Consider the following 54,700-nt stretch of genomic DNA (forward strand, 5'->3'; position numbering starts at 1 on the left):
GCCCGTCCGTCTCAGGGCCCGCACGTCCGGCCCGTCCGGCGATTGAGGACACGGCCGAAGGACGTGCCCCCACCGGCGGCGCGGGTGCCTGCGGGGCTCCGCCCCGAACCCCGCGCCTCAAACGCCGGCGAGGCTGGAATCCCGGACCCACAGTTCGAGGACACGGCCGAGGGACGTGCCCGTGCGCCGGGACCGGCGAGATCGCGGGCGGCGCGTACCGCGGGCAATTCGGGCGACACGCCACCCCCGCGCCGACCCACGCCCCCGGCCCGATAGCCTTTCGGCCATGACCGCTGCGTTCTTCTCCGGCAAGCGCCGCCGTGCTGCTGCCGCCGTCGGTGCCGTCTCCGCCGGGCTCCTCGTCCTCTCCGCCTGCGACAAGCCGACACCGCTCGCGACCGTCACCGTCGGGACGAACTCGGTCAGCACCGAGGCGGCCTGCTACAACGACGGCGAGGCCATCAAGGAATCCCTGATCCAGGGCTGCCTGAACAAGAAGGACGGCAAGACCGTCAAGGTCGCGATGGACGACAAGGTCCGCTTCGGCGTCGACCCCGAGATCGCCGACAACGGCTGGACCCTGTTCATCGGCGGCCAGCAGGCCGAGCAGGAGCCGTACAAGAAGACGTACCGGACCATCCCCGGCAACGCGTTCTTCGCCTCGCAGACCGGCGAGACCACGAACAAGGCCCAGGTCAGCATCGTGGAGACGGACGGCAAGAAGCTCGTCGGGATCTGGCACTTCACGCTCGAGAAGACCTCCTGACCCCAGGAGCGAGGCTGTGCGCGTACTTGTCGTGACCGCGGTGGCGGCGGAGGCCGGATCGGTCGCCGCCGGCCTCACGGGTTTCGCGGACGGGAGTCCGCGGACCCTGCCGGGCGGCTACGCGCTGACGCGGTACGCGCGCCCCACGACCGGCGCGCAGACCCCGGCCGTACTCGTGGACGTCCTCGCGGCCGGCGTGGGTCCGGCTGCGGCTGCGGCAGCGACGGCGACCGCCCTGACCGCGCCGGCCCACGAGCAGGCACAGGCGCTGACGGCGGGACCCGCACAGGCACCATCTGACGCTCGCGGCACCCTCCCGCCCTACGACCTCGTCGTCTCCGCCGGCATCGGCGGAGGTTTCCCGCCCCACGCCCCGCTCGGCACGGTCGTCGTCGCCGACGAGATCATCGCCGCCGATCTGGGCGCCGAGACCCCCGACGGATACCTCCCTGTCGACGAACTCGGATTCGGCCGCACCACCCATCTCCCGCCCTCCGGGCTGCCGGTCCGGGCCGCCGAGCTGCTGGAGGCCGGCGGGCAGCCGCATCTCGTCGCACCCGTGCTCACCGTCTCCACGGTCACCGGCACCGCGCGCCGGGCCGAGGAACTGACCGCGCGTCACCCCCGCGCCGGCGCCGAGGCGATGGAGGGGTTCGGGGTCGCCGAGGCCGCCGCCGCCCACGCTCTGCCCGTCCTGGAGATCCGAGCGGTCTCCAACCCCGTCGGACCGCGCGACCGCGACGCCTGGCGCATCAAAGAGGCACTGGACTCCCTGCGGCACGCCTTCCAGCTGCTCACACCCCTGTTCGAGGAGTCGCCGTGACCCTGCAGATCGCGTACTCACCCTGCCCGAACGACACGTTCGTCTTCGAGGCGTGGGCGCACGGCCGGGTGCCGGGCGCGCCCGGCGTCGACGTCACCTTCGCGGACATCGACATCACCAACGGCATGGCGGAGCGCGGCGAGTCCGACATCCTCAAGGTGTCCTACGCCGTACTGCCGTGGGTGCTCGACGAGTACACCCTGCTCCCCTGCGGCGGGGCGCTCGGCCGCGGCTGCGGTCCGCTGGTGCTGACCCGCGAGCCGGGTGTGGACCTGCGGGGCAAGACCGTCGCGGTGCCGAGCGAGCGCTCCACCGCGTATCTGCTGTTCCGGCTGTGGACGGCGGAGCTCGTGCCGGGAGGCGTCGGCGAGGTCGTCGTGATGCCGTTCCACGAGATCATGCCCGCCGTGCGCGACGGCAAGGTGGACGCCGGACTGGTCATCCACGAGGCGCGCTTCACCTACCAGAACTACGGGCTGCACTGCCTCGCCGACATGGGCGAGCACTGGGAGTCCACCACCGGGCTGCCCATCCCGCTGGGCGCGATCATCGCCAAGCGGTCGCTGGGCGCCGCGACCCTGCGGCAGCTGGCCGAGTCGATCCGTACGTCGGTCCGGATGGCCTGGGACGATCCCGCGGCCTCCCGCACCTACGTACTGGAGCACGCCCAGGAGATGGATCCGGCGGTGGCCGATCAGCACATCGGGCTCTACGTCAACGAGTTCACCGCCGACCTCGGCGAGGACGGCTACGCCGCGGTGCGCGGGCTGCTGACACGCGCCGCGGCCGAGGGGCTGGTACCGCCCCTCGGCCGCGATGCGCTGGGTTTCGTCGACAACTGACCGGGCCCGGCGGCCCGGTCCGAAGGACAGCCCTCAGACGTCCAGCTGGTCCGCTACGGCGCGCAGCAGGCCGGCGATCTTCTTGCCGTGCACCTTGTCGGGGTAGCGGCCGCGCTCCAGCATCGGCGTGATGTTCTCCAGCAGCGTCGTCAGGTCCTGGACGATGGAGGCCAGCTCATCGGGCTTGCGGCGCTGTGCCGCCGCCACGGACGGGGTGGGGTCGAGAATCGTCACCGACAGAGCCTGGTCGCCGCGCTGACCCGCGACCACGCCGAACTCGACACGCTGACCGGGCTTGAGCGCCTCCACCCCGGCGGGCAGAACCGACGAGTGCACGAAGACGTCGCCGCCGTCGTCGCGGGAGAGAAAGCCGAAGCCCTTCTCGCTGTTGAACCACTTGACCTTGCCGGTAGGCACGTCTGTCCTCGTCCTCGTACTCTTGGGGCGCTGGGGCACCGGAAGATGGGCGCCGAAAAACGGCTCTGGATAGCACTACAGCGGGTCGCCTGACCCGCCACCCCCAAGGCTAATGGTCCAGGGGCCGGTGACAAGACGTCGCCGATCGGTTCCTACGCGCAGGGAACTACCCTGGCCGGATGACTGCTACTCCTCACGCCCCCGGTGACGGGCTGGTCCGTGCCGGTGCCATCGTCTTCATCGTCGGCGCGGTCGCCACACTGGTCACGGTGGCACCGTTGTTCCTCGGCACCGAGCCGTTCCCGTCGCTCGCGTACGCGGTCTGCATGCTGATGGGCGTCGGCTTCCTGATCGCCGCCGCCGGTGTGCTGCGATCCATCGCGGTGCAGCGCCGCGCGGCCAGGTCGGCACAGGCGGCGCATACACCTCAGGCGGCTCGTCCCGCCGCGTAGTCGCGCAGCCAGGCCGGAAACGTCATGAGGTCGTCGAGCACCACGTCCGCGCCGGCTTCCCGCAGTTCATCGGCGGTGCACGGACCCGTCGGCACCGCGACCGACAGCGCCCGCGCGGTGCGAGCGCCGCGCACGTCGCCCGTGTGGTCGCCGACGTACACCCGCGCGCCGTGCTCCCGCAGCGCCTCCCCCTTGGCCTCCGCCCACAGCCAGCCGATCACCGCGTCCGGCTCGATGCCCAGGTGTGCGAGGTGGAGCTTGGCGTTCGGCTCGTGCTTGGCGGTGACGACGATCGCGCGGCCGCCGAGTTCCTGGACCGCGGTCACCGCCTCGCGGGCTCCGGGCATGGCGAGGGTCGGCCCGATCGCGTACGTGGGGTAGAGCTCGCGGTACCGGTCGCCCATGGCCTGGATCTGCCGGTCGGGGAACCAGTGCGCCAACTCCTGCTCCAGCGGCGGGCCGAGCCGGGTGACGGCGAGGTCCGCGTCGATCCACACCCCGGTCTCCGCCGAGAGCGCACGGTAGGCGGCGTGGATGCCCGGGCGGGAGTCGATCAGCGTCATGTCGAGATCGAACCCCACGGTGAGGGGGCCTTCGGGGCGGGCCGGGGACGCGGGCGACGGGCCGGGTGAGGGGTGCGATGCCATAAGACCATTGTGCCCATCGGGCCGCGCGGACCCTTCCGTAGACTCAGGCAAGCCTTACCAACCCCTTGTCCCGTTCGATTGGTCCCCATGTCAGCCAGACGCGCGCTCGCGGTCCGCCGCATCGGCTGGACGGCCGCCGCCGTCGCGGCCCTGCTGTTCGCGATCCTGCTCAGCCTCGCGGTGGGCGCGCGTGCGATCGCGCCGACGGCCGTACTCGACGCCCTGCTGCACGGCGGGCACAGCGACGCCGCCGAGGTCGTCCGCGAACTGCGCGTCCCGCGCACCCTCATCGGCCTGATGGTCGGCGCGGCGCTCGCCCTCGCCGGCACGGTCCTCCAGGGCATCACCCGCAACCCCATCGCCGACCCCGGCATCCTCGGCATCAGCCAGGGCGCGTCGGTGAGCGTGGTCCTCGCCATCGCCTTCGCCGGGATCCACACACTGACCGGGTACGTCTGGTTCGCCTTCGCCGGCGCGGCCCTCGCGTCCGTCGCGGTGTACGCGATCGCCGCGAGAGGCAGGGGCGGCGCGACGCCCGTGAAGCTGGCGCTCGGAGGCGCGGCCGTCAACGCGCTGCTGGTGTCGGTGACGATGGCGGTCCTCACGACGAAGGCGGCGACGCTGGAGGAGTTCCGGTTCTGGCAGGTGGGCTCCGTCGCCGGGCGTGACGCGGAAGTCGTCGGCCAGGTCTGGCCGTTCCTGCTGGTGGGCACGGTGCTGGTCGTCTCGGTGGCGCGGGGTCTCGACGCGCTGGCGCTCGGCGAGGACGTGGCAAAGGGCCTCGGCCAGAACGTGGCGACCGTGCGGATCGTGGGCGGGGTGGGCGCGACGGTGCTCACCGGAGTGGCGGTCGCGGCGGCCGGCCCGATCGCGTTCGTCGGCCTCGCGGTGCCCCACATCGCCCGCGCGATCGTGGGCGGCGACCACCGCTGGCTGCTGCCGATGGCGGCGCTGATCGGCCCGGTGATGCTGCTGGTGTCGGACGTGATCGGCCGGATCGTGTTCCCGCCCGGGGAGATCCCCGCGGGTGTGATGACGGCCCTGATCGGCGTTCCGTTCCTGGTCGCCCTGGTCCGCCGCAAGGCGGTCCCGGCGTGAGCGCGGCCTTCCGCCGGGGCGGCGCCGACCGGTCCGGCCACCGCACCCGTGACCGCGACACCCGCAGCCGCAGCCGCAGCCGCAGCACCCGTACCCGCCACGCCTGTTCCCGCACCACCCACCGCGCAGGGGCCACGACATGAGCAGCACCACCGTCCGCCCCCCGGGGTACGCCCTGGTGCGAGCCGGGCGCGGCTCGTACCTCCTGCACCGGCGCGCCGCCGTCACCGCCGCCGCTCTCGCCGTGGTGCTCGCCGCCGTCTGCGTCGCCTACCTCTGCGTCGGCGAGAGCTTCGTCGCGCCCGGCGAGGTCGTCCGGGTGCTCCTCGGCCGGCCCTCCGCGGACGAACTGGTCGTCGGCACCCTGCGGCTCCCCCGGATGACCGTCGGGCTGCTCGTCGGGGCCGCCTTCGGTATCGCGGGCGCGCTCATCCAGACCGTCGCCCGCAACCCGCTCGCCAGCCCGGACATCATCGGGATCAGCCAGGGCGCGAGCGCTCTCACGGTCGGGGCGATGACCTTCGGGCTCACCTCGTACACCGTCCTGCCCTACCTCTCCGTCGCCGGCGGCATCGCGGCCGCCGCGCTCGTCTACCTCTTCGCCTGGCGGGGCGGCCTGCACGCCACCCGCTTCGTCCTCATCGGCATCGGCTTCGCGATCGCGCTGCGCTCGGTCACCACGCTCTTCCTGACGAAGGGCGACGTGCTCGTCGCCCAGCAGGCCCAGATCTGGATGACGGGTTCGCTCAACGGCCGGGGCTGGGAGGAGGCGGCGCCCCTCGGCTGGCTGCTTCTCGCGCTGGTACCGGCGATCCTGTGGGCGGCCCGCGCCCAGCGGACCGTCTCTCTGGACGACGACACCGCGACCGCGCTGGGCGTCCGGCTGGGCCGCGTACGTCTCGGGCTCGTCCTCGTCGGTGTGGTGCTCGCGTCCGTGGCGACCGGCGCCGCCGGACCGGTCGACTTCGTGGCCCTGCTCGCGCCGCAGATCGCCCGCCGGATGACGCGGACCGCGCAGATCCCGCTGGTCTCTTCCGCCCTGATGGGCGCGGTGATCGTCGTACTCGCCGATCTCCTCGCCCGGAAACTTCTCGCGCCCACCGAACTGCCGGTGGGCGTGCTGACGGCCGCCGTCGGCGCCCCGTACCTGATCTGGCTCATCGTCCGGAGCCGTACCGCTGGAGGAACGTCGTGAGCAGGCTCACCGCGCGCGGGCTGACGCTCGCCTACGAGGACCGCACGGTCGTCCACGATCTCGACCTGGCCGTCCCCGACGGGAAGGTGACGGTGATCGTCGGCCCGAACGCCTGTGGCAAGTCCACGACACTGCGCGCGCTCGGCCGGCTGCTCAGGCCGAAGGGCGGGGCCGTCCTGCTCGACGGCGACGAGCTCGCGAGGATCCCGACGAAGCGGATAGCGCAGTCGATCGGACTGCTGCCGCAGTCTCCCGTCGCCCCCGAGGCCATCACCGTCGCCGATCTCGTCTCGCGCGGCCGCCAGCCCCACCAGGCGTGGTGGAAGCAGTGGTCTCAGGAGGACGAGCGGGCGGTCACGGACGCGATGGCCCGCACCGATGTGACCGCTCTCGCGGAGCGTTCCGTGGACGAGCTCTCCGGCGGCCAGCGCCAGCGGGTGTGGATCGCGATGGCACTGGCCCAGGAGACGGATCTGCTGCTGCTCGACGAACCGACGACGTTCCTCGACATCGCGCACCAGGTGGAGGTGCTCGACCTGATGCGCCGGCTCAACCACGAGCGCGGCCGCACGGTCGTCGCCGTGCTCCACGACCTCAACCAGGCGGCCCGGTACGCCGATCACCTGGTCGCGATGAAGGCGGGCCGGATCGTCGCGGAGGGGCACCCCTCGCAGGTCGTCACGGCCGCGCTGGTCCGCGAGGTCTTCGGCCTGGAGGCGGTGGTCGTCCCGGACCCGGTGACGGGTTCGCCCCTGGTGGTACCGGGTAGTCCGTGGTCGGCCGGGACCGGGGACCGCGTCCCGGTGCAGTCCGAGAGCACCGGTCCGGTCCAGACCGGCCACACGTCCTGACCACCGCCGGACCCCGCACGGCTCACCGCCTCCGCGCCCGCCACACCAGATAGAGCGCGGAGGCGAGCGCCGCGCCCTTCAGCACCCAGGGCCAGGTCCCGGCCAGCGCGTCGCGCATGCCGTTCTCCGGGATCGGCTCGCCCCAGCGGCCCTCGAACCGGCCCCAGAGCCAGACCAGTCCGCCGGCCACGGCGGCTCCCGGCAGGCCGAAGACCGCCGTCTTCACCTCCGCGGGTGTCAGCCGGCGCGAGCCGTACGCGAGGAGCCAGCCGAGGCCCAGCGCGAGCCAGTTGCCGAGGAGTGCGCCCGCGACCAGCAGCGCGGCCGCGAGCAGCAGGAGGGGATTGCCGAAGCCCGCCCGGGGCACGGCCTCCTCCGCGCGGCGTCGCAGCCGGGGCCGCCACCGGCGGCGCGCGACGACGGTCTCCGTCGCCTCGCCGGCCGCTTCCTCGCTCTCGTACTCCGCCGCCTCGGCCTCCTCCTCGGCGGCCCTGGCGGCCTTCGCCGCCAACTCCTCCTCGGTGGGCGGGGGTTTGAGTATCTCGGGGATCTCCACCCCGCCGGTGAAGCCGGCGACGCTCTCGCCCGCACCGAACGGCTTGGGCTCGACCCGCCACCAGTCCACCCCGTCGGACGGCCCGAGCTCGTCCATGCCGGCGAGATGGGGCGGCGACGCGCCCACCGACGGCTGCGGATTCCCGGGCCGTTCGCGGGCCGTTCCGGTGCGCGGCCGGGGGACCCGGCGGCGTACGCGCTGGGCCGGCAGATCGGCGGTGGGCAGAGGTTCCGGCGGAGCCGCGCGCGAGGGTGTGTGCCGGGGGGCCGGGGGCTGTGCCGGACCGTCACCGTCCGAGGCGGAGGCGACCACTTCGTCCGGTGTGCCGAGCCGTCCGAGGATGCGGCGCACGGCCGCCGGGCTGTCGGACACGGCTTTCGCGCGCTGCCGGTCGATCTCGCCGCGCAGTGCCGACACCAGCTTCATCCGGGTGCCGGACGGCAGCTGTTGCTGCTGCGCCAGGTCGCCGACCCGGCTCAGATAGTCGTAGACGAGCTGGTCGCTCTCGATCCCCACGGCCGTTTCCCCTGACGTTCCCCTGCCGGGCCGCCCTGTCTTCCCGGGCCCGCCCTGTCCCCGACGGTAGCGCTCCAGGGTCTACCGTGGGGCGGATGGGGACCATGCCCGAAGGAAGCAGCAGTCCGCGCACGCTGGCCGAGGCCCTGCGTACCCGCGACGACGAGGAGCTGGCGGCGCTGCTGCGCGCCCGCCCCGATCTGCTGAACCCCGTACCCAACGACGTGACGCAGCTGGCCACCCGTGCCGGCACCCGCGCCTCGGTCGTGCGGGCACTGGAGCGTCTGGACCGGTTCGCGTTGCAGACCGCCGAGGCGCTGGCGGTGGCCCCCGACCCGGCCCCGTACGAGACCCTGCTCGCTCTGCTGTCCGGTGACGAGGGCGACCCGGACGTCGAGGCGGCGCTGCCGCGTGCGCTGGGTGTGCTGCGCGGGCAGGCGCTGGTGTGGGGCGGCGACGACCGGCTGCGGCTGGTGCGCACCGCGCGTGAGCTGCTGGCCCCCTCCCCCACCCGGCCGTCGCCGACCGGCCTCGGCCCGACCGTCGCCGAGTCCACGTCGGGGATGTCGCCGGGCCGTCTCCAGGACATCCTGGCGGCCGCCGGACTGCCGACGACGCACGACCCGGTGTCCGCGGTCGCCTCGCTGACCTCGCTGTTCACCGACCGCAGACGCATGGGCGCGCTGCTGGACACCGCGCCGTCGGAGGCGCTGACGGTCCTGGACCGGCTGGTGTGGGGGCCTCCGTACGGCGAGGTGACGGCGAATCCGGCGCCGCCCGTGCAGTGGCTGCGCGACCACGGCATGCTGCTGCCCGCCTCGCCGCGCACCGTGGTGCTGCCGCGTGAAGTGGCCCTGCATCTGCGGGGCGGCCGGGCGCACCGGGTGCCGGAGCCGGTGCCGCCGGCGGTGGGGCCCGCGGCGAGCGCGTCCCTCACGCAGGGCCGTCCACAGGTTGTGGACAGCACCGCGGCCGGCCAGGCCTTCACCGCGCTGTCGACGGTCGAGGACCTGCTTCAGGACTGGCACGAGGGCGGACCTGCCGTCATGCGGTCCGGCGGTCTGTCCGTACGCGACCTCAAGCGGACCGCTGCCGCGCTGGACACCGGCGAGCAGATGGCCGCCTTCTGGATCGAACTCGCCTACGCGGCCGGCCTGTTGGCGGCGGACGGCGAGGCCGACGAGCGGTACGCGCCGACGCCCGCGTACGACGAGTGGCTCACCCTGCCCCCGGCCGAGCGCTGGGCGCTGCTGGCATCGGCCTGGCTCACCGCGACCCGTACGTCCGGTCTGATCGGCGGGCAGGACGCCAAGGGCCGCTCGCTCTCCGCGCTCGGTCCCGATCTGGACCGCTCGGCGGCCGCGGAGGTGCGCCGCAGGGTCCTCGATCTGCTGGCCGTGCTGCCGGCGGGGACGGCGCCCGACCCGGAGACGGTGCTCGCCAGGCTGCGCTGGGAGCGCCCGCTGCGGGGCGGGACCGGCGCGGACGCCAACGCCGCCCGCAGCGCCGCGGACGGTTCCGTGGATCTGCGCTCGCGGGTCGCCGCATGGACGCTGACGGAGGCGGAGACCCTCGGTGTGACGGGCCGTGGCGCCCTGTCGGCGCACGGCCGCGCGCTGCTCGGCCCGTCGGGCCCCTCGGGCACGGGCCCTGACGCTGCCCGCACCCCCGGCCCCGACGCCTCACGCACCACGGGAGCCGGCCCCGATCCGGTCGCCCTCGCCGCAGCCGCGCTCGCGCCGCTGCTGCTCGAGCCGCTGGACCATGTGCTCCTCCAGGCCGACCTCACCGCCGTGGCCCCCGGCCCGCTGGAGCGGCCGCTCGCGGAGACGCTCGCCGTCCTCGCCGATGTGGAGTCCAAGGGCGGTGCGACGGTCTACCGCTTCACGCCCGGCTCGGTGCGCCGAGCGCTCGACGCCGGACGGTCCGCGTCCGACCTGCACACGTTTCTCGCCACCCACTCGCGCACACCGGTTCCGCAGCCGCTGTCGTATCTGATCGACGACGTGGCCCGCCGTCACGGCCATCTGCGGATCGGCGCCGCCTCGGCCTACGTCCGCTGCGACGACGACGCCCTGCTGGACGAGATCCTGGCCGACAAGCGCTCCCAGGGCCTGCGGCTGCGACGCCTCGCGCCGACCGTGCTCGCCGCCCAGGCCGACCCGGGGGCCCTGCTCGACGGTCTGCGGGCCATGGGGTACGCGCCCGCCGCCGAGTCGGCCGAGGGTGATGTCCTGATCACCCGGGCGCATGCCCGCCGTACGCCGCCGCGCACCCCTCCGGCTCCGGTCCCCGACGGTCCGCCGGTGCCCGACCCCACCCTGCTCGGCGCCGCCGTGAAGGCGATCCGGGCGGGCGACCTCGCGGCCACCGTCGAACGCAAGCCGGCCCCCGAGCCCTCACCCAACGGCAGCCTGCCGCGCTCCTCCTCGGCCGAGACCCTCGCCACGGTGCAGGCCGCGGCGATGACGGGCTCGGCGATCTGGATCGGCTACGTCAACGCCGAGGGTTCGGCGAGCCAGCGCGTGATCGCTCCGGTGCGCGTCGAGGGCGGCTTCGTGACGGCGTACGACCACACCGCCGACGAGGTCCGCACCTATCCGCTGCACCGCATCACGGGCGTCGCGGAACTCGCCGACGACTCCGCCTGACCCGGTCGGCGACCCGCGTCCGCACGGCACGCCACTCGGCGCCCGGACGGGTACGGGCCTTGGCCCTGGCGGCCTTGCGCTTGCGCTCGCGCTCCCGGCCGCGTTCCAGCCGGCGCTCCTCCGCCTGCTCCGCGCGCTCCTGGTCCCGCTGTCCCGGCCGCGCGAGCGCGTGGAAACGGTGTCCGATCTTCCGCCCCACCAGGAGGTAGGCGATCAGCGCGCCGCTGGTGTTGAGGATGACGTCGTCGACGTCGAAAGCGCGGCCCTCGACGATCGCGCCCTGCGCCATCTCCACGAGCACCATCACGAGCGCGGTCAGCACCACGACCCGCACCATGCGCATCTTGCGCGGAACCAGCACGGGCAGGATCAGCCCGAACGGGGCGCCGAGCACCAGATTGCCGCCGACCTGCTTGCAGGCCGCGAGGAACGTGTAGTCCTCGGCGTACTGCCGCAGTGAGTTCCCGGGCCGCAGATTGGATCCGGCGATCTCCGACGAGGCCGGCGACGGGGTGAGCGTCAGTTTGGCCAGCACGGCGGAGAAGCCGACCAGTGCGACGAACCCCAGGACCATGATCAGAACGCGGAGGGCGGTCCTGCCCCATGAGACTTCTGCCACGACGCTTCCGGGCGTGGCGCCTTCCCGTTGTACGGTCATGGCTCCCTGATGCCCCCGCCCGCCGGGATCAGGCCCGCCAGTTCTGTCGTCCGGTACGGCACACTGGAGGTTTGGCTTACCGAAAGGGCGCAGGTGTGAACGGACCCCTCATCGTCCAGAGCGACAAGACTCTTCTCCTCGAAGTGGACCACGAGCAGGCGGACGCCTGCCGTCGCGCCATCGCGCCCTTCGCCGAGCTGGAGCGCGCGCCCGAGCACATCCACACCTACCGGGTCACCCCGCTCGGTCTGTGGAACGCGCGGGCCGCGGGACACGACGCCGAACAGGTCGTCGACGCTCTCGTCGAGTTCTCGCGTTACCCCGTCCCGCACGCGCTGCTCGTCGACGTCGCCGAGACGATGGCCCGCTACGGCCGGCTCACCCTCTCCAAGCACCCCGTCCACGGCCTGGTGCTCACCAGCAGTGACCGGCCGGTGCTGGAGGAGATCCTCCGCTCGAAGAAGGTCCAGCCGCTGGTCGGCGAGCGGCTCGACCCGGACACGGTCGCCGTGCACCCCTCCGAGCGGGGTCAGATCAAGCAGACGCTGCTGAAGCTGGGCTGGCCGGCCGAGGACCACGCCGGCTACGTCGACGGCGAGGCGCACCGCATCGACCTCGACGAGACCGGCTGGGCGCTGCGCCCGTACCAGAAGCAGGCCGTCGAGGGCTTCTGGCACGGCGGCTCGGGTGTCGTCGTGCTGCCCTGCGGCGCCGGCAAGACCCTCGTCGGCGCAGGCGCCATGGCGCAGGCCAAGGCGACCACGCTGATCCTGGTGACCAACACGGTCTCCGCCCGCCAGTGGAAGCACGAGCTGGTGAAGCGGACGAGCCTGACCGAGGAGGAGATCGGCGAGTACAGCGGGACGAGGAAGGAGATCCGCCCGGTCACCATCGCCACCTACCAGGTGCTGACGACCCGGCGGAAGGGGATCTACCCCCACCTGGAGCTCTTCGACTCCCGCGACTGGGGCCTGATCCTCTACGACGAGGTGCATCTGCTGCCCGCGCCGGTCTTCAAGTTCACCGCCGACCTCCAGGCCCGCCGCCGGCTCGGTCTGACCGCGACGCTCGTCCGCGAGGACGGCCGGGAGTCGGACGTGTTCTCGCTCATCGGCCCCAAGCGCTTCGACGCCCCGTGGAAGGAGATCGAGGCGCAGGGCTACATCGCGCCCGCGGACTGTGTCGAGGTCCGGGTCAATCTGACCGACTCGGAGCGGCTCGCGTACGCCACCGCCGAGACCGAGGAGAAGTACCGCTTCTGCGCCACCACCGCGACCAAGCGGAAGGTGACGGAGGCGCTGGTCGCCAAGCACCGCGGCGAACAGACGCTGGTGATCGGGCAGTACATCGACCAGCTCGACGAGCTCGGCGAGCACCTGGACGCGCCCGTGATCAAGGGCGAGACGTCGAACGCCCAGCGGGAGAAGCTGTTCGAGGCGTTCCGGCAGGGCGAGATCTCCGTCCTGGTCGTCTCGAAGGTCGCGAACTTCTCGATCGACCTTCCGGAGGCCACGGTCGCCATCCAGGTGTCGGGCACCTTCGGCTCCCGTCAGGAGGAGGCCCAGCGCCTCGGCCGGGTGCTCCGCCCGAAGGCCGACGGCCACGAGGCACGGTTCTACTCGGTGGTCGCGCGGGACACGATCGACCAGGACTTCGCGGCGCACCGCCAGCGCTTCCTGGCCGAACAGGGTTACGCGTACCGGATCATGGACGCGGACGAGCTGCTGCGCTGACGGCACCCCCGCGCCAGCGCCAGCACCGCGAACCCCAGCAGCGGGTACGGGGACGCCAGTACCTGCTGCCACCAGGGCAGCCGCAGGTCGAGGTCCCCGTGGTGCGGCACCAGCCACAGGGTGCGCGCCATGAAGACGGCGGCGACCGCCGCGGCCGTGCGCATCCGGTTCTCCGCGATCAGCAGGGCCAGCAGCGGGACGCACCACACCCAGTGGTGCGACCAGCTGATCGGGGAGACGAGCAGGGCGGTCGTCGCGGTGGCCAGGACGCCCCACGCTCCGTCCGTGCGGACGGCGATCCACAGCCCGGCGACGGCGGTGACGGCGGCGGCGAGCAGCCACACCGTTCCCGGTTCGCCGGTGTGCAGCAGCCGGGCGAACAGTCCCTGAAGGGACTGGTTGTCGATGATCCACGCCTTGCCGACCCGGTCCGTCTCGAAGATGCGCCGGGTCCAGAAGTCCGCGCTGGCCTGCGGCAGGACGAGCGCGCCCAGGGCCACGGTGCCGGCGAACGAGCCGAGGGCGGTCAGTCCCGCCCGGATCCGGCCCGTGATCAGCAGATGGACGACGAACACCAGCGGCGTGAGCTTGATGCCCGCGGCGACCCCGATGGCGAAGCCCTTTCCGATGGCCGCCTCGTCGCGGGACAGGTCCCAGAGCAGCAGGCAGACGAGGGCGAGATTGATCTGTCCGAACAGGACGGTCTGGAAGACGGGTTCGAGCCACAGGCCGGCGGCCACGGCGGCCAGGACCAGCGGGGTCCGGGCGGGCAGGCCCGCGAAGCGGCAGGAGAGCCGCACCAGCAGGGCGAGCAGCAGGACGTTGCCGACGGCGAAGACCACCTTGAGCGCGGCGACGGGCAGCCAGGTGGTCGGTACGAAGAGGATCGCGGCGAAGGGCGGATACGTGGCCGGCAGACGCCAGCGGGTGACGGTGAACCCGTAGAGATCGGTGCCGTTGGCGACGGCTGCCCCCTCCGCCCGGTACACGAGGGTGTCGGCCATCGGAATGCGCTGGGCGATGCAGAGTCCGGCGAGCGCGGCGAGGGAGACGGCGAGCGCGATCGAGGTGACTGCGGTGAGTGTACGAGGGGTCACGTTCCGGTACTTCACGGCCGCGACCCTAGTGGATCAACGGCGGCGGACGCCTGCTTCCTCCGCGTACTCACCGAGGACGGCGACGCTGAAGACGGCCTCGGCGAAGACCTTGACGGCACGCAGGGCGTTGCCGACGCGGTGCGGGGAGTGCGGGACTCCGGTCGCGGTGGCTCCGTGATGGGGTGGAGGGACATGGGCTGCTGGGGTGAAGGTCGCTGTACTCATACCTCCATGATGGGATTCCCGCGCGCGCAGAACATCGATCCATGGACTGAACCCTGCGGATGCGCGCGTACGACTCCAGACAGAGGCCGTCCCCTACGGGGAGGACGCTCTCGCGTAGTACTCGCACGGCCGGGCGTCGTGCTCGCGCCGCCCCGCGTCGCCCTCGCGCGAAATTCGGTCGCCCGCGCCCACCGCGCTGATTAGACTCCTCCGTCTTGCCCGCCTCCCGCTGAGGAGCGCCACCGCCCGGTCGGAAACCGGGTGGTCTGCCTGCCCAGATCCCTGCCGTAGCCGCCGGAGGCGACCCGTGCCCGCGCACGCCCCTGTACCCGACTCTGCCGACACCGACCCCCTGTCGCGTGAACGTGCCCATCTCTCCGCCTCGCGCGACGCCCTGCGCGCCATGCGGGAGGACGTCCAGGCCCTCGACATCAAGGACGTCACCGCGAACTGGGTGAACGCGGCGGTGCTGGAGGCGCAGATCGACGAGCGCATCAAGGCGCTCGCCGACCTCTCCCACACCCCGCTCTTCTTCGGCCGCGTCGACTACCTCCACACCACACAGGAGGGGCAGCGCTTCTACATCGGCCGCCGCCATGTGCACGACGTGGACGGCGATCCGATGGTCGTCGACTGGCGGGCGCCCGTGTCGCAGCCGTTCTACCGGGCGTCGAAGAAGGACCCGCTGGACGTGGCACTGCGGCGGCGCTTCGGCTACACGGCCGGCGACCTCACGGCGTACGAGGACGAGCATCTGAGCGATCCGGCCGAGGCGGAACGGACCAGCAGGCTCCTCCAGGCGGAGATCGAACGGCCGCGCGTGGGCCCGATGCGGGACATCGTCGCGACCATCCAGCCGGAGCAGGACGAGATCGTACGGTCCGGCCTCGGCGGCACCGTCTGTGTGCAGGGCGGCCCCGGCACGGGCAAGACGGCCGTCGGCCTGCACCGGGTGGCCTATCTGCTGTACGCGCACCGGGAGCGGCTGGCGAGGACGGGCACGCTGGTCGTCGGGCCGAACCGGTCCTTCCTCCACTACATCGAGCAAGTGCTCCCGGCCCTCGGCGAGTTGGAGGTGAAGCAGGCGACCGTCGACGATCTCGTGGCGCATGTGGAAGTACGCGGGACCGACGAGGCGGCGACCGCGGTCGTCAAGGGTGACGCGAGGATGGCCCAGGTGCTGCGCAGGGCCGTCCGCTCCCATGTCACGCTCCCCACCGAGCCGCTGATGGTCGTCCGCGGCTCCCGGCGGTGGCGGGTGCCCGCCTACGAACTGGAGGAGATCGTCCGCGAGTTGCTGGACCGCGACATCCGCTACGGCGCCGCGCGGGAGGCTCTGCCGCAGCGCATCGCGCACACGGTTCTGGTCCGTATGGAACAGGCGGGCGAGGCTCCGGACGACCGCGTGCAGGACGCGGTGGCGCGCAACCCCGCGGTGAAGGCGGCCGTCAAGGCGATGTGGCCGCCGGTGGACCCGGCGAAACTGGTGCTGCGGCTGCTGTCCGACGCGGACTTCCTGGCCGCGCACGCGGAGGGTGTGCTGACCCCCGACGAACAGAAGAGAATCCTGTGGCAGAAGCCGCCGCGGAGTCTGCGGACGGCGCGGTGGTCGTCGGCGGACGCGGTGCTGATCGACGAGGCGACCGACCTGGTGGCGCGGACGCACTCGCTGGGTCATGTGGTCCTCGACGAGGCGCAGGACCTCTCCCCGATGCAGTACCGCGCGGTGGGCCGGCGCTGCACGACGGGCTCCGCCACCGTGCTGGGGGACCTGGCGCAGGGAACCACCCCCTGGGCGACGGGGAGTTGGCAGGAGGCACTGCTCCACCTCGGCAAGCCGGACGCGGTGGTGGAGGAGCTGACGGCGGGCTTCCGTGTGCCGCGCGAGGTCATTGCGTACGCCTCCCGGCTGCTCCCGCACATGTCGCCCGGGCTGCGGGAGGTGAGCTCCGTGCGGGAGTCACCCGGCTCGCTGACGATCCGTGAGGTGACGGACCTGGACGCGGCGGTGGTGGCGGCGTGCGAGGAATCGCTGCGCCACGAGGGCTCGATCGGTCTCATCGCGGCGGACGGCCGCATCCCGGCGCTGAGCGAGGCACTCGCCGCGGCGGGCCTGACCTGGCTCACCCCGGGTTCGGAGACGACCCTGACGTCCCGGCTCACGCTGGTCCCGGCGTCGCTGGCGAAGGGTCTGGAGTACGACTACGTCGTACTGGACGACCCGTCGTCGGTGGTCGCCGCCGAACCCGACGAGCGCACGGGCCTGCGCCGGCTGTACGTGGCCCTGACCCGCGCGGTCTCGGGCCTCACCGTGCTGCACCGGTCGCCGCTGCCGGCCCAACTCGCCTAACGGGGACGGCCCGCGCCCGATGGGGGCGCGGGTCCGTCCGCCGGACGCGAGCCGGGGAACGACCTACGCGTCGAGCGCCCGGCGCCACTCCTCGACGGCGGCGGGCGCCACCGGCCTCTCCCAGCCGTCGGGCCGCGCCGCCCCGCCGATGTGGAACGCCTCCACGCCCGCTTCCCGCAGTACCGGCAGATGCTCCAGCCGCAGCCCGCCGCCCACCAGGATCTGCGGCTCGTAGCCCGGTTCGCCCGACCTCCGGGCCTCCGAGAGCAGAGTCGCCAGGCCGTCGTCGACCCCGTCGGGCGATCCCGCGGTCAGATATGTGTCCAGGCCCGGCAGGTCTGCCAATTGCTTGCGCAACGAGTCCCGGTCGGCCGCGCGGTCGATCGCGCGGTGGAAGGTCCAGCGGCAGCCGGGCAGTTCGGCCATCAGCCGCTCCACCGTCACCAGGTCCGGGTTGCCTGCCTCGTCGAGGAAGCCCAGCACGAACTGGTCCGCGCCCTCGGACCGCAGGCCGCCCGCCGCCCGGACGAGGGAGTCCACGTCGGCCGGCGAGCCCGCCGAGAAGCCGTCCGCGAGGCGGAGCATCACGCGCAGCGGGATGTCCACGGCGTCACGGATGCGGGCGAAGGTCTCCCGCGACGGGGTCAGCCCGTCCGCCGCCATGTCGGTGACCAACTCCAGCCGGTCCGCTCCTCCGGACTGCGCCGCGACCGCGTCCTGCGCGTCCAGAGCGATCACCTCCAGGACTGCACGGTTGCTCATGTGACCCCATCCTCCAGGGAGACGGCTCATATAGGTCTAGTCCAATGCCAGCGTAATGCGCATGTACCACGAAAGCAGCTGCACCCGAGGATCCGCGCCGGCCGAACCGCCGGCGGGGGGTGTGCATACCGCGTGAAGTACCCCATAGGGGCATAAGCCACTGGTCGGACGCGATGTGAGCCGTTGGTCACGCACCCCGCGCGAGCGGGAGCCGACGCGGGGCCGCGCCCGGGCGCGGCCCCGACGGGGACTCAGCCCCCGAGGCCGCCGCTGCCGAACGAGCCGCTGTGCGCGTTCTTCCCGTGCAGCGGCCGCTCGTCGGGCCCCTTGCCGGTGCTGTGGGTGCTGTGCGTGCGCATGTTGTACGGAAGGAGCCGGTCGTCGCCCTTGTGCGGGAAGGTGTCGTCGTCCTCCTCGCGGACCTCCTCGATGTGCTCGCGGTGGTCGGGCGCCGTGGGCTGCTCCTCGGGGAGCGGCGGAACGAGCTGCTCCCGGCGCCTGCCGTCCCACCACATGGCCCCCGCCAGGAGACACACCAGGATGAGCCCGAAAACGATCATCACTGCGATCATGGCGTCTGCCTCCGCCTCACTGGTCGACACACATGCCTTTGATCCCATTATCTCCCGGTATGGCCAGTTCACTCCGCCGCAGAGGCAGGAGCAGCGAAAGCAGCCGGTGGCGGCGCACTGCCCGTGTCAGTCGAAGAAGACCAGCTCCTGCTCCGTCGCCCCCGTGAGCTCGTAGCGCGTCCCGGTCAGCGGCCGGGCCGCCACCAGCCGGACCAGGGTGGCCGCCGACCCGCTGTAGACGGCGGGCTCCGGGCTGTCGGAGCCGAGCACCAGCGGTGCGTCGTGCCCGTCGAGCCGGGCGAGCAGAGGCAGCGACTTGTGCGCCCGGGTCAGGGCGGCCAGCAGGGCGAGCGCATGGGTCATCCCCTCCCCCTCGTACGCCCCGGGCTCCCCGAGAGCCGCCCGCACATCACCGGCGTGCACCCACTCGCCGAGCGCGATCTTGTCCAGCATCCCGTGTCCGGCGGCGGCCATGACCTCGCCCGCCTCGGTCATCCCGCGCTCCAGCTCGTCGACGACGCGGGCGTTGGTCCACTCCGCACGCTCGGCGATGTCGCGGTCGTTGGACGCGGGCGTGAAGACGCCCTCCTCGAAACGGTTGTCCACCACGCGCGTCAGCGCCGAGCTGCAGTGGGCCAGCACATGCCGCACCGTCCAGCCGGGGCAGCAGGTGCGCAGGGCGAAGTCGTCGTCGGGGCGGGCACGCAGCAGCGGGACGAGGGCGTCGCGCTCGGTGCGCAGCAACAGGCCGGGCAGCTCGGGATCGCGTACAGATTCCATGCGCCCAGCCAACCGCATCGCGGCGAACGCCTCCAGGGGCCGGGATCGGCCCGGCGGGACGCGAAGGGCACGAACTACAGTCGGCACATGACCGCCGATCTCCGCGAACGCTGGACCGAGGCCCTGCTCGCCGCCCGCCGGGGCCCGTCCTCGGCGAACGCGCCGGACCCCCTGCCGTACGCCGAGAATCTACTCGCACGCTGGGCCGAACCGCAGCGCTGCTATCACACCACCGCGCATCTGACCGCGGTCCTGGACCACATCGACACGCTCGCCGAGCACGCGGCCGACCCGGATCTGGTGCGCCTCGCGGCCTGGTTCCACGACGCGGTGTACTTCCCCGACCGCTCCGAGAACGAGGAGCGGTCGGCCCGCCTCGCCGAACGCGCCCTTCCCGAGGCCGGCCTCTCCCCCGAGGCGACCGCGGAGGTCGCCCGCCTGGTGCGCCTGACCATCACCCACGCCCCGGACGACTCCGACGCCAACGGCGCGGTGCTGTGCGACGCGGATCTGGCGATCCTGGCCTCCGGCCCGGAACCGTACGCCGCCTATGCCGCAGCGGTGCGCGAGGAGTACGGCTTCGTCCCCGAGGACGCCTTCCGTACGGGCCGCGCCGCAGTACTGCGCCAACTGCTGGAGCTGCCACGGCTGTTCCACACCCCGCACGGCGAACGCGTGTGGGAACCTGCCGCCCGCCGCAACCTCGGGACGGAGCTGGAGCTGCTCGGCGCCGCCGGCTGAGCGCCGCATCGGCACGGCCCCGACCCCTGCGGGAATGCAATCAGCGATACAGGTCGTTGCTGCTGTCATGCCCGAATCCGCCGAGCGCCGTTCCCGTATGCCCCTCGCCGTCTACATCCTGGGGCTGTCCGTCTTCGCGCTCGGGACGAGCGAGTTCATGCTCTCCGGGCTGCTGCCGCCCATCGCGGACGACATGGACGTCTCCATCCCCCGGGCCGGCCTGCTCATCTCGGCCTTCGCGATCGGCATGGTCGTCGGCGCGCCCCTGCTCGCGGTGGCCACCCTGCGGCTGCCCCGCAAGACCACGCTCGTCACCCTGATCTCCCTCTTCGGACTCGGCCAGATCGCGGGTGCCCTGGCACCGACGTACGAGATCCTCTTCGCGTCGCGGGTGGTCAGCGCCCTCGCCTGCGCGGGCTTCTGGGCGGTCGGCGCCGCGGTCGCCATCGCGATGGTGCCCTTCACCTCGCGCGCCCGCGCCATGGGCGTGATGATCGGCGGGCTCTCCATAGCCAACGTCCTCGGGGTCCCGGCGGGAGCGTTCCTCGGGGAGCACCTGGGCTGGCGCTCCGCGTTCTGGGCCGTCGCCGCCGCCTCCGCGATCGCGCTGGCCGGTGTCGTGACCCTGATCCCGCGCATCCCGCTGCCCGACGAGAAGCCGCGGCTGCGACGTGAGCTGTCGATCTACCGCGACCGTCAGGTCTGGCTCTCCGTGGCGATCACCGCACTCGCGGCGGGCGGTGTCTTCTGCGCCTTCTCCTACCTGGCGCCCCTGCTCACGGACGTCTCGGGCCTGGACGCCGGCTGGGTGCCGAGCGTGCTCGCCCTCTTCGGGATCGGCGCGCTGATCGGTACGACGGTGGGCGGCCGGGTCGCCGACGCGCACCTCTTCGGTGTCCTGCTGAGCGGCATCACCGCCTCGACGGTCCTGCTGGCGGCGCTGGCGCTGTTCGCGCCCAACCCGGCGGCGACCGTCGTGCTCACGCTGCTGCTCGGTTTCTCGGCCTTCTTCACCGCCCCGGCCCTCAACGCCCGCATGTTCAACGTCGCGGGCGCGGCGCCCACGCTGGCGGGCGCGACGACGACCGCCGCGTTCAACGTGGGCAACACCGGTGGCCCCTGGCTGGGCGGCACGGTGATCGACGCGGACTTCGGCTTCGCCTCGACGGCGTGGGCGGGCGCCGCGATGACGATCGCCGCGCTGGCCCTGGTCGGGATCTCACTGCGACTGCACGGCAGGTCGCGCGTGATCGCCTCCTCCACGCGACACGAGACGGCGGACGTGTCCGGCACCGTGCCCGGGGTCGGCGTCTGCCGCCCGAGCACCGATTGACGCGCCGGCGCGGGCACACTCATCCGGCCGCACGGCGGACACCTGTGGTGACCGCGCGGCGGACACCCCTCGGTGACCGCCTCCGGCCGCAGCCCCGCAGCCGGTCCGGCGCTCAGACCGCGCGGCCCTTCGGCCGCCGCAGCCCCGCCCCCGTCAGCAGGCCGACCACCTCACGGCTCGACACCTGCACCGCGCCCGCCGCCACCGCGTCCCCGTAGCGGTGCGAGGGGACGTCGTAGTGATCCCGCTCGAAGGCGGTGGCCGGGCAGCCGATCGACTGCGCGAACGCGTGCAGCTCCGCGAACGAGACGTCGCTGATCAGGTGCGACCACATACGGCCGTGGCCCGGCCATGTCGGCGGGTCGATGTACACCGTCATGCCAGACCGCCGACCCGGGCCACGACCACGCCCGCCTTGCCGCAGACCCAGTGCGGGTCCGCGCCCAGCTCCGGCTCCACGTCGAGGGCATGCGGGTCACCGGCGTCGCAGACCGGGCACAGCGGCCATCGGCCGTACCGCTCCAGGAGCGAGTCCTGGACATCCTGCGCGACCAGACCGGCGACGTACTCGACGCCCTCCGGCCACTGCTCCACCCACCAGCGGCGGTGGGTCACGGCCTCCTCGACCAGCGACACCACCGCGGCGTCGGCCACATCGCGGGCGGCGAGGTCGGCGAGGACCAGAGAGCGCGCCGTGTGCAGGGCCTGCTCGATCGGGTTGGCGTCGTCCATGCAGACATTGTCACCCAACCGGCCCCACGTCCGGGGGCCCGATGTGACGCATCCGCCCAGCTCTCCGCCGCGGAGGGGGGTTGACGACCGGCGAAAAGCGAAAATATCTTTCAGAGGTGACCAATCCAGTGAAGGAAATTTTCAGCGGCGACGCTCCGCCCGCCCCCGCCGCCCTCGCGGCGAAGGTGCGGACGCTCACGCCGTCCATGACCCGCTCCATGCAGCGGGTCGCCGAAGCCGTCGCCGAGGACCCGGCGGGCTGCGCGGCCCTCACGGTCACCGGTCTCGCGGAGCTCACGGGCACCAGCGAGGCCACCGTGGTGCGCACCGCCCGTCTCCTCGGCTACCCCGGATACCGCGACCTGCGCCTCGCGCTGGCCGGCCTGGCCGCCCACCAGCAGTCCGGCCGCGCCCCCAGCGTCACCGCGGACATCGCCGTCGACGACCCCATCGCGGACGTCGTCACCAAGCTCGCCTACGACGAGCAGCAGACCCTCGCGGACACCGCCGCCGGGCTCGACACCGTCCAGCTGGGCGCGGCGGTCTCCGCCGCGGCCACCGCTCGCCGCATCGACATCTACGGCGTCGGCGCCTCCTCGCTCGTCGGCATGGACCTCGCCCAGAAGCTGCTGCGCATCGGCCTCATCGCGCACGCCCACAGCGACCCCCACCTCGCCGTCACCAACGCCGTGCAGCTGCGCTCCGGCGACGTGGCCATCGCGATCACCCACTCGGGCTCCACCGGCGACGTCATCGAGCCGCTGCGGGTCGCCTTCGACCGCGGGGCGACCACCGTCGCGATCACCGGCCGCCCGGACGGACCCGTCTCGCAGTACGCCGACCACGTACTGACCACGTCCACCGCGCGCGAGAGCGAGCTGCGCCCGGCCGCGATGTCCTCGCGCACCAGTCAGCTCCTCGTCGTCGACTGCCTGTTCATAGGCGTCGCGCAGCGCACGTACGAGACGGCGGCCCCTGCCCTCGCCGCCTCCTACGAGGCCCTCGCGCACCGGCACAGCCCGCGCTCCCGCTGATCACCCCCCTCATGAGAAAGCCGAGCCGCACCTCCATGACCTCCACGTCGCCCGCATACGGCGAACTCCGCGCTCAGCTGGCCACGCTCACCACCGAGGCGTTCCGGCCGGAGCTCGCCGACATCGACCAGCAGTCCACCCTCGAGATCGCCCGCATCATGAACGGCGAGGACCGCACCGTGCCCGACGCGGTCGCCGCCCAGCTGCCGCGGATCGCCGCCGCCATCGACGCCACCGCGGAGCGCATGTCCCGCGGCGGGCGGCTGGTGTACGCGGGCGCGGGCACGGCGGGCCGCCTCGGCGTGCTGGACGCCAGCGAGTGCCCGCCCACGTTCAACACCGACCCCTCCGAGGTGCTGGGCCTGATCGCGGGCGGCCCCTCCGCCATGGTCAAGGCCGTGGAGGGCGCGGAGGACAGCAAGGAGCTGGCCGCCGCCGACCTGGACGGGCTCCGGCTGACCGCCGACGACACCGTCGTGGGGATCTCCGCGTCGGGCCGCACCCCGTACGCCATCGGCGCGGTCGAGCACGCACGCGCCCTCGGCGCACTGACCGTCGGACTCTCCTGCAACGCGGACAGCGCACTCGCCGCGGCCGCCGACCACGGCATCGAGGTCGTCGTCGGACCCGAACTGCTCACCGGATCGACACGGTTGAAGGCCGGTACGGCGCAGAAGCTCGTCCTCAACATGATCTCGACGATCACCATGATCCGGCTCGGCAAGACGTACGGAAACCTCATGGTCGACGTCCGCGCCTCCAACGAGAAGCTGCGGGCCCGGTCGCGGCGGATCGTGGCGCTCGCCACCGAAGCGGCCGACGAGGAGATCGAGGCGGCGCTCGCCGCCACGGACGGCGAGGTCAAGGAGGCGATCCTGACCATCCTGGCCGGTGTGGACGCCGCCACCGCCCGCCGTCTCCTCACCGAATCACGGGGCCACCTCCGGGCCGCACTCCAGTCCGCTCTCTGATCCGCCCCTCCCTGGCACGTCCCCCGCCCCCGCACAGCAAGGCACCCGCACCATGAGCACGATCGATCACAAGGCGACGGCGGCAGCGATCCTCCCCCTCGTCGGAGGCGCCGCCAACGTCACGTCCGTCGCCCACTGCATGACCCGTCTCCGCCTCGGTCTGCGCGACCGTTCCCTCGTCCGGGACGAGGAACTCACCGCGCTGCCCGCCGTCATGGGGGTGGTCGACGACGACACCTACCAGATCGTGCTGGGACCGGGCACCGTCGCCCGCGTCACCCCCGAGTTCGAGGCACTGATCGCGGAGGCTCCGGTCACCGCGGAAGCGCTCGCCGACCGGGGCGCGGCCATCAGGGCGGAGCGGAAGTCGCGCAACTCCACCCCGTTCAAGCTCTTCCTGCGGAAGATCGCGAACATCTTCGTCCCGCTGATCCCCGCCCTCATCGGCTGCGGCATCATCGCCGGTCTCAACGGCCTGCTCATCAACCTGGGTTGGCTGCCGTCCGTCACCCCCGCGCTCGCCGCCATGGCGAGCGGCTTCATGGCACTGATCGCGGTCTTCGTCGGCTACAACACCGCGAAGGAGTTCGGCGGAACCCCGATCCTCGGCGGCGCGGTCGCCGCGATCATCGTCTTCCCCGGCGTCGCCAACATCGAGGCCTTCGGCCAGAAGCTCTCCCCCGGCCAGGGCGGAGTACTGGGCGCGCTCGCCGCGGCGATCCTCGCGGTGTACGTCGAGAAGTGGTGCCGCCGCGTGGTGCCGGCCTCCCTCGACGTCCTGGTCACCCCGACGCTGACCGTCCTCGTCTCCGGCCTGGTCACCATCTTCGGCCTGATGTTCGTGGCCGGTGAGATCTCCACGGCCATCGGCGACTTCGCCAACTGGCTGCTGGCCAGCGGCGGAGCGGGCGCCGGCTTCGTCCTCGGCGGACTCTTCCTCCCGCTGGTGATGCTCGGCCTCCACCAGGCGCTGATCCCCATCCACGCCACGCTCATCGAGCAGCAGGGCTTCACGGTCCTGCTCCCCATCCTGGCGATGGCGGGCGCGGGCCAGGTCGGCGCGGCGGTCGCGGTGTACGCCCGTCTCCCGCACAACACCTCGATCCGCAACACCATCAAGTCCGCGCTCCCCGCGGGTGTCCTGGGTGTCGGCGAGCCCCTGATCTACGGCGTCTCGCTCCCGCTGGGCCGCCCGTTCATCACGGCCTGCGTCGGCGGCGCGTTCGGCGGAGGCTTCGTGGGCCTGTTCAACATGCTGGGCGACAAGGTCGGTTCGACGGCCATCGGCCCGTCGGGCTGGGCCCTGTTCCCGCTGGTCGACGGAAACAAGGGCCTGGGCGAGACGATCGCGATCTACGCGGGAGGGCTGCTGGCCGGGTACGCGGTGGGCTTCCTGGCGACGTACTGGTTCGGCTTCACGAAGCAGATGCTGACGGACCTGAACGCGGCGCCGGCGGAGGCTGCGCCGGACGCCGAGCAGCGGGAGTTCAGCCCGGCGGGCGTCTGACGACATCCAGCCCCGCCGGGGCCTGCGGCCGCACAAAATGAAGCCCCGCCACCTATGTGCGGCCGCACAAAATCAAGCCCCGCCGGCGAATGAGGCGCGGGACCAAAATCAAGCCCCGCCGGCGATTGAGGCGCGGGGCCCGGGGCAGCGCCCCGGCCAACCACCCGCACCTCTCGTCGCACGGCACACCCTGCGGGCGTGTCCTCAAACGCCGGACGGGCTGGAATTGCCTGACCCGCACATCCAGCCCGGACAGGGCAGGGCCCGCACATCCAGGCCCAGCCGGAAACCTCACCCCGCTGCCGCACGCTCCTCCATCGTCACCCTCCCCTGACGAATCACCGCCACCCGCCTCGCCCGCCCCGCCAGCGCCGAGTCGTGCGTCACCATCACGAAGGTGAAGGCGTGTTCCTGCCACAGGGACTCCAGCACCTCCATGATCTCGTCCCGCATCGACTCGTCGAGGTTCCCCGTGGGCTCGTCCGCCAGCAGCACCGCCGGCCGCTTGACCAACGCGCGCGCTATCGCGACCCGTTGCTGCTGACCGCCCGACAGCTCACCCGGCAGATGTCTCAGACGCTCGCCGAGCCCCACCGAGCCGAGCGCCTCCGCGGCCCGCTCCCGCCGCTCGGCCGTCTTCAGGCCGAGCGGCACCAGCGCGGTCTCCACGTTCTCCTGCGCCGTGAGCGTGGGAATCAGATTGAAGCTCTGGAAGACGAACCCGATCTTCTCCGCACGGACCCGGGTCAGCCGCGCCTCCGGCAGGCTCGCGAGATCCGTCCCGTCCAGGACCACGCTGCCCTCCGACGGCCGGTCCAGCCCGCCGAGCATCTGCAGCAGCGTCGACTTGCCGCCGCCGGTCGGACCCTGGATGACCAGCCGTCCGCCGTCCTCGATGGTGAGGTCCACGCCCGCCAGCGCGTGCACCGTGTCCTTGCCGCGCCGGTAGCGCTTGGTGACGCCACTGAGCTCGTACATCATCAACTCCTGTTGCACATGGATGAGAAGGGCTGCTGCGGTCACCGCGTCACTCGACGCGGCGCAGCGCGTCGGCGGGGCGGAGCCGGGACGCGCGCCAGCCGCCGAAGCCGCCCGCCACGAGTCCTCCCGCCACGGCGAGCGCGACGGCGAGACCGATCGTGGTGAGCGAGACCGGCGCGGTGAGCGCGATGTCGAGCGCACGGGACGTGGAGCCGGGGCCGCCCTGGACCGCCGGACCGGCGCCGAACATCCGGCCACCGCCCGCCCCGCCTCCGCCGAGCTGCGCGGTCAGCGTCGGACTGAAGGTCGTGATCAGCCACGCTCCGGCGAGCCCCAGCGCGATGCCGAGCGCGCCGCCGAACAGCCCGTTGGCCAGGGCCTCCCCGGCCACCTGCCGGGTCACCCGGCCGCTCTTCCACCCCAGGGCCTTCAGCGTCCCGAACTCCCGCACCCGCCGGCTCACCGCGGACGAGGTCAGCAGCCCGGCGACCAGGAACGCGGCGACGAGCACCAGGATCGACAGCCACTTGCCGACCCCCGAGGCGAGGTCGGACGCGGTGGACAGGGACCCGGAGACGGTGTCGGCCAGATCAGCCGATGTCGTCACGGTCGTCCCCGAGATGTTCTTCCGGATGGTCTGCTTCACCGCGTCGATCCGCTGCGAGTCCTTCGCCCGGACATAGACCGTGGTGACCTTGTCCTTGGCGCCGGCCAGCGACTGCGCCTGGGTGAGCGGCAGATACACGTTGGCCGCGGCGTCCCCGCTGTCGGCCGTCGCGATACCTATGACCTGGTACGGGACCTTGGAGATGGTGAGCGTCTTGCCGACGCCGAGATTCTTCTCCTTGGCGTACGCGCTGTCGAGCACCACGACCTTGGCGTTGGTCTCGGTCGCCTTGAACGTACGCCCGGAGGTGATCTTCGAAGAGGTCAGCGGGCCGAGGTCCTGCTCGGTGACGTCCGTCCCGTACGCGGTGTACGAGTCGACGTCGAAGGCGGCCCCGCCGCCCTGCACTTCGCCACCACCGCCGGTACCGCCACCGGGTCCGCCCTGTCGCGGCTGTGCGGGAACGGCCTCGCCGCGCCTGAACTGCCCGTTGACCTTCATGACCCGCACACTCAGTCCGCCCACGGCGTCGCCCACGCCGTCCTGCTTGCCGACCTGCGCGACGGTCGACGAGGCAAGCGTCTCGAAGCCCTGGACCATCACCAGGTCCCGTGCCTGATCGGCGGTGTCGTCGTCGTCCTGCGCGTCGAACTCGAACCGGGGCCGCCGCGTCGTCTCGCCCTCCCCGGGCGGCGCGGCGGCCTTGGTGACGGTCATGTCCGTGCCCAGCCCGTACAGCGATTCCAGGACCTTGTCCTGGGCGCGATTCATCCCGGACGAGACCGAGTTGACCACGATGACCAGCGCGATTCCGAGAGCGAGTCCCGAAGCGACGACGAGCGCCGCTTTTCTGCGGCGGCGCAGTTCGCGCCGGAGGTAGGTGAAGAACATGGCTGGAAGTTAGGCGGGTGGCGTGATGGCCGGTTGAGTGCGCGGTGAGAGAAGCATGAGAACGCCCGAGCCACCCTCACCACCCGTTCACGGCAGCCGGCCCTCCGCGTTGAGCTGCCGCACCCGTGCCCTCAGCACCTCGGCGGGCGGCGCCGGCCGTACGTCCTCGGGCGGGCAGTCCCACTCCCGCCCGCCGCCCACGGGCCGCAGCTGCACACAGGTACCGACGCGGCCCATGACCAGCCCCACGCGCCCGTCCCGGACATCGACGGCGTACGTGCCCGCCTCCGGCACCTGCCCGCTCACTTCTCCAGCCCCTGAAGCACCGCCGCAAGCCGCAGCGCGGTGTCGAGGTTGCAACGCCCCAGCTCCACCAAGGGATACGGCGCCGAACTCGCCAGCGACACCAGATCGACCCGCAACGACGGCAGCGTCACCGACACCACGTCGAGGCCCTGCCGCAACTGGGCCACCACCTCCTCGGCGGCCCGCAGCCGCTCCGCCGAACGCACCACCATGACCAGGCACCTCCACACTCAGTGTTTGCTTTCCTCACCCAGCGTGTCCGTCACTGGCTAGCCTGAACAGTGACGACGGCCCAACAACGCGACCTGTCGGCCAGGGAGTTGCCTTGCCAGGACCCAAGGATCTCGATCCCTCCTCATCCCCCCGCGCCCTGCTGGGCGCCGAGCTGCGCCACGCACGTGACCAAGCGGGGCTCACCCAGGACGAGTTGGGCAGACCACTGTTCGTCAGCGGCTCGTACATCGGCCAGATGGAGGCGGGCACGCGCCGGATGCTGCCCGAGTACGCGCACCAGATAGACGAGATCCTCGGGACGAACGGGTTCTTCACCCGCAACTGCGAGGTGTCCAACAAGTCGCGCTACCCGGACCACTTCGCCGAGGCGGCGGAAGCGGAGGCGACCGCGACGACGATCAGGGAGTACGCGCCGCTGCTGGTGCCGGGGCTGCTCCAGACGGAGGCGTACGCGCGGGCGGTGTTCCGGGCGTACCAGCCGACGGCGACCCAGGACGTCATCGACGAGCTGGTGGAGGCCCGGCTGGACCGGGCGCGGCTGCTGACCCATCCAACAAAGCCTCAGTTGTGGGCGGTTCTGGACGAGGCGGTTTTACGGAGGCAGGTCGGCGGGGCGGCAGTTATGGCGGAGGCGCTGGAGCACGTCGTGGAACTGGCGCGGCGGCACCGGATCATCGTGCAGGTGATGCCGTTCGAGGCGGGTGCGCACGCGGCCTCTGATGGCGGTCTCAAACTCATGACGTTCCCCGATGCGCCACCGCTCGCCTACGTAAACGGTTTGGGCACCGGCCAGTTGGTGGACGATCCGGCCACGGTCACTCGCCACGAACTGTCCTACGATCTGGTCGGGGCCACCGCACTGTCACCGGAAACGTCCTTGGCCTTGATCTCGTCAGTGGCGGAGGATTACGCACATGAGGATCAGCAACCCTGAGTTCGACCTGGCAACAGCGGTCTGGCACAAGTCCAGCTACAGCGGCGGCGACGGCGGCAACTGCCTGGAGATGGCCACCTGGCGCAAGTCGACCCACAGCGACGGCAGTGGCGGCAACTGCCTCGAAGTCGCCGACAGCACGCCCGGGGTCGTTCCCGTACGTGACTCCAAGAACAACGGCGGCCCCGAACTCGTGTTCAGAGCCGCCGCCTGGTCCGCCTTCGTCGCCGGTCTGCAGCGCGACTAGCAGGCCTTGTCGCGTGCCGGGCGTTCACCGGTGAGCAGGAAGGTGGTCACGGCGTCGTCCCCGCAGGCGTTGCCGTTGGCGACGTAGGCACCGTGGCCCACGGTGTCGACCGTGACCATCCGGGCCCGCGCGCCGAACGCCTCGCGCATCTTCAGCGCACCGGCGAGCGGCGTGGAGGGGTCGCGCCGGGTCTGGATCATGAGGACGTTCGAGGGGCCGCCGTCCGGGGTGATGCGGGTGGGCCGCTCGCGCGGCTTGTCCTTCCAGAAGGCGCACAGCCAGATGTTCCTGGGCATGCCCGCGGTGAGGGGGTACTGCGCGCGGCTCCTGGCGACGTCACGGGCGTAGGGGGCCGGGTCGGTGGCCGGCCAGGCGTCGACGTCGTTGCAGATGGTGGCACCGGTGACGGCGACCGAGTTCTGCATGACCTGGTCCGGGGGCGTGTTCGCGGCGGGGAGTTCGCGGCCGTCGCGGGCGGCGGCCATCAGCTTGGCCAGCGCGGGGAATCGCGTGACGGAGTAGAGGCTGTCCAGCAGGGTCTGCCGCAGGACGTTGCCGTTGAGTTCCGCCGGGTTGGCGCCGGCCCACGGGATCGGTGCACGGTCGAGGCGGGTGGCGAGCGCGAGGAACATCGGCCGGACCTCGGCGGACGTCGCGGCGAGGCGGTCGGGGTTGGCGGGGTCCGCGGCCCAGGCGGCGAAGTCGGGGAAGGCGTCCTCGACGGCGATCTCGTAGTTGGCGAGCCAGCCGCGGGCCACCCGCTTCGGGTCGGGGTCGCCGCTGCTGTCCAGGACCCAGCGGTCGGTGCGGTGGGGGAACATCTGGGCGTAGACGGCTCCCACGTACGTCCCGTACGACAGACCCCAGGCGGACAGCCTGCGCTCGCCGAGTGCCTGCCGGATGCGGTCGATGTCCCGGGCCTCGTTGCGGGTGCTGATGCTGCGCATCACCTCGCCCCCGTTCGTGGCGCAGGCGGCGGCGAGGCGGCGGGCGGTCTCGGTGTTCTTGTCGATGCTGCCGTCCGCGGCGGGCCACCCTCTGACGTTCACCAGGGAGAGATCGTCGTGGGTGAGGCCGCAGCTCACCGGTGTGCTGCGGCCGACGCCGCGCGGGTCGAAGCCCACGATGTCGTAGGCGTCGCGCACCGACTGGGGCAGCTTCTTCCCCTTGCCCGAGGGATCGTTGATGCTGGAGCCGCCGGGTCCTCCGGGGATGATCAGCAGGGTGCCGCGTCGTCTGTCGGGGCTCTCGCTGCGGATGCGGGAGACGGCGAGGGTGATCCGCGGCCCGCGGGGCTTCGCGTGGTCGAGCGGTACGGAGATGTCCGCGCACTCCTGGCGCGGGTCGAGTCCCGTACCGGTGCATTTCTCCCAGCGGACTGCCGGGTCCGGCCGGGGAGTTGAGGCCGACGCGGGCGCCGGGAGGGCGAGGAGCGTCGTCGCCAGGACCGGGAGGGTGAGCGCCGCCGCGGTGAAGCCGGATGTCGTACTGCCGAGGATTCGCATGTGATGACCCTCGCGGAACCGGCGCCCGGCTCCCACGGTGCCTCCTGGCCTGTTCCCAGGGGGGTTTGCCCCACCCGGCCCGTAGGGGCCGCGCCCGCGGTGGACGACGTCCGGCACCCACCCGCGGTACCGCACCGAACCGGTCCGGCAGGGCCGTGGGCATGTCCATCCTCGACAACGGCACACCCTTCCCCGGCCGAGGCCACATTCAGACGGGGCGAGCCGGGCGCCCCACAACGCGCCCGAGGGCGGCACCTCCTGGGAGAGAGGTGCCGCCCTCGGTCAAGGACGGGTCCGATCCGTGAAGGATCAGAAGTCCATGTCACCGCCCGGCATGCCGCCCGGAGCGGCCGCGGAGGCCTTCTCCGGCTTGTCGGCGATGACGGCCTCGGTGGTGAGGAACAGCGCCGCGATGGAGGCCGCGTTCTGCAGGGCAGAGCGGGTCACCTTCGCGGGGTCGATGATGCCTTCGGCGATCATGTCGACGTACTCACCGGTCGCGGCGTTCAGACCGTGGCCGACGGGCAGGTTGCGGACCTTCTCGACGATGACGCCACCCTCGAGACCACCGTTGACGGCGATCTGCTTGAGCGGGGCCTCCAGCGCGAGCTTCACGGCGTTGGCGCCGGTCGCCTCGTCGCCCGTGAGCTCGAGCTTCTCGAAGACCGAGGAAGCCTGGAGCAGAGCCACGCCACCACCGGCGACGATGCCCTCCTCGACGGCGGCCTTGGCGTTGCGCACCGCGTCCTCGATGCGGTGCTTGCGCTCCTTGAGCTCGACCTCGGTCGCGGCACCGGCCTTGATGACGGCCACGCCGCCGGCCAGCTTCGCGAGGCGCTCCTGGAGCTTCTCGCGGTCGTAGTCCGAGTCGCTGTTCTCGATCTCGGCACGGATCTGGTTGACGCGACCCTGGACCTGGTCGCTCTCACCGGCACCGTCGACGATCGTGGTCTCGTCCTTGGTGATGACGACCTTGCGGGCGCGGCCCAGCAGGTCCAAGCCGGCGTTCTCGAGCTTGAGGCCGACCTCCTCGGAGATGACCGTGCCGCCCGTGAGGATGGCGATGTCGTTCAGCATCGCCTTGCGGCGGTCGCCGAAGCCCGGGGCCTTGACGGCGACGGACTTGAAGGTGCCACGGATCTTGTTGACGACCAGGGTGGAAAGGGCCTCGCCCTCGACGTCCTCCGCGATGATCAGCAGCGGCTTGCCGGACTGCATGACCTTCTCGAGCAGCGGAAGGAGGTCCTTCACGTTGCCGATCTTGGAGTTGACGATCAGGATGTACGGGTCGTCGAGCGACGCCTCCATACGCTCCATGTCGGTGGCGAAGTACGCCGAGATGTAGCCCTTGTCGAAGCGCATACCCTCGGTGAGCTCCAGCTCCAGACCGAAGGTCTGGGACTCCTCGACGGTGATGACGCCTTCCTTGCCGACCTTGTCCATCGCCTCGGCGATGAGCTCGCCGATCTGGGTGTCGGCGGCGGAGATGGAGGCCGTCGAAGCGATCTGCTCCTTGGTCTCCACGTCCTTGGCCTGCTCCAGCAGGGCGCCGGAGACGGCCTCGACGGCACGCTCGATGCCGCGCTTGAGGGCCATCGGGTTGGCGCCGGCCGCCACGTTGCGCAGGCCCTCGCGGACGAGCGCCTGGGCGAGGACGGTCGCGGTGGTCGTACCGTCACCGGCGACGTCGTCCGTCTTCTTGGCGACTTCCTTGACCAGCTCGGCGCCGATCTTCTCGTACGGGTCCTCGAGCTCGATCTCCTTGGCGATGGACACACCATCGTTGGTGATCGTGGGGGCGCCCCACTTCTTCTCGAGGACGACGTTGCGACCCTTGGGGCCAAGGGTGACCTTGACGGCGTCGGCGAGCTGGTTCATCCCGCGCTCGAGACCGCGCCGTGCCTCCTCGTCGAACGCGATGATCTTGGCCATGTGAAGTGGTCCTCCCGGACTTGGGGGTCCCCCCGCGCCCGCAGGGCTACGGGGGAGGATTGCTTCCGGACCGCGCTGGCGCCCGCGACGGACGGCCTGAGAGCCGTACGGTTCCTTGCCCCGACGGCCCTCGGACCTCACCGGCCCGGTCCATAAAGTTGTCACTCTCACCTGCAGAGTGCTAACGCCAATGATTAGCACTCGACCCCCTCGAGTGCAAGCGGCTTCGACGAAGCCCCGACGAGGGGCGGCGGGTTCGAATCCGCCCGCCCCGGGCATGCACGAGGGGCCCGCCTCCCTGGTGGGATGCGGGCCCCTCGTGAGTGTCGCGTGAGTGCGTCGGTGGCCGATCGCGCCGAGATCAGACGGCGAGCTTGACCATGTCCGCCTGCGGACCCTTCTGGCCCTGCGAGATCTCGAACTCGACTCGCTGACCCTCCTCCAGGGTGCGGTAGCCGTCCATCTGGATCGCGCTGTAGTGGACGAAAACATCCGCACCACCGTCGACCGCGATGAAGCCGTACCCCTTCTCCGCGTTGAACCACTTGACGGTGCCCTGAGCCATGCCTAACTCCCCTATTACTGGCCCTTGCACAGGACCGCACTTCGCGGACCCGGGTCATACCTCACCGCCGAGAATTCCCTCCGCCAGAGGTGGAAGGAGGCCCTCGGGATGTGCGCCGGAACGCGTCGACCGCGGCTGAATGTATCTGTCCAACTGCCCTCTGCAACAGGTCAATCGGACGAGAAATCTGGGCGCGCGGGAACGGACCTTTGACGCTAATTCAAGAAGATCCAGGGCAACTCGGGCCCGGCAAATGACACTTAAGAGGCATTTTGATCGCCCACATTGGCTGCTTCTTGTCGCGCCAGGGCGCATTCTCATATGCGGCGGGCACGGGCAGCGGCGGGGACTTCCCCAACTGTACCGCGCTCAACCATGCAGAATTGCCCCCTCCGCTTCTCTCGCGGAGGGGGCAACAGCGGTGACGGTGCGTATCAGCCGCCGGCGACGGCGGGGATGATCGAAATGCCGGCGCCGTCGGGCGTGGCGGTCTCGAGACCCTGCTCGAAACGGACGTCGTCGTCGTTGACGTAGACGTTCACGAAGCGGCGCAGCTTGCCCTGGTCGTCCAGGACACGGGCGGCGATACCGGTGTGGTTCTTCTCCAGGTCGGCGATGACCTCGGAGAGCGTCGCGCCCTCCGCCGGGACCTCGGCCTGGCCGCCCGTGTACGTGCGGAGGATGGTGGGGATGCGGACGTTGACGCTCATGCTGCGTGCCTTCCTTGAGTCTCGGGGGTGTCAGCCGGCCAGGCCGGCGTCGCGGAACGCGTCCAGGCTCGGGCGGATGGTCGCGCTGGGGCCGGTGGTCGGCGCGACCGCGTCCAGGGTCTTGAGACCGTCGCCGGTGTTGAGCACGACGGTGGTGAGCGCCGGGTCGAGCACGCCCGCCTCGAGCAGCTTCCGCGTCACACCCACAGTCACGCCACCCGCCGTCTCGGCGAAGATGCCCTCGGTACGGGCGAGCAGCTTGATCGCGTCGACGATCTGCTCGTCGTCGACGTCCTCCACGAAGCCGCCCGTGCGGCGCGCGATGTCGAGGACGTACGGGCCGTCGGCGGGGTTGCCGATCGCCAGCGACTTGGCGATGGTGTTCGGCTTCTGCGGACGGACCACGTCGTGCCCGGCCTTGAAGGCCGTCGACACCGGCGAGCAGCCCTCGGCCTGAGCGCCGAAGATCTTGTACGGCTTGTCCTCGACCAGGCCGAGCTTGATCAGCTCCTGGAGACCCTTGTCGATCTTCGTGAGCTGCGAACCCGAGGCGATCGGGATGACGATCTGGTCGGGCAGCCGCCAGCCGAGCTGCTCGCAGATCTCGTAGGCGAGGGTCTTGGAGCCCTCTCCGTAATACGGCCGAAGATTGACGTTGACAAAACCCCAGCCCTCACCGAGCGGGTCGCCGATGAGCTCGGAGCAGAAGCGGTTGACGTCGTCGTAGTTGCCCTCGATGCCGACCAGTTCGCCGCCGTACACCGCGGCCATGACGACCTTGCCCTGCTCCAGGTCGTGCGGGATGAACACGCAGGAGCGGAAGCCGGCGCGCGCGGCGGCGGCGCCGACCGCGCCCGCGAGGTTGCCGGTGGAGGAGCAGGAGAGCGTGGTGAAGCCGAAGGCACGGGCGGCCTCGACGGCGATCGCGACGACACGGTCCTTGAAGGAGTGCGTCGGGTTGCCGGAGTCGTCCTTGATGTGGAGACCGCCGGTCACGCCCAGCTCACGGGCGAGGTTGTCGGCCTTGACGAGCTTGGTGAAGCCGGGGTTGATGTTCGGCTTGTCGGCCACATCGGCCGGCACGGGCAGCAGCGGCGCGTACCGCCAGATGTTGTCCGGACCCGCCTCGATCCGCTTCCGCAGCCCTTCGGGGTCGCCGCTCGGGAGGTCGTAGGCGACTTCCAGCGGCCCGAAACACGAGGCGCAGGCAAAGATCGGGCCGAGTTCGAAACGCTCCCCGCATTCGCGGCACGAGAGCGCCGCGGCCGGTCCCAGGTCGACGGGGGTGGTGCTGGCGACAGTCTGCACAGCCATGGTGGCGAGGCCCTTTCTCCTCATCTTCCCCGTGACGCATTTCGTCACGAGACGGACTTGGCACCTTCCCTAGCCGGGAGCCTCGCGGTGGCTGCCACGTCCCTTGGACGGGCGGCGCAACGGAGACCGGCTGGAGGGTTGCCGGGGCTTCAACGGGCCGTATCCCTCTGCCCCTCTGGATGAGCGGTATTCGATTGTCGGCGTGGGGACCCCCGGCATGCGACGGTCCCGCGCGTTGTTCAAGACTGTAACCGACACCCCGGACGGTTGAGATGGTCGTCCGATCCGCGAGATGGAGATCCTGTGCTGGAAGAGGTGGAGCGCTGGCTGTCCCGGCGGTCCTGGTCGGCGGCGGACCGCCCGGTGGACCGGCTGGTCACGGCCAAGCAGGGCGCCACGGTCAGCGTGGTGCTCCCCGCCCTGAACGAGGAGGCGACGGTCGGGCAGATCGTCACCGTCATCCGGCGCGAGCTGATGTCCGGGCCCCTTCCCCTCGTGGACGAGCTGGTGGTGATCGACTCGGGCTCCACCGACCGCACGGGCGAGGTGGCCGCCGCCGCGGGCGCGCGGGTGGTCCACCGGGACGCGATCCTGCCCCGCATCCCGGCTGCCCCCGGCAAGGGCGAGGTGCTGTGGCGCTCGCTGATGGTGACGCGGGGCGACATCGTCTGCTTCGTGGACGCGGACCTGAGGGAGTTCTCGGCCGATTTCGTGTCCGGGATCGTCGGCCCGCTGCTGACCGATCCGGACGTGCAGTTCGTGAAGGCGATGTACGACCGGCCCCTGGGCGACGTCGCCGGCCAGGGCGGCCGGGTGACGGAACTGGTGGCGCGCCCGCTGCTCAATCTGCACTGGCCGCAGCTGGCCGGGTTCGTCCAGCCGCTGGGCGGGGAGTACGCGGCTCGCCGCTCGCTGCTGGAGCGGCTGCCCTTCCCCGTCGGATACGGCGTGGAGCTGGGGCTTCTCGTCGACGCGCTGCACACCGTCGGCCTGGACGCGCTGGCGCAGGTGGACGTGGGAGAGCGCCGGCACCGCCACCAGGACGGACAGGCGCTCGGCAGGATGGCGGCCGCGATCTACCGCACGGCGCAACTGAGGCTCTCCCGCGGGCACTTGGTGCGGCCCTCGCTGACCCAGTTCGAGCGGGGCTCGGACGGCTTCGTCCCGCGGACACACCCGGTGGACACCGAGGAGCGCCCGCCGATGCGCGAGATCGGTGAGTACGCGGCGCGTCGCGCGGCATAACCGAAGACAACCGGACATCTTGCATGAATATCGCACTTATGGATGCACAGTCTCCGGATACCCAGCGCAGGACGGGCTCCCGACGCGGAGCGCTCAGGCTCACCACCATGCTCGGCACGCTGGCCGTCGTCATCGCGACGACGGTCGGCATGGCGCCGCCGGTCACCACGATCGCCGGGGGCGGCGGGCACAGCACCGAACGCCTGTGGCTGCTGGGCGGCCTCGCCCTCAGCCTCACCGCAGCCGGTGTCGTCGCCGTCGCCGCCACCCGCGGACGCCGTGACCAGTGAGGGGCGGAGCCGGGCGTACGCACGTTTGAGGGATTACAGGACGGGCTAGGTTCGCCACATGGTCTCCGAGCATTCCGCTGCGCAGGTCCTCGTCGCGTCGAACCGCGGCCCCATCTCGTACACCCTGAAGGACGACGGGAGCCTCGACGCCAAGCGCGGCGGCGGCGGCCTGGTCTCCGGACTCTCCGCCATCGGGTCCGAGGCGGACGCCCTGTGGGTGTGCGCCGCGCTCGGCGACGGCGACCGCGAGGCGGTCCGGCGCGGAGAGGGCGCCGACGGGGTCCTGATGCTCGACATCGACGAGGCCGTCCACACCGACGCGTACAACGGCATCGCGAACTCGGTGCTGTGGTTCGTCCACCACATGCTGTACCAGACCCCGCTGGAGCCGGCCTTCGACGCCGAGTTCCGCCGCCAGTGGGGCGCGTACGAGAGCTACAACCGGGCCTTCGCCGAGGCGCTCGCCGAGCACGCGGACGAGGGCGCCGCGGTGCTGGTGCAGGACTACCACCTGTGCCTGGTGCCCGGCATGCTCCGCGAAATGCGCCCCGACCTGCGCATCGGCCACTTCTCCCACACCCCGTGGGCGCCGGTGGACTACTTCCGGATGCTGCCCGACGACATCGCCGAACAGCTGCTGTGGGGCATGCTCGGCGCCGACCGGCTGGGGTTTTTGACCTCGCGGTGGGCGACCGCGTTCATGTCCTGCGCCGACCGGCTCGGGGAAGCCGCCCCACAGTTCCCCAGCGGGGGCCATCCACGGCTGTACGTGGAGCACGCCCGCACCGGACGAAAGTCCGCGCGGACCACCGAGGTGGCCGTGCACGGACTCGGCGCCGACGCCGACTTCCTGCGGGCACGCTCCCACGAGGCCGACGTCGACGAACGCATGGCCACCCTGCGCGAGCAGATCGGCCCGGACCGGAAGACGATCGTGCGGGTGGACCGCACCGAACTGTCCAAGAACATCGTCCGCGGGCTGCTCGCCTACCGGCATCTGCTCGACACCCGGCCCGAATGGCGCGAGCGCGTCGTCCACGTCGCCTTCGCCTACCCCTCCCGGCAGGACCTCGCGGTCTACCGCGACTACACGGCCGAGGTCCAGCGGGTCGCCGACGAGATCAACGCGGCATACGGCACGGACGGCTGGACCCCGGTCGTCCTCCATGTCCAGGACGACTTCGCCCGCTCGCTGGCCGCCTACCGGCTGGCCGACGTCGCTCTCGTCAACCCCATCCGCGACGGCATGAACCTCGTCGCCAAGGAGATCCCGGTGGTCTCCGACGACGGCTGCGCACTGGTGCTCTCCCGGGAGGCGGGCGCCTACGAGGAACTCGGCGACGACGCGGTCACGGTCAATCCGTACGACGTGACCGGCACCGCCGACGCGCTCCACGAGGCGCTGACCATGCCGCACGACGAACGGGCCCGGCACACCAAGCGGCTGGCCACCGCGGCGACGGCGCTGCCGCCGCAGCGGTGGTTCCTCGACCAGCTAGAGGCGCTGCGCCAGCATGGCCAGGAACGCCACGACGGCTGAGGGGCCCGGCAGCACCAGATCGGCGCGCTCCGCCAGCTCCGGCACCGCGGTGCCGGAGCACACGAGCAGACCGGGGACCCCGTCCGAGCGGAGCTTCTCCACGGCCGCGTAGGCCGGCAGGTCACCGAGGTCGTCACCCGCGTACAGGACGGCCTCGGCATCCACCTCGCGCATGTACTCCGCCAGCGCCACGCCCTTGTCCATGCCCGGCGGGCGCAGCTCCAGGACCATACGGCCCGGCTCCACGATCAGACCGTGTCGGGCCGCGAGCCCGGCCAGCGGATCGCGCAGCGCCTCGAAGGCGGCCTGCGGGTCCGAGGCCCGGCGGGTGTGGACCGCGACCGCCTGTCCCTTCTCCTCGATCCAGGTGCCCTGCCAGGCACCGATCTCGTCGAGGAAGCCCGGCAGTTCGGCGCGGGCTGCGGCGACGCCCGGATGCGGAGCGGGCGTGTTCACGGTGCCGGTGACCGCGTCCCAGCGCTCGGCGCCGTAGTGGCCGAGGACGACGAGATGTTCCAGGCCGGGCACCCCGGCGAAGCCGCCGTAGCGGACCGCGACGCCCGCCGGGCGGCCGGTGACGACGGCGACGGAACCGACCCGCGGCGCGAGCTGAGCCAGCGCGGGCACCGCCTCGGGGTGCGCACGGGCCTGCTCGGGGTCGGGCACGATCTCGGCGAGGGTGCCGTCGAAATCGAGGGCGACGACCGCCTTGCGGGGACGGGCCAGAAGCGCGGCCAGGCCTTCACGGCCCGCCGGCGTCGACGGTGACGGCAGGGGATGCACGTACGGAGAGCTGCCCATGCCACGACCCTAGCGGCGCGATCGTTTGGCGTCCCTGACACGGCGGAGCCGGTTGACCGTGACGGGGTCGTGGGCGAGGGCCCGCTCGTCGTCGAGGAGGGCGTTGAGGAGCTGGTAGTAGCGCACCGGGGAGATGCCGAGCTGCTCCCTGATGGCCCGCTCCTTCGCGCCGGGGCCCGGCCAGGAGCGCTGCTCCATGGCCAGGACGGCCCGGTCACGGTCGGACAGCGCCTGGTGCTCGGTCATACGGTCCAACATATCGGCGGGGTGTCCCCCGGTGCGGCGGTGCGTACCGCTGGGCTTTCCCGGGCCGGCGTCTCGGCCGCCGACGCCCGGGCCGGATGCGCGCTACTCGGCGTTCTCCGCGGTCGTCGCCTTCTGGGAGATCTGGCGCAGCACGGTCTGCGGGTCTCCCTCGGGATCGACCGCCTTGCCGATGTTCTGCTTGACGCTCTCGCTGACGGCGGCCCACGAGGTCTTGCCGACGGGCGGCAGGATCGAGGTCGGCAGCTCCTGGAGGAACTCCTTCAGGTCCTGGTGCTCCGGGTCCTTCTGCATCGCCTCGGAGGCGGAGATCGTCACCGGCAGCAGATCGTTCTGCCCGGCGAAGTCGAGGACGTTCTTGTCGTCGAAGACGAAGTCCAGGAACTTGCCGATCTCGACCTTGTGGCCGTTCTGCTTGAAGCCCATGATCCAGTCGGCGACGCCCATCGCGGCCTTCGGCTTGCCGGTGCGGCCGGGCATGGCCACCTTGCCGAGCTCGATGTTCGCCTTGGCCGCGGCCTTCATCAGCGAGGGGTGGCCGTTGAGCATCCCGACCTCGCCGCGGGTGAAGGCGGCGAAGGCGTCCTTGCGGTTGAGCTTGCCCGGCGCGACGGGGCCGGTCAGCTCCTTCTCCACGAGGTTGGTCTTCACCCACTCGAGGGTCGATATGTTCTGCGTCGAGTCGATCGCGTATCTGCCGACCGGGTCGACGTACCCGTCACCACCGCTGAGCAGCCACATCATGGTCTCGGCCTGGGCCTCCTCGGGCCCGAGCGGCAGCGCGAAGGGGTACTTGACGTCCGTGTTCTGCGCGAGCTTCTCGGCGTCCTCCCGCAGCTCCTCCCAGGTCGTCGGCTCACCCTTGATCCCGGCTTCCTTGAACAGCTTCTTGTTGTAGAAGAGCAGCCGGGTGGAGGCGACGAACGGCAGGCCGTACTGCACGCGCTTCTGCTCGCCGGCGTCGACGAGCGGGCCGAGGAAGTTGGACTGCACGGGGATGGAAAGCAGTTGGTCGGCGGTGTAGAGCTTGCCGGTGGCGGCGTAGTCGGCGTACGCGCCGATCTGCGCGATGTCCGGGGCCTTGTCGGCCTTGACCATCTCGGCGACCTTGCGGTCGACGTCGTTCCAGGACTCGATCCGGACGTCGATCTTGATGCCGGGGTTCTCGGCCTCGAACGCGGCCGCGAGGTCGGCCCAGTACTTCTTGCTGCTCTCACCGCCCGCGACGTCGTAGTCCGCGGCGACGAAGGTGAGGGTGACGTCCGAGGAACCGCCGGAGCTGCCGCAGCCCGCGAGGGCGACCGTCATACCGAGCGCGGCGACCGCCGCTGTCAGACCCAAGAAATGCCGGTGCACAACTCTCTTGCCCCACCCTCTGCTGCTTGTTGGATTTGGTCCCCCGACCGTCCCCCCGTCCGCCCCGCATGACGTCCCCCGTGACGTCTCGCGAGATGAGCGACGATTTTTCACCATGCGAAGGGTAGAGGTCTACTCCACGCGGTATCTCTTCTGCAACGTCTGTCCCACTCAGGGTCAGCATTGCCCGCTTCCGCCGCGGCCTGCTAAGCACGACCTGCCAGGCCGTTTCGGCAGCACGAGGCCGATACCGGTCCCCCGTCCGCGTACGCGCTAGGAGCCTTGCCGCATGTCCCGTACCGCTGCAGAGATAGCCACTCAGCCCACCTGCTGGCGCCGGGCGGCCGAAGCCGCCGCCGCCTTCGACGGTTTTCCGCGGCCGGGTGAGCGCGTGGCCGTGACCGGCTGCGGGACGTCCTGGTTCATGGCGATCGCCTACGCGGAGCTGCGGGAGGCGGCGGGGCTCGGCGAGACCGACGCGTTCGCCTCCTCCGAGTTCCCGGCCGGCCGGTCCTACGACCGGGTGGTCGCGATCACCCGTTCCGGCACCACGACCGAGGTCCTGGAGCTGCTGACCGCGCTGAAGGGCAGGGTGCCGACGCTGGCGCTGACCGCGGATCCGAAGACGCCGGTGATGGAGGCCGCGGACACGGTGGCGGTGCTGGACTGGGCGGACGAGGACTCGGTCGTCCAGACCCGGTTCGCGACGACGGCCCTGGCGTTCCTGCGGGCGGGCCTCGGTGACATCCCCGGCGTCAAGACGGTCGCCGAGGCGGCCGTGGACGCGGAGCTCGCGGTCACCGAACCGCTGCCGGAGGCGGTCCTCGGCGCGGAGCAGTGGACCTTCCTCGGCCGCGGCTGGACCTACGGGCTCGCCCTGGAGGCGGGACTGAAGATGCGGGAGGCGGCGGGCGCCTGGACGGAGGCGTACCCGGCGATGGAGTACCGCCACGGGCCGATCTCGATCACCGGTCCCGGCCGGGTGGCCTGGGTGTTCGGCGCACTGCCGGACGGCCTGTCCGTGGACGTCTCGCGGGTGGGCGGCACGCTGGTCGCGAACCAGGGCGCGGACCCGCTGGCCGACCTGATCCGCGCGCAGCGCCTCGCGGTGATCCTCGCGGAGTCCAAGGGCTTCGACCCGGACCGGCCGAGGAACCTGACGCGCAGCGTGATCCTGACGTGAGGCAGGTCCGCTGAGCCGGGGCTCCGGGCCCGCGGCGGCTCCGGGGGCGCGCAGACACGTGTCCGCACCCCCGGAGTTTGTACGCTCACGCAACAATCGGACGCAGTGGACTAGACCTTTCTGCCACTCTCGCGCCAGACTGTCTCCGTGAGACACGTCATCGCCCTCGATGTGGGCGGCACCGGCATGAAAGCCGCCCTCGTCGGGGCGGACGGCACGCTCCTGCACGAGGCCCGCCGCGCCACCGGGCGCGAGCGCGGTCCCGACGCGGTCGTCCGGTCGATCCTCGACTTCGCCGTCGAGCTGCGCGCGTACGGCGGCGAACACCTCGGCGAGAGCGCCGTCGCCGCGGGCGTCGCGGTGCCCGGCATCATCGACGCCGAACACGGCATCGCCGTCTACGCCGCGAACCTCGGCTGGCGCGACGTGCCCATGCGCGACCTGCTCAGCGAGCGGCTGGACGGTGTGCCCGTCGCCCTCGGCCACGACGTCCGCACCGGCGGACTCGCCGAAGGCCGCATCGGCGCCGGCAAGGGAGCCGACCGGTTCTTCTTCGTCCCCCTCGGCACCGGCATCGCCGGCGCCATCGGCATCGCCGGGGCCATCGAGGCGGGCGCCCACGGATACGCCGGCGAGATCGGCCACATCGTCGTACGCCCCGACGGCCCCGACTGCGGCTGCGGCCAGCGCGGCTGCCTGGAGACCCTCGCCTCCGCCGCGGCCGTCACCCGCGCCTGGGCGGCGGCCAGCGGCGACCCGCAGGCCGACGCCGCGGACTGCGCCAAAGCCGTCGAGTCCGGCGACCCGAAGGCCGCCGCCGTGTGGGCCGACGCGGTCGACGCCCTGGCCGCCGGCCTGGTCACCGCGCTCACCCTGCTGGACCCCCGCACCCTGATCATCGGTGGCGGTCTCGCTGAGGCGGGGGAAACCTTGTTCACACCGCTGCGGGCAGCGGTCGAGAAGCGCGTCACCTTCCAGAAACTGCCCGCCATCGTCCCCGCAGCCCTCGGGGACACCGCCGGATGCCTGGGCGCGGGACTGCTCGCCTGGGATCTGCTCGCCACCGACTCGGAGGTAACCGCCTAATGGCCGCAAGCGCCGTACGCGCCGACAGCACCGTTCTGACCGGCGCCCGGGTGGTCCTGCCGACCGGGACCGTCGACGGTGGGCGGATCTCCGTGGAGGGCACGAAGATCGTGGCCGCGGCACCCGACAGCGCGCCCGTCCGCGACCTGTCCGGCCACTGGGTCGTCCCCGGCTTCGTCGACATCCACAACCACGGCGGCGGCGGGGCGTCCTTCACCAGCGGCAGCGCCGAGGACGTCCTGCGCGGCGTGCGGACCCACCGCGAGCACGGCACGACCACGCTCGTCGCCTCCACCGTCACCGGCGAGATGGACTTCCTCGCCCGCCGCGCCGGGTTCCTGTCCGAACTCGTCGAGCAGGGCGACCTCGCGGGCATCCACTTCGAAGGACCGTTCATCTCGCCGTGCCGCAAAGGCGCACACAGCGAGGAACTGCTGCGCGACCCGGACCCGGCCTCGGTGCGCAGGCTCGTCGACGCGGCCCGCGGCGCCGCCCGGATGGTGACGCTGGCCACCGAACTGCCCGGCGGCATCGACTCCGTACGCCTGCTCGCCGACCACGGCGTGATCGCCGCGATCGGGCACACCGACGCGACCTACGAGCAGACCGTCGAGGCCATCGAGGCGGGCGCGACCGTGGCGACCCACCTGTTCAACGCGATGCCGCCGCTCGGCCACCGCGCGCCCGGACCGATCGCCGCGCTGCTGGAGGACGAGCGGGTCACCGTCGAGCTGATCAACGACGGCACACATCTGCACCCCGCCGCCCTCGAACTCGCCTTCCACCGCGCCGGCGCGCACCGCGTCGCCTTCATCACCGACGCGATGGACGCCGCGGGCTTCGGTGACGGCCGCTACCAGCTCGGCCCGCTCGCGGTCGACGTCACCGAGGGAGTGGCCCGCCTGGTCGACGGCGGCTCGATCGCCGGCTCCACCCTCACTCTGGACACGGCGTTCCGGCGCGCGGCGATCGTGGACCGGCTGCCCGTGGAGGACATCGTCCGGGCGATCTCGGCCAACCCCGCGAAGCTGCTCGGCATGGACGACACGATCGGCTCGCTGGAACCCGGCAAGGACGCGGACCTCGTGGTGCTGGACGAGGACTTCACGCTGGTCGGCGTGATGCGCAAGGGCGAATGGGTGATTGACCCGAAGTAGCGGCATTTCACTACGGAACATGGCAGGGCGGTTGGCCGGGGGACTGGGCCGACCGCCCTGCGTTTGGCATGATCAGGACCCGTACGGACACGGCTCACGCGTTCCGAAGGGGTGTCACCGGGTGATCCTGACGGTCACGCTCAACACCGCGCTCGACATCACCTACACGGTCGACGCCCTCACCCCGCACACCAGTCACCGCGTCGACCGGGTCGGCGAACGCCCCGGCGGCAAGGGGCTCAACGTGGCCCGGGTGCTCGCCGCGCTCGGCCACGAGAGCGTCGTCACGGGCTTCGCCGGCGGATCCGTCGGCACCGTCCTGCGCGAACTGCTCGCCCCACTGCCGCCGCGGGACGCGCTCGTGCCCATCGAGGGCAGCACCCGCCGTACGGTCGCCGTCGTCGACGCCGCGACCGGCGACACCACTCAGCTGAACGAAGCGGGCCCGACCGTCACGCCCACGGAGTGGACGGCCTTCCTCGCCGCCTACGAGACCCTCCTGCGGGACGCCGACGCGGTGGCGCTGTGCGGCAGCCTGCCGCCCGGCATCCACGTCGGCGCGTACGCCGAACTCGTCCGCCGAGCACGCGCCGCGGGCGTCCCCACCCTCCTCGACACCAGCGGCGAACCGCTGCGTCGCGGCATCGCCGCCCGCCCCGACCTCGCCAAGCCGAACGCCGACGAACTCGCCCGGCTCACCGGCTCCCGCGAACCGCTGCGCGCCGCCCGGGACGCGCGCCGCCGCGGGGCCCACGCCGTCGTCGCCTCGCTCGGCCCCGACGGCCTGCTCGCGGCCACCCCGGACGGCATATGGCAGGCCGCTCCGCCGGCTCCCGTCCAGGGCAACCCGACGGGCGCCGGGGACTCGGTGGTCGCGGCCCTGCTCGCGGGACTCGTCGAGGGACTGCCCTGGCCGGACCGGCTGGCCCGCGCGGTCGCCCTGTCGGCGGCGACCGTACTGGCCCCCGCGGCAGGGGAGTTCGACCCCGCCGCGTACGAGGATCTGCTGCCGCGCGTCACCGTGACCGAACACGTGACCGCGGCGTGAGCCACCACCAGGGCAGCGGCCCGGACAATCGGGCCAGGCGCCCGGGAAGTGAGACGCACCATGCCCCTCGTCAACACCGGTGACCTGGTCTCGGCCGCGGCGGCCGAAGGCCGCGGTATCGCCGCCTTCAACGTCATCACACTGGAGCACGCCGAGGCGATCGCGGCCGGAGCGGAGACGGCGGGAGCGCCCGCGATCCTCCAGATCTCCGAGAACGCGGTGAAGTTCCACGGCGGTACCCTCTCCGCGATCGCCGCCGCCTCGGCAGCCGTCGCCCGCGCCTCCTCCGCCCCGCTCTCGCTCCACCTCGACCATGTCGTCACCGGATCCCTGCTGCGGTCGGCAGCCGACGAGGGCTTCAGCTCGGTGATGTACGACGCCTCACGGCTCGCCCACGGACGGAACATCGAGGCCACGGAGGACGCGGTGCGCTGGGCCCACGAACGGGGCCTGTGGATCGAGGCGGAACTGGGCAAGGTCGGCGGCAAGGAGGGCGAGGCCCCGCTCGACGCCCACGCCCCCGGCGTCCGGACCGACCCCGAGGAGGCAGCGGCCTACGTGACGGCGACGGGAGTGGACGCACTGGCGGTCGCGGTCGGCTCCAGCCACGCGATGACACAGCGCACGGCGACACTCGACCACGCCCTGATCACCGCCCTGCGCGAGGCGGTCCCGGTCCCCCTGGTCCTGCACGGCTCGTCGGGCGTCCCGGACGAGGAGATCCGCGCGGCGGTGGCAGCGGGCATGGTCAAGATCAACGTCGGCACGGCCCTGAACACGGCGTTCACGGGAGCGGTACGCGCGTTCCTGGACGCGGACGCGAAGACGGTGGACCCGAGGAAGTATCTGGCGCCGGCACGCGAGGCGATGTCGGCGACGGTGGCGGGGTTCCTGGGGCTGCTGTGACAGCCGGGCCGGGTCCGGGGCCATCACTCGGCCCCGCCCGGGCTGTCCGGGCGGAGCGCCTTCGGGAGCCTAGATCGGCCCGTCGCTGACCTGGAGCCAGTCGAGGATGGCGTTGCACTGATTGCCCGCCTCGCACGAGATCTTGATCTCGTTCTCACCCTTCTGGAGATTGACCGGCGCCCATGTGGTCTGCCAGTTCTTCTCCCAGTTCGGGTCCGAGGACTTGACGAAGTTCTTCAGGCCCAGCGGATTGGTGTTCGCCTTACCGTTCACGGTCAAAGTGGCATTGGCGTCCTGCGCGGGGATGGCGTAACGCACATACAGGCGGTACGTCTTCTCCTCGCCGACACTCGCCTTCCAGGTGACCGACGCACCCGGAGCGTTGAACCCGGTGACATAAGCGCCGCCGGAGCCTTCCGCGCCCTTGATGTCCTTCGCGAGCACCGCGGGCGCACCGAGCTGGAGCGTCGCCGCGTCCTGCTTCGGCAGCGGGGGGTCCGCCGGACGGTCCGACGCCTCACCGCTCGGCTCCACCGACTCCCCCGCCGTCGCGTCGCCGCCCGGCTTGCCCGAGCCGTCCGCCTTGTCGTCCTCGCCGCCGCCCGTCATCAGCGCCGCCGCGATGCCGATCACCACGACCGCCACCACCGCGATCGCGCCGATCAGCAGGCCCTTGGTGTTCGGGCCGCCGCTGCGGCCGCCGCCGTGGCCGCCGCTGTGGCTCGGGGTGCCCGGGAGCGGGGTCTGGCGGGTGGGCGCGCCGCCGGGGTAGGTCTCCGGGGCCGCGTACTGCGCCGTCGGCTGGCCCTGCTGCGCATACGTCTGCTGCTGCGGGACCTGCTGGCCGTACTGGCGCTCGCCGACCGTCCGTACCTGGTTGTAAGAGGTTCTGGGGACGCCGGGCTGCGCCGCCGGACCCGGGTAGCCGTAACCGCGGCCCTGTCCAGGCGGTGTCGCGCCCGCTGCCCGGCCGTCCTCGTAGAGGTAGCCGAACGGATCGTCGTCCTCGGGCGTGCTCGCGCCGTTGTTCGCGGCCGTCATCCCTAGTCACTCCTCACCATCTCGTCAGCACAACGCCGACGCGGGCGAGCCTACCCGGTTCGGAGTAACCACATGGGTGGCCTTGGCCTCATCCGGCCCGTCCGCCCATCGTCCGCCGGCGCGCCCGCTCACCCTCAGCCCGCGCGGCGGTGCACCTTCGCCCGGGACCGCTTCTCCACGTACATCCGCTGGTCGGCGGACTGCAGGACCTCGTCCACGGACATCCCGCAGCTCGCCCAGCCGATGCCGAAGCTCGCCCCGACCCGCACACCCCGGCCGTCCACCCGGATCGGCAGGATGATGGCGTTCCGGAGGCGAACCGCCAGGTCAGCGGCGTCCGCCGCTCCCAGGCCGTCGGCCAGGACGACGAATTCGTCACCCCCGAGCCGCGCGACGGTGTCTCCCTCGCGCACACCCGTCGTCAGCCGGCGCGCGACCTCCACCAGCACCGCGTCCCCGGTCTGGTGCCCGAACCGGTCGTTGATCGACTTGAAGCCGTCCAGGTCGCAGAAGAGAACAGCGAGCCCCTTCGTACCGTCGTCGATCTCACTGTCCGGCGCGATCGTGTGCACATGGTGGTCGTACGGGACGCCCACCGGCCCGAAGTCGAAGCCCTCGGTGTGGAAGATCGTGTCGGGGTCGGCGTCGTACGCCGCGTCCAGCGCCTCGATCGCCGCCTCCCGCGCCCCGTGCGGCCGCTCGCACAGCCGGGAACTGAGCCGGGACCGCAGCTCGGCGCTGTTGGGCAGCCCGGTCAACGCGTCGTGCGAGGCCCGGTGCGCCAGCTGGAGCTCGTGGCGCTTGCGATCCTCGATGTCCTCGACGTGCGTGAGCAGAAAACGCGGCCCGTCGGCGGTGTCGGCGACCACGGAGTTCCGCAGTGAGACCCAGACGTACGAACCGTCCCGCCGCCCCAGCCGCAGCTCGGCCCGCCCGCCCTCGGCGGAGGTCCGCAGCAGTGTGCCGACGTCCTCGGGGTGCACCAGGTCGGCGAAGGAGTAGCGCCGCATCGCCGACGCCGGCCGCCCCAGCAGCCGGCACAGCGCGTCGTTGGTGCGCAGCAGCCTGCCGTGCTGGTCGCCGCCCATCTCCGCGATCGCCATGCCGCTGGGCGCGTACTCGAACGCCTGGCGAAACGACTCCTCGCTCGCGCGCAGCGCCTGCTGCTCGCGTTCGAGGCGGACCAGCGCCCGCTGCATGTTTGCTCGCAGCCGGGCGTTGCTGATCGCAATCGCCGCCTGGGACGCGTACATCTGGAGGGCTTCCTGGCCCCAGGGACCCGGCCGGCGGCCGTTGCGCGGCCGGTCGACCGAGATGACGCCGAGGAGTTCACGGCCCCCGCCCGAGGCGTACATCGGCGCGTAGAGCCGGTCCTGGGGGTGCCACTCGTCCTCGAAGCGGGGATCGGGACCTTCGGTGTGCCACTGCGGCACGTCGTCCTCGATCAGCACCCAGCCCTCGGTGTGCGGGATGAACCGCAGCTCGCCCCAGGCCTCGCCCATGGACAGCCTGCGCTCCCACGACGGTCGCGAGCCGACCCGGCCGGTGATCAGGGCCTCGGCGGCGGCGCTGCCGGCGAACGCGGCGACCACGAGGTCACCGTCGGGCCGTACGAGGTTCACACACGCCAGCTCGTACCCGAGTCCCGCGACGATTCCGTCGGCGACGGTCTGCAGGGTGTCGGCCAGGCTGCGGGCCGTGTTGAGGTCGGCGACCACCTTGTGCAGCTGCCGCAGGGTCGCAAGACGGACGTAGGGCTCCGACTCGGTCTCCATGCTCGCTCTCCCCGAGACCTCGACAGCAAACTCCAGAGTTCTGATCGGCCTTCTCGTTGCGGTATCACGGCCACTGAATCACAGCGAGCTGTCCACTCGGTACACAGGGTCAACAAATAGTGCACTCTGTGACTCAAGTCACATCAAATGACCAGGGGTTGCGGTGGCGGGTGGATGTGCGCTCGGACTTTCCCGGCCTTCCCGGAACGCAAATCCCGGCCGCTGGACCTAGGTCCTGCCTGGTCCCCGGGCCCGATGCGGGTCCGGGACGGCCGAGGTTAGCGTTCCCGGTGTGCTTCCGACGACCCCTGCCTCCGCGCCCGCCGTCATCCCCCATCCTGAGGGGGTGACGAACGAGGATTTCCGCGCAGCCATGTCCCGACTGGCCGCGGGTGTGGTGCTGGTGACCGCGTACGACGCCGACGACGGCCCGCGCGGCGAGGACGTCGGCATGACCGCGACGGCGTTCGTCTCGGTGTCGCTGGAACCCCCGCTGGTGATGGTGAGCCTGCGCAACGGCTCCCGGATGGACGACCTGTTGGCGGAACAGCCGCTGTGGGGGGTCTCGGTGCTGTCCGAGAACCAGCGCCACATCGCGGGCCGCTTCGCGATGAAAGGACGGATCAGCGACCGGCTGCTGTTCGAGGACATCCCGTACGTCCGGGGCGAGGTGAGCGGTGCGCTGCTGGTCGGCGGGGCGCTCGCGACGCTGGAGTGCCGTACGGAACAGCGGGTGGTGGCGGGCGACCACACCCTGGTGATCGCCCGGGTCCTGGAAGCGGGTCTGCCGAGCGGGGATGGCGGCCCGCTGACGTATTTCCGGGGCAGGTACCGCCAGTTGAGCTGAGGGCGCCGGGCTCGCCGTGCGCCGACCTGTCGGGCACGTGAGCGCACCGGCCGCGGATGAAGCCCGTCCGGCACGTGACACAAGCCGCCCATCACGCGAGTCCGGCGATCGAGGACACCGCCGGCACACCCCGCCCGTCCGGCGATCGAGGACACGGCCCGCGGGGCGGTACCGAGGAGCGCGGCCCTGCGCGTCCGGCAACCGGCCCGGGTCCGGGTCCGGAACTACCAGTCCCGTCCCGTGCGGCCCCGCTTCGTCTCCGCCCGCTGCTTCTTCTCCCGCAGCCGCCGCTCGTTGATCCCGCGCGGAATCCTCGTCGCCCGCCGCGGCTTCGGCGGTGGCGCCGTCGCCTCGGCGAGCAGTGCCGCCAGCCGGACCGCCGCCGCCTCCCGGTTGCGCCACTGCGAGCGGTGCTCGGACGCGCGGACCGCGATCACACCGCCGACCAGCCGGCCCGCGAGCCGCTCCAGCGCGCGGTCCTTCCACACCTGCGGCAGCGAGTCCGTCTTCGCCAGGTCGAAGCGCAGTTCGACCTGCGAGTCACTGGTGTTGACGTGCTGGCCGCCGGGCCCGGACGACCGGGAGAAACGCCAGATGAGCTCGGCCTCCGGCAGGGAGACCGAACCGCGGATGATGTAGGGCCCGGACATGTGTCCATGGTCGCGTGCCCGCGCCGTTCACGTCACCCCGTTTTCGACGCCGTCCGGCGGAATCCCGCGGAATCCCGCGGAATCCGGCCGAGCACGCCGGAGCACGGTGGCGAACCTCGAAGAAATCGGCGGAACCCGGCGGAAACAGGCGTAACCCGACCGACCGCTTCCGTACGGAATCCACAGGGAACCTCTTCGTATGGAACCTCGCAGTCCCCTGCCCGCGTTATGTCGGGTGACGGTAGCTTCGGGAGGGCTCGAAGCCCGCACACTCGAACACGAAGGGGACATCCCAATGGCAGTAAGCCTGTCCAAGGGCGGCAACGTCTCGCTCACCAAGGAGGCACCGGGCCTGACCGCCGTCACGGTCGGCCTCGGCTGGGACGTCCGCACCACCACCGGCACCGACTTCGACCTCGACGCCTCCGCGATCGGCGTCAACCCCGGCGGCAAGGTGGCCTCCGACGCCCACTTCGTCTTCTTCAACAACAAGGCGACGCCGGACCAGACCATCGTCCACACCGGCGACAACCGCACGGGCGAGGGCGGCGGCGACGACGAGCAGATCAACGTCAACCTCGCGGGCCTGCCCGCCGACGTCGACAAGATCGTCTTCCCGGTCTCCATCTACGACGCCGTCACCCGCAGCCAGAACTTCGGCCAGGTGCGCAACGCCTACATCCGTATCGTCAACCAGGCCGGCGGCGCCGAGCTCGCGCGCTACGACCTGAGCGAGGACGCGGCCACCGAGACCGCGATGGTCTTCGGCGAGCTGTACCGCAACGGCGCGGAGTGGAAGTTCCGCGCGGTCGGCCAGGGGTACGCCTCGGGCCTGGAGGGCATCGCCCGCGACTTCGGCGTCAACCTCTGACGCCGACCGTCGACGTCCGACGTCCGCCTCGGCGGGGAAGCCCGCGGCCGCACCGGCCGCGGGCTTCCGTCGTACACAGAGAGCCAGGACGTCCATCGCCCAACTCACGCGCCCGCCGTCACGGAGCGTCCGGCTTCTCCTCGCCGTAGAGCCACGTGTCCCACACCGCGTCCAGATCCTTGCCCGACATCTTCTCCACATAGGACGTGAAGTCGGCGGTCGACGCGTTGCCGTACATCCGCGTCTGCGCCCACAGCGGCAGCATCCTGAAGAACACCGGGTCGCCCACCGCCTCGCGGACCTTGTGCAGGACCATCGCGCCCCGCCAGTACACCGGGTCCTCGGAGATGTGCGCCGCGGTCGGCGGATCGGCCGCGGGGAACGCCCAGTTGGCGTCGTCGGCGAAGGCCTCCTCGAAGCTCTCCTGCGCCGGTACGCCGTTGTTGTCCTCGTCCCAGAGCCACTGCGCGTAGGTCGCGAAGCCCTCGTTGAGCCACATGTCCTTCCACGTCTTCGGCGTCACGGAGTTGCCGTACCACTGGTGGGCGATCTCGTGGACGAGGGTCCCCGCGTCGAACTCGCCCGCCGGGAAGACAGGTCGGGTCTGCGTCTCCAGGGCGTAGTCCACCTCGCCGTCGGGGACGACGATCACACCGAAGGCCCCGAAGGGGTAGCGGCCGAACGTCTTCGCCGACCAGTTCATCATCTCGGGGATCCGGGCGAGCAGTTCCTCGGACTCCTCCGCCACCTCCGGGTCGACCGCCGTGATGACGGGCTGACCGGTGCGGGGCAGCGCGGACGGCGTCAGGTCGTAGCGGCCGATCGCGACCGTCGCCGCGTACGACGGCATCGCATGCTCGGACTTCCAGAAGAACGTGGTCCTGTCACCCGTGGAGTGCTGGTCGTGGAGCACTCCGTTGGAGATGCCCTGGAGCCCCTTCGGCACAGTGATCCTGATGTCGTACGTGGCCTTGTCGCTCGGGTGGTGGTTGCCCGGGAACCACGCCATCGAGCCCGCCGGCTGGCCGACCGCCAGCGCGCCGTCCGCGGTCCGAAGCCAGCCCTCCTCGGCCTCGTCGACGTCGACGACGGTCCGGGGGGTGCCGGAGTAGCGGACGAGCGCCCGCACCCGGCCCCCCTTGGGCACGGCCCTGTCCAGGTGCACCGTCACCTCGTCGCCCGCCCGGTCGGCCTTCGCCCTGCGGGACCCGATCGTGACGCTGTCGACGGTGAGCCCGTGCAGATCGAGGTTGAAGGCGCTGAGGTCCTGCGTCGCGGTCGCGATGATGTCGGCGGTGCCCGCGAGCCGGCCCGTCGCCGGGTCGTAGTCGAGCGTCAGACCGTAATGGCCGACGTCGTAGCCGCCGTTGCCCAGCTTCGCGAACAGCGGATCACCCGCTCCGGCCGCCCCCGGCCTGCCGTGCACCTCCGGATGCCCGTCGCCGTGCGGGCCCGGGCAACCCGTGAGCAGCAGCGCCGCGGCTGCGGACATCGCGACCGGAAAGAGGTGTCTTCGGTACATGTCCCGATCCTAGGCGCGGGACATGTACCGACCACCAGGGGCCGCCCGGCATGTCCGGCGTCAACTCCCCTGTCGTGCGGGCCGGTTGGTGGCCCTTCAGCGACCGCCTCCACCGCCGCGCCCGCCGTGCTCGTCAGCGGCCGAGCGCCGCCACGCCCGCCGCGGCGAACTGCTCGTCCAGATCGCCGCTCGGCGCTCCGGCCACGCCGACGCCCGCGATCGGAGCGCCCTTGGCCTGCACCGGGACACCGCCCGCGAGGAACAACGTGCCGGGAATGTCCTTCAGGTTGGGGGCCTGCGCCAGGCGCTTGGCGAGCTCGGAGGTGGGCGCGTTCCAGGAGACCGCGGTGAACGCCTTCTTCTCCGCCGACTCGTACGACTGCGGACCGGCGCCGTCACCGCGCAGGGTGACCAGGGTGTTGCCGTTGCGGTCGACGACGGCGACGGTGACGCGCTGTCCGGCCTTCTCGGCGGCGTCCAGCGCGGCCTGCGCGGCCCTGGCCGCCGCGTCGACGGTCAGATGCGTGGACTGCTGGAGGTTGCGGTTCGCCGGGTCGGCGCTCACCGCGGCGCGCGACTCGGCGGCCGGCGCGGAGGCGTTCGCCGTCACCGCGCCGAACGTTCCCGCACCGAGCGCGGCGGCGGCGACAGCGCCGGTCAGGACACGGGCACGCAGAGACATCTTCTTCATGATCGTCGGCTCCTGGGGTGAGTACGGAGAAGGGCGGGGAAGCGGAGGCGTCCCCCTCTGCCATCGATCCTCGGGCCGCATCCGGGGGCCGAAGGTCGGCGTACCGGCTGGTGAACGCAGGCATGATGGATGACGGCCGGGTCAGCCGATCGGTCGATGCGGGGACGGTCCCGCCGGGTCACGATGCGAAGAAGCGCGAAGAAGAAGGACGAGCCGGCCCACCAGGAGACCCCCGGGAGAGAAGACGATGTCGCACGCACCGCCCGCCGCCGGACGGGCCCCCGACGAGAGGGCTCCCGACAGCCGGGGCTCCGGCGCCGGGGACGACCGCGGCGGCCGGGACGCGGACGACCGGTGGCTCGCGACGGTGATGAACACCGCCTTCCTCGCCCTCCTCGCCGGATCGCTGCTGCGCTATCTCCTCAAGCACCCCGACAGCCCGCGGCTGCCGTGGATCGTCGGACTCGGCATCACCCTCGCCGTCCTCCAGCTCGCCGGCCACCGGCTGACCGCCCGGCGCCCGGGGCGGCCCGCCGTCGTCCTGCTCGGCGCGGTCGTCACCTGCTGGGTCGTCATCGTGCTGCTCGCCCCCAGCTTCGCCTGGTGCGCCGTCCCCCTGATCTACACGGTTCTGCACACCCTGCCCACCCGCGCGGCCGTCGCGCTCGTCGGCCTGTTGTGCGCTCTGGTGATGATCGCCGAGTGGCGGATCTCCGACGCCGTCGACCCGAACCTCTTCCTCGTACCGCCGGCCGTCACCGTCCTCGCCACCGCCGTCTTCCTCCACATGCGGCGGCAGGCCGAACGCCTGGCCGCCACCGAACGCCGCGAGGGCACGCTCGCCGAACGCGAGCGGCTGTCCATGGAGATCCACGACACCCTCGCGCAGAGC

At 71.7% G+C, this 54,700-nt stretch carries 56 protein-coding genes and 1 riboswitch (1 of these 57 running past the window's edge); of the genes, 28 read left to right on the forward strand and 28 right to left on the reverse strand.

The window, feature by feature from the left end:
* The first annotated feature begins 286 nt into the window (after positions 1 to 286).
* Genes ACFWU3_RS07670 through ACFWU3_RS07680 form a run of 3 tightly spaced genes read left to right on the forward strand, consistent with a single transcriptional unit; the run spans position 287 to position 2,431 of the window.
* Entirely contained in the window at positions 287 to 766 is a 480-nt protein-coding gene (locus ACFWU3_RS07670) for a DUF2771 domain-containing protein (protein WP_384432694.1), read from the forward strand.
* Positions 767 to 782: 16 nt separating this feature from the next.
* Entirely contained in the window at positions 783 to 1,589 is an 807-nt protein-coding gene (locus tag ACFWU3_RS07675) for a futalosine hydrolase (protein ID WP_384432697.1), read from the forward strand.
* On the forward strand, positions 1,586 to 2,431 hold the full coding sequence (locus ACFWU3_RS07680; protein WP_384432700.1) for a 1,4-dihydroxy-6-naphthoate synthase: 846 nt from the start codon (positions 1,586 to 1,588) through the stop codon (positions 2,429 to 2,431). Before ACFWU3_RS07675 ends, ACFWU3_RS07680 begins: the two co-directional genes overlap by 4 nt.
* A gap of 33 nt (positions 2,432 to 2,464) precedes the next feature.
* Here ACFWU3_RS07680 and ACFWU3_RS07685 read toward each other — a convergent pair whose 3' ends face one another.
* The gene (locus ACFWU3_RS07685; protein WP_313945645.1) at positions 2,465 to 2,848 is read right to left on the reverse strand and encodes a cold-shock protein; all 384 of its coding nucleotides are present in this window, start codon (positions 2,846 to 2,848) and stop codon (positions 2,465 to 2,467) included.
* Between the two features lie 179 nt (positions 2,849 to 3,027).
* Here ACFWU3_RS07685 and ACFWU3_RS07690 point away from each other — a divergent pair, with 179 nt between their 5' ends.
* Positions 3,028 to 3,300: a hypothetical protein gene (locus ACFWU3_RS07690; protein ID WP_384432703.1), complete on the forward strand. Its 273-nt coding sequence runs from the start codon at positions 3,028 to 3,030 to the stop codon at positions 3,298 to 3,300.
* On the opposite strand, the gene ACFWU3_RS07695 is transcribed toward ACFWU3_RS07690, so the two are convergent.
* The gene (locus tag ACFWU3_RS07695; protein WP_384432706.1) at positions 3,276 to 3,947 is read right to left on the reverse strand and encodes an HAD family hydrolase; all 672 of its coding nucleotides are present in this window, start codon (positions 3,945 to 3,947) and stop codon (positions 3,276 to 3,278) included. The two genes, ACFWU3_RS07690 and ACFWU3_RS07695, sit on opposite strands and share 25 nt — an antisense overlap.
* 87 nt (positions 3,948 to 4,034) lie before the next feature.
* Here ACFWU3_RS07695 and ACFWU3_RS07700 point away from each other — a divergent pair, with 87 nt between their 5' ends.
* The 3 genes from ACFWU3_RS07700 (at position 4,035) to ACFWU3_RS07710 (ending at position 7,091) form a co-directional block, all read left to right on the forward strand.
* Positions 4,035 to 5,045, forward strand: a complete 1,011-nt coding sequence (locus ACFWU3_RS07700) for a FecCD family ABC transporter permease (RefSeq protein ID WP_384432709.1) — start codon at positions 4,035 to 4,037, stop codon at positions 5,043 to 5,045.
* A 139-nt stretch (positions 5,046 to 5,184) separates the two neighbouring features.
* Positions 5,185 to 6,240, forward strand: coding sequence for a FecCD family ABC transporter permease (locus tag ACFWU3_RS07705; RefSeq protein ID WP_384432712.1), 1,056 nt, complete (start codon positions 5,185 to 5,187; stop codon positions 6,238 to 6,240).
* Entirely contained in the window at positions 6,237 to 7,091 is an 855-nt protein-coding gene (locus tag ACFWU3_RS07710) for an ABC transporter ATP-binding protein (RefSeq protein ID WP_384432715.1), read from the forward strand. Before ACFWU3_RS07705 ends, ACFWU3_RS07710 begins: the two co-directional genes overlap by 4 nt.
* 22 nt (positions 7,092 to 7,113) lie before the next feature.
* Here ACFWU3_RS07710 and ACFWU3_RS07715 read toward each other — a convergent pair whose 3' ends face one another.
* Positions 7,114 to 8,163, reverse strand: coding sequence for a hypothetical protein (locus ACFWU3_RS07715; protein ID WP_384432718.1), 1,050 nt, complete (start codon positions 8,161 to 8,163; stop codon positions 7,114 to 7,116).
* Between the two features lie 104 nt (positions 8,164 to 8,267).
* Between ACFWU3_RS07715 and ACFWU3_RS07720 the strand changes: the two genes are divergently transcribed.
* Positions 8,268 to 10,814: a helicase C-terminal domain-containing protein gene (locus tag ACFWU3_RS07720; protein ID WP_384433060.1), complete on the forward strand. Its 2,547-nt coding sequence runs from the start codon at positions 8,268 to 8,270 to the stop codon at positions 10,812 to 10,814.
* Here the strand turns inward: ACFWU3_RS07720 and ACFWU3_RS07725 are convergent.
* Complete coding sequence (locus tag ACFWU3_RS07725) at positions 10,777 to 11,472, reverse strand: VanZ family protein (RefSeq protein ID WP_384432721.1); 696 nt, start codon at positions 11,470 to 11,472, stop codon at positions 10,777 to 10,779. The two genes, ACFWU3_RS07720 and ACFWU3_RS07725, sit on opposite strands and share 38 nt — an antisense overlap.
* A gap of 95 nt (positions 11,473 to 11,567) precedes the next feature.
* Between ACFWU3_RS07725 and ACFWU3_RS07730 the strand changes: the two genes are divergently transcribed.
* Positions 11,568 to 13,205 (forward strand): DNA repair helicase XPB, encoded by a 1,638-nt coding sequence (locus ACFWU3_RS07730; RefSeq protein ID WP_313945637.1) that lies wholly within the window; start codon positions 11,568 to 11,570, stop codon positions 13,203 to 13,205.
* Here ACFWU3_RS07730 and ACFWU3_RS07735 read toward each other — a convergent pair.
* Together ACFWU3_RS07735 and ACFWU3_RS07740 are read right to left on the reverse strand one after the other, a co-directional pair.
* Entirely contained in the window at positions 13,163 to 14,209 is a 1,047-nt protein-coding gene (locus ACFWU3_RS07735) for a glycosyltransferase 87 family protein (protein WP_384433063.1), read from the reverse strand. The two genes, ACFWU3_RS07730 and ACFWU3_RS07735, sit on opposite strands and share 43 nt — an antisense overlap.
* 126 nt (positions 14,210 to 14,335) lie before the next feature.
* Positions 14,336 to 14,527, reverse strand: a complete 192-nt coding sequence (locus tag ACFWU3_RS07740; protein ID WP_384432725.1) for a hypothetical protein — start codon at positions 14,525 to 14,527, stop codon at positions 14,336 to 14,338.
* A gap of 307 nt (positions 14,528 to 14,834) precedes the next feature.
* Between ACFWU3_RS07740 and ACFWU3_RS07745 the strand changes: the two genes are divergently transcribed.
* Positions 14,835 to 16,877, forward strand: coding sequence for a HelD family protein (locus ACFWU3_RS07745; protein WP_384432728.1), 2,043 nt, complete (start codon positions 14,835 to 14,837; stop codon positions 16,875 to 16,877).
* A gap of 63 nt (positions 16,878 to 16,940) precedes the next feature.
* Here the strand turns inward: ACFWU3_RS07745 and ACFWU3_RS07750 are convergent, their stop codons facing one another.
* From ACFWU3_RS07750 to ACFWU3_RS07760, 3 genes are all read right to left on the reverse strand, one after another.
* Positions 16,941 to 17,639: a copper homeostasis protein CutC gene (locus ACFWU3_RS07750; RefSeq protein WP_384432731.1), complete on the reverse strand. Its 699-nt coding sequence runs from the start codon at positions 17,637 to 17,639 to the stop codon at positions 16,941 to 16,943.
* A gap of 251 nt (positions 17,640 to 17,890) precedes the next feature.
* On the reverse strand, positions 17,891 to 18,259 hold the full coding sequence (locus ACFWU3_RS07755; protein WP_328861014.1) for a DUF6479 family protein: 369 nt from the start codon (positions 18,257 to 18,259) through the stop codon (positions 17,891 to 17,893).
* A 78-nt stretch (positions 18,260 to 18,337) separates the two neighbouring features.
* Positions 18,338 to 18,991, reverse strand: a complete 654-nt coding sequence (locus ACFWU3_RS07760; RefSeq protein WP_384432734.1) for a maleylpyruvate isomerase family mycothiol-dependent enzyme — start codon at positions 18,989 to 18,991, stop codon at positions 18,338 to 18,340.
* A gap of 87 nt (positions 18,992 to 19,078) precedes the next feature.
* Between ACFWU3_RS07760 and ACFWU3_RS07765 the strand changes: the two genes are divergently transcribed.
* On the forward strand, positions 19,079 to 19,732 hold the full coding sequence (locus ACFWU3_RS07765; protein ID WP_384432737.1) for a hypothetical protein: 654 nt from the start codon (positions 19,079 to 19,081) through the stop codon (positions 19,730 to 19,732).
* Positions 19,733 to 19,829: 97 nt separating this feature from the next.
* Entirely contained in the window at positions 19,830 to 21,065 is a 1,236-nt protein-coding gene (locus tag ACFWU3_RS07770) for a Cmx/CmrA family chloramphenicol efflux MFS transporter (RefSeq protein ID WP_384433066.1), read from the forward strand.
* Between the two features lie 112 nt (positions 21,066 to 21,177).
* Here ACFWU3_RS07770 and ACFWU3_RS07775 read toward each other — a convergent pair whose 3' ends face one another.
* Positions 21,178 to 21,444, reverse strand: coding sequence for a DUF4031 domain-containing protein (locus ACFWU3_RS07775; RefSeq protein WP_384432740.1), 267 nt, complete (start codon positions 21,442 to 21,444; stop codon positions 21,178 to 21,180).
* On the reverse strand, positions 21,441 to 21,797 hold the full coding sequence (locus tag ACFWU3_RS07780) for a hypothetical protein (protein WP_384432742.1): 357 nt from the start codon (positions 21,795 to 21,797) through the stop codon (positions 21,441 to 21,443). Before ACFWU3_RS07780 ends, ACFWU3_RS07775 begins: the two co-directional genes overlap by 4 nt.
* Positions 21,798 to 21,913: 116 nt before the next feature.
* On the opposite strand from ACFWU3_RS07780, the gene ACFWU3_RS07785 reads away from it, so the two are divergent.
* Genes ACFWU3_RS07785 through ACFWU3_RS07795 form a run of 3 tightly spaced genes read left to right on the forward strand, consistent with a single transcriptional unit; the run spans position 21,914 to position 25,309 of the window.
* Positions 21,914 to 22,831 carry a MurR/RpiR family transcriptional regulator gene (locus ACFWU3_RS07785; protein WP_313945628.1) on the forward strand — a complete coding sequence of 306 codons (918 nt, stop codon included), beginning with the start codon at positions 21,914 to 21,916 and terminating at the stop codon, positions 22,829 to 22,831.
* A gap of 11 nt (positions 22,832 to 22,842) precedes the next feature.
* Entirely contained in the window at positions 22,843 to 23,802 is a 960-nt protein-coding gene (murQ, locus tag ACFWU3_RS07790; RefSeq protein ID WP_356703948.1) for an N-acetylmuramic acid 6-phosphate etherase, read from the forward strand.
* A gap of 52 nt (positions 23,803 to 23,854) precedes the next feature.
* Complete coding sequence (locus ACFWU3_RS07795; protein WP_384432744.1) at positions 23,855 to 25,309, forward strand: PTS transporter subunit EIIC; 1,455 nt, start codon at positions 23,855 to 23,857, stop codon at positions 25,307 to 25,309.
* Positions 25,310 to 25,600: 291 nt separating this feature from the next.
* On the opposite strand, the gene ACFWU3_RS07800 is transcribed toward ACFWU3_RS07795, so the two are convergent.
* The 4 genes from ACFWU3_RS07800 to ACFWU3_RS07815 all read right to left on the reverse strand — a co-directional run bounded on the left by ACFWU3_RS07800 (position 25,601) and on the right by ACFWU3_RS07815 (position 28,306).
* Positions 25,601 to 26,287: an ABC transporter ATP-binding protein gene (locus ACFWU3_RS07800; RefSeq protein WP_384433069.1), complete on the reverse strand. Its 687-nt coding sequence runs from the start codon at positions 26,285 to 26,287 to the stop codon at positions 25,601 to 25,603.
* Positions 26,288 to 26,336: 49 nt separating this feature from the next.
* Complete coding sequence (locus tag ACFWU3_RS07805) at positions 26,337 to 27,788, reverse strand: ABC transporter permease (RefSeq protein WP_384432747.1); 1,452 nt, start codon at positions 27,786 to 27,788, stop codon at positions 26,337 to 26,339.
* Positions 27,789 to 27,875: 87 nt separating this feature from the next.
* The gene (locus ACFWU3_RS07810; RefSeq protein WP_313949148.1) at positions 27,876 to 28,094 is read right to left on the reverse strand and encodes a hypothetical protein; all 219 of its coding nucleotides are present in this window, start codon (positions 28,092 to 28,094) and stop codon (positions 27,876 to 27,878) included.
* A complete protein-coding gene (locus ACFWU3_RS07815) occupies positions 28,091 to 28,306 on the reverse strand; it encodes a hypothetical protein (protein ID WP_313945623.1) in 216 nt (71 codons plus the stop codon). Before ACFWU3_RS07815 ends, ACFWU3_RS07810 begins: the two co-directional genes overlap by 4 nt.
* 113 nt (positions 28,307 to 28,419) lie before the next feature.
* On the opposite strand from ACFWU3_RS07815, the gene ACFWU3_RS07820 reads away from it, so the two are divergent.
* Both ACFWU3_RS07820 and ACFWU3_RS07825 read left to right on the forward strand, forming a co-directional pair.
* The gene (locus ACFWU3_RS07820; protein ID WP_384432751.1) at positions 28,420 to 29,262 is read left to right on the forward strand and encodes a helix-turn-helix domain-containing protein; all 843 of its coding nucleotides are present in this window, start codon (positions 28,420 to 28,422) and stop codon (positions 29,260 to 29,262) included.
* Entirely contained in the window at positions 29,243 to 29,509 is a 267-nt protein-coding gene (locus tag ACFWU3_RS07825) for a DUF397 domain-containing protein (protein ID WP_384432754.1), read from the forward strand. The genes ACFWU3_RS07820 and ACFWU3_RS07825 overlap by 20 nt, the downstream gene beginning before the upstream one ends.
* On the opposite strand, the gene ACFWU3_RS07830 is transcribed toward ACFWU3_RS07825, so the two are convergent.
* The 5 genes from ACFWU3_RS07830 to thrC all read right to left on the reverse strand — a co-directional run bounded on the left by ACFWU3_RS07830 (position 29,506) and on the right by thrC (position 35,535).
* A complete protein-coding gene (locus tag ACFWU3_RS07830) occupies positions 29,506 to 31,014 on the reverse strand; it encodes an alpha/beta hydrolase (RefSeq protein ID WP_384432757.1) in 1,509 nt (502 codons plus the stop codon). The two genes, ACFWU3_RS07825 and ACFWU3_RS07830, sit on opposite strands and share 4 nt — an antisense overlap.
* Before the next feature lie 309 nt (positions 31,015 to 31,323).
* The gene (gene groL / locus ACFWU3_RS07835) at positions 31,324 to 32,946 is read right to left on the reverse strand and encodes a chaperonin GroEL (RefSeq protein WP_313945618.1); all 1,623 of its coding nucleotides are present in this window, start codon (positions 32,944 to 32,946) and stop codon (positions 31,324 to 31,326) included.
* 361 nt (positions 32,947 to 33,307) lie between these two features.
* Positions 33,308 to 33,511, reverse strand: coding sequence for a cold-shock protein (locus ACFWU3_RS07840; protein ID WP_005315736.1), 204 nt, complete (start codon positions 33,509 to 33,511; stop codon positions 33,308 to 33,310).
* Positions 33,512 to 33,945: 434 nt separating this feature from the next.
* A complete protein-coding gene (locus ACFWU3_RS07845) occupies positions 33,946 to 34,221 on the reverse strand; it encodes a MoaD/ThiS family protein (protein ID WP_313945617.1) in 276 nt (91 codons plus the stop codon).
* Between the two features lie 30 nt (positions 34,222 to 34,251).
* The gene (gene thrC, locus ACFWU3_RS07850; protein ID WP_384432762.1) at positions 34,252 to 35,535 is read right to left on the reverse strand and encodes a threonine synthase; all 1,284 of its coding nucleotides are present in this window, start codon (positions 35,533 to 35,535) and stop codon (positions 34,252 to 34,254) included.
* A gap of 17 nt (positions 35,536 to 35,552) precedes the next feature.
* Positions 35,553 to 35,721: riboswitch (SAM riboswitch) on the reverse strand.
* A 117-nt stretch (positions 35,722 to 35,838) separates the two neighbouring features.
* Here thrC and ACFWU3_RS07855 point away from each other — a divergent pair.
* From ACFWU3_RS07855 to ACFWU3_RS07865, 3 genes are all read left to right on the forward strand, one after another.
* On the forward strand, positions 35,839 to 36,780 hold the full coding sequence (locus ACFWU3_RS07855; RefSeq protein WP_384432765.1) for a glucosyl-3-phosphoglycerate synthase: 942 nt from the start codon (positions 35,839 to 35,841) through the stop codon (positions 36,778 to 36,780).
* 107 nt (positions 36,781 to 36,887) lie between these two features.
* Entirely contained in the window at positions 36,888 to 37,070 is a 183-nt protein-coding gene (locus ACFWU3_RS07860; RefSeq protein ID WP_384432769.1) for a hypothetical protein, read from the forward strand.
* Between the two features lie 58 nt (positions 37,071 to 37,128).
* Positions 37,129 to 38,610 carry a trehalose-6-phosphate synthase gene (locus ACFWU3_RS07865; RefSeq protein ID WP_384432772.1) on the forward strand — a complete coding sequence of 494 codons (1,482 nt, stop codon included), beginning with the start codon at positions 37,129 to 37,131 and terminating at the stop codon, positions 38,608 to 38,610.
* Here ACFWU3_RS07865 and otsB read toward each other — a convergent pair.
* The 3 genes from otsB to ACFWU3_RS07880 form a co-directional block, all read right to left on the reverse strand.
* Positions 38,566 to 39,411 (reverse strand): trehalose-phosphatase, encoded by an 846-nt coding sequence (gene otsB / locus ACFWU3_RS07870; protein WP_384432775.1) that lies wholly within the window; start codon positions 39,409 to 39,411, stop codon positions 38,566 to 38,568. The two genes, ACFWU3_RS07865 and otsB, sit on opposite strands and share 45 nt — an antisense overlap.
* Positions 39,412 to 39,420: 9 nt before the next feature.
* Entirely contained in the window at positions 39,421 to 39,669 is a 249-nt protein-coding gene (locus ACFWU3_RS07875) for a DUF3263 domain-containing protein (protein ID WP_313945611.1), read from the reverse strand.
* Positions 39,670 to 39,759: 90 nt separating this feature from the next.
* Positions 39,760 to 41,016, reverse strand: a complete 1,257-nt coding sequence (locus tag ACFWU3_RS07880) for an extracellular solute-binding protein (protein ID WP_384432779.1) — start codon at positions 41,014 to 41,016, stop codon at positions 39,760 to 39,762.
* Positions 41,017 to 41,320: 304 nt separating this feature from the next.
* Between ACFWU3_RS07880 and ACFWU3_RS07885 the strand changes: the two genes are divergently transcribed.
* The 5 genes from ACFWU3_RS07885 (at position 41,321) to ACFWU3_RS07905 (ending at position 46,411) form a co-directional block, all read left to right on the forward strand.
* Positions 41,321 to 42,214 (forward strand): SIS domain-containing protein, encoded by an 894-nt coding sequence (locus tag ACFWU3_RS07885; protein ID WP_384432782.1) that lies wholly within the window; start codon positions 41,321 to 41,323, stop codon positions 42,212 to 42,214.
* 186 nt (positions 42,215 to 42,400) lie between these two features.
* A complete protein-coding gene (locus ACFWU3_RS07890; protein ID WP_384433072.1) occupies positions 42,401 to 43,300 on the forward strand; it encodes an ROK family protein in 900 nt (299 codons plus the stop codon).
* A complete protein-coding gene (gene nagA, locus ACFWU3_RS07895; protein WP_384432785.1) occupies positions 43,300 to 44,457 on the forward strand; it encodes an N-acetylglucosamine-6-phosphate deacetylase in 1,158 nt (385 codons plus the stop codon). The genes ACFWU3_RS07890 and nagA overlap by 1 nt, the downstream gene beginning before the upstream one ends.
* A gap of 121 nt (positions 44,458 to 44,578) precedes the next feature.
* Complete coding sequence (locus ACFWU3_RS07900; protein WP_384432788.1) at positions 44,579 to 45,505, forward strand: 1-phosphofructokinase family hexose kinase; 927 nt, start codon at positions 44,579 to 44,581, stop codon at positions 45,503 to 45,505.
* A 60-nt stretch (positions 45,506 to 45,565) separates the two neighbouring features.
* Positions 45,566 to 46,411: a ketose-bisphosphate aldolase gene (locus tag ACFWU3_RS07905; protein WP_384432791.1), complete on the forward strand. Its 846-nt coding sequence runs from the start codon at positions 45,566 to 45,568 to the stop codon at positions 46,409 to 46,411.
* 69 nt (positions 46,412 to 46,480) lie between these two features.
* Here ACFWU3_RS07905 and ACFWU3_RS07910 read toward each other — a convergent pair whose 3' ends face one another.
* Positions 46,481 to 47,452 (reverse strand): CBM35 domain-containing protein, encoded by a 972-nt coding sequence (locus ACFWU3_RS07910; protein WP_384432794.1) that lies wholly within the window; start codon positions 47,450 to 47,452, stop codon positions 46,481 to 46,483.
* Positions 47,453 to 47,586: 134 nt separating this feature from the next.
* Positions 47,587 to 49,227, reverse strand: a complete 1,641-nt coding sequence (cdgB, locus tag ACFWU3_RS07915; RefSeq protein WP_313945604.1) for a diguanylate cyclase CdgB — start codon at positions 49,225 to 49,227, stop codon at positions 47,587 to 47,589.
* Positions 49,228 to 49,519: 292 nt separating this feature from the next.
* On the opposite strand from cdgB, the gene ACFWU3_RS07920 reads away from it, so the two are divergent.
* Complete coding sequence (locus ACFWU3_RS07920; protein ID WP_384432797.1) at positions 49,520 to 50,074, forward strand: flavin reductase family protein; 555 nt, start codon at positions 49,520 to 49,522, stop codon at positions 50,072 to 50,074.
* A 224-nt stretch (positions 50,075 to 50,298) separates the two neighbouring features.
* Here the strand turns inward: ACFWU3_RS07920 and arfB are convergent, their stop codons facing one another.
* The gene (gene arfB / locus ACFWU3_RS07925) at positions 50,299 to 50,724 is read right to left on the reverse strand and encodes an alternative ribosome rescue aminoacyl-tRNA hydrolase ArfB (protein ID WP_384432800.1); all 426 of its coding nucleotides are present in this window, start codon (positions 50,722 to 50,724) and stop codon (positions 50,299 to 50,301) included.
* A gap of 295 nt (positions 50,725 to 51,019) precedes the next feature.
* Here arfB and ACFWU3_RS07930 point away from each other — a divergent pair, with 295 nt between their 5' ends.
* Positions 51,020 to 51,595, forward strand: coding sequence for a TerD family protein (locus ACFWU3_RS07930; protein WP_266547139.1), 576 nt, complete (start codon positions 51,020 to 51,022; stop codon positions 51,593 to 51,595).
* Positions 51,596 to 51,713: 118 nt separating this feature from the next.
* On the opposite strand, the gene ACFWU3_RS07935 is transcribed toward ACFWU3_RS07930, so the two are convergent.
* Together ACFWU3_RS07935 and ACFWU3_RS07940 are read right to left on the reverse strand one after the other, a co-directional pair.
* A complete protein-coding gene (locus tag ACFWU3_RS07935; RefSeq protein WP_384432804.1) occupies positions 51,714 to 53,117 on the reverse strand; it encodes a M1 family metallopeptidase in 1,404 nt (467 codons plus the stop codon).
* A 133-nt stretch (positions 53,118 to 53,250) separates the two neighbouring features.
* Positions 53,251 to 53,808 (reverse strand): heme-binding protein, encoded by a 558-nt coding sequence (locus tag ACFWU3_RS07940; RefSeq protein ID WP_384432807.1) that lies wholly within the window; start codon positions 53,806 to 53,808, stop codon positions 53,251 to 53,253.
* A 247-nt stretch (positions 53,809 to 54,055) separates the two neighbouring features.
* Here ACFWU3_RS07940 and ACFWU3_RS07945 point away from each other — a divergent pair, with 247 nt between their 5' ends.
* Positions 54,056 to 54,700 carry the 5' portion of a sensor histidine kinase gene (locus ACFWU3_RS07945; protein ID WP_384432810.1) on the forward strand. It continues 564 nt past the right edge of the window, so only the first 645 of its 1,209 coding nucleotides appear in the window; the start codon lies at positions 54,056 to 54,058; its stop codon lies off the right edge, out of view.

Origin of the sequence: Streptomyces sp. NPDC058685 (genome assembly GCF_042714725.1) — a bacterium.
Taxonomy (GTDB): Bacteria; Actinomycetota; Actinomycetes; order Streptomycetales; family Streptomycetaceae; genus Streptomyces.

Coding starts and splice junctions, on each gene's coding strand:
- ACFWU3_RS07795 (WP_384432744.1), top strand. CDS start 23,855: ATGAGCACGATCGATCACAAGGCGACGGCGGCAGCGATCCTCCCCCTC.
- ACFWU3_RS07860 (WP_384432769.1), top strand. CDS start 36,888: ATGCTCGGCACGCTGGCCGTCGTCATCGCGACGACGGTCGGCATGGCG.
- ACFWU3_RS07700 (WP_384432709.1), top strand. CDS start 4,035: ATGTCAGCCAGACGCGCGCTCGCGGTCCGCCGCATCGGCTGGACGGCC.
- ACFWU3_RS07780 (WP_384432742.1), bottom strand. CDS start 21,797: ATGGACGACGCCAACCCGATCGAGCAGGCCCTGCACACGGCGCGCTCT.
- otsB (WP_384432775.1), bottom strand. CDS start 39,411: ATGGGCAGCTCTCCGTACGTGCATCCCCTGCCGTCACCGTCGACGCCG.
- arfB (WP_384432800.1), bottom strand. CDS start 50,724: ATGTCCGGGCCCTACATCATCCGCGGTTCGGTCTCCCTGCCGGAGGCC.
- murQ (WP_356703948.1), top strand. CDS start 22,843: ATGAGAAAGCCGAGCCGCACCTCCATGACCTCCACGTCGCCCGCATAC.
- ACFWU3_RS07905 (WP_384432791.1), top strand. CDS start 45,566: ATGCCCCTCGTCAACACCGGTGACCTGGTCTCGGCCGCGGCGGCCGAA.
- ACFWU3_RS07735 (WP_384433063.1), bottom strand. CDS start 14,209: ATGGCCGACACCCTCGTGTACCGGGCGGAGGGGGCAGCCGTCGCCAAC.
- ACFWU3_RS07940 (WP_384432807.1), bottom strand. CDS start 53,808: ATGAAGAAGATGTCTCTGCGTGCCCGTGTCCTGACCGGCGCTGTCGCC.
- groL (WP_313945618.1), bottom strand. CDS start 32,946: ATGGCCAAGATCATCGCGTTCGACGAGGAGGCACGGCGCGGTCTCGAG.
- ACFWU3_RS07930 (WP_266547139.1), top strand. CDS start 51,020: ATGGCAGTAAGCCTGTCCAAGGGCGGCAACGTCTCGCTCACCAAGGAG.
- ACFWU3_RS07840 (WP_005315736.1), bottom strand. CDS start 33,511: ATGGCTCAGGGCACCGTCAAGTGGTTCAACGCGGAGAAGGGGTACGGC.
- ACFWU3_RS07750 (WP_384432731.1), bottom strand. CDS start 17,639: ATGAGCAACCGTGCAGTCCTGGAGGTGATCGCTCTGGACGCGCAGGAC.
- ACFWU3_RS07690 (WP_384432703.1), top strand. CDS start 3,028: ATGACTGCTACTCCTCACGCCCCCGGTGACGGGCTGGTCCGTGCCGGT.
- ACFWU3_RS07805 (WP_384432747.1), bottom strand. CDS start 27,788: ATGTTCTTCACCTACCTCCGGCGCGAACTGCGCCGCCGCAGAAAAGCG.
- ACFWU3_RS07770 (WP_384433066.1), top strand. CDS start 19,830: ATGCCCCTCGCCGTCTACATCCTGGGGCTGTCCGTCTTCGCGCTCGGG.
- ACFWU3_RS07760 (WP_384432734.1), bottom strand. CDS start 18,991: ATGGAATCTGTACGCGATCCCGAGCTGCCCGGCCTGTTGCTGCGCACC.
- ACFWU3_RS07695 (WP_384432706.1), bottom strand. CDS start 3,947: ATGGCATCGCACCCCTCACCCGGCCCGTCGCCCGCGTCCCCGGCCCGC.
- ACFWU3_RS07825 (WP_384432754.1), top strand. CDS start 29,243: ATGAGGATCAGCAACCCTGAGTTCGACCTGGCAACAGCGGTCTGGCAC.
- ACFWU3_RS07865 (WP_384432772.1), top strand. CDS start 37,129: ATGGTCTCCGAGCATTCCGCTGCGCAGGTCCTCGTCGCGTCGAACCGC.
- ACFWU3_RS07720 (WP_384433060.1), top strand. CDS start 8,268: ATGCCCGAAGGAAGCAGCAGTCCGCGCACGCTGGCCGAGGCCCTGCGT.
- ACFWU3_RS07755 (WP_328861014.1), bottom strand. CDS start 18,259: ATGGGATCAAAGGCATGTGTGTCGACCAGTGAGGCGGAGGCAGACGCC.
- thrC (WP_384432762.1), bottom strand. CDS start 35,535: ATGGCTGTGCAGACTGTCGCCAGCACCACCCCCGTCGACCTGGGACCG.
- ACFWU3_RS07845 (WP_313945617.1), bottom strand. CDS start 34,221: ATGAGCGTCAACGTCCGCATCCCCACCATCCTCCGCACGTACACGGGC.
- ACFWU3_RS07830 (WP_384432757.1), bottom strand. CDS start 31,014: ATGCGAATCCTCGGCAGTACGACATCCGGCTTCACCGCGGCGGCGCTC.
- ACFWU3_RS07885 (WP_384432782.1), top strand. CDS start 41,321: ATGTCCCGTACCGCTGCAGAGATAGCCACTCAGCCCACCTGCTGGCGC.
- ACFWU3_RS07910 (WP_384432794.1), bottom strand. CDS start 47,452: ATGACGGCCGCGAACAACGGCGCGAGCACGCCCGAGGACGACGATCCG.
- ACFWU3_RS07765 (WP_384432737.1), top strand. CDS start 19,079: ATGACCGCCGATCTCCGCGAACGCTGGACCGAGGCCCTGCTCGCCGCC.
- ACFWU3_RS07800 (WP_384433069.1), bottom strand. CDS start 26,287: ATGTACGAGCTCAGTGGCGTCACCAAGCGCTACCGGCGCGGCAAGGAC.
- ACFWU3_RS07890 (WP_384433072.1), top strand. CDS start 42,401: ATGAAAGCCGCCCTCGTCGGGGCGGACGGCACGCTCCTGCACGAGGCC.
- ACFWU3_RS07935 (WP_384432804.1), bottom strand. CDS start 53,117: ATGTACCGAAGACACCTCTTTCCGGTCGCGATGTCCGCAGCCGCGGCG.
- cdgB (WP_313945604.1), bottom strand. CDS start 49,227: ATGGAGACCGAGTCGGAGCCCTACGTCCGTCTTGCGACCCTGCGGCAG.
- ACFWU3_RS07815 (WP_313945623.1), bottom strand. CDS start 28,306: ATGGTGGTGCGTTCGGCGGAGCGGCTGCGGGCCGCCGAGGAGGTGGTG.
- ACFWU3_RS07740 (WP_384432725.1), bottom strand. CDS start 14,527: ATGAGTACAGCGACCTTCACCCCAGCAGCCCATGTCCCTCCACCCCAT.
- ACFWU3_RS07725 (WP_384432721.1), bottom strand. CDS start 11,472: ATGACCGTACAACGGGAAGGCGCCACGCCCGGAAGCGTCGTGGCAGAA.
- nagA (WP_384432785.1), top strand. CDS start 43,300: ATGGCCGCAAGCGCCGTACGCGCCGACAGCACCGTTCTGACCGGCGCC.
- ACFWU3_RS07670 (WP_384432694.1), top strand. CDS start 287: ATGACCGCTGCGTTCTTCTCCGGCAAGCGCCGCCGTGCTGCTGCCGCC.
- ACFWU3_RS07875 (WP_313945611.1), bottom strand. CDS start 39,669: ATGTTGGACCGTATGACCGAGCACCAGGCGCTGTCCGACCGTGACCGG.
- ACFWU3_RS07705 (WP_384432712.1), top strand. CDS start 5,185: ATGAGCAGCACCACCGTCCGCCCCCCGGGGTACGCCCTGGTGCGAGCC.
- ACFWU3_RS07775 (WP_384432740.1), bottom strand. CDS start 21,444: ATGACGGTGTACATCGACCCGCCGACATGGCCGGGCCACGGCCGTATG.